Here is a 55332-nt window from a genome sequence, read left to right as displayed (position 1 = left end):
AAACTTATCCGTCTTTACATCAGACAGGTCGCGCTGGGCTTTGTAATCTCAGCCGTATTCGTCGGGATCCTTTTGGTGCTGAACGTGGCCAATTTACACGATCTGATCACGGGATCGGACGTTGGCCTGATTGCGCTGTTAATGATCTGGTTCATGAACGGTATCGTGTTTGCCGGTGTCCAGTTTGCTTATGCGATCATGAGTATGGCCGAAAAAACCGGTGGCCCGCGCCGTGGATCGCCTGTTGTTCACAGCTTTGAACCAGCGGTCATCCATCAGGACATCCCATCGGCTAAGTAATTTCTTTCCGGAGATATGTGGCGGGACCACCAGTCAACCGTGCGGTTTGATTCCCGAGGACCTGTATGTACAGGTGGGCGCCAGGTAATCAGGCCAGGACCTGAACAGAGCCAGCCCCCTCGGAATTGCTTAAGGCCACCAGAATGCTACCTGTCACAAGAAGGGCAGAACCCGCCACGAGCCTAAGTAGGGTGTGCGGCGGGTTTGCACAAGGGGTCAGGCGTCAACTGTTTCGTGCATTGCAGTGCGCATTTGGCCCAAATGATTGTCCCATCCTTTATCCAGCGCCAGGATGACCTCAAAGGCTTCGGCGGTTTGTGGCAAGCCTTCGTGCTGCAGGCCCAAACGGGTGCCACCGGTCACGGCCTCTAGCGTCCATTTGACCACGCTGACCGCGTCGCCCATGGGTTTTACGGTAAAGGTGTATTCCAGGTATTCCGGCGGGCGGGCGACACGAACCTCGCCCCAGATCAGCAAATCGCCGCTGGTGGTTCCAAACATCTCAAGCTTTTGTCCCGCCGCCAGAGGGTGTTGGGGTTTGTGGAACCATTCTGCCAGGCGGTCAGGCTCTGTCAGATATGCCCAAACGGTTTTCGGCTCTGCCCGAAGAAAGATCGTTTTTTGCAGCACGGAATTGGTCATTTACTTTTCCTTTCAATGGCTTCTTTTAGATTATTCAGGCGGTCGTCCCAGAACTGATCAAAATAGCTGAACCAGTCCAGAACGGGGCCCATCCCGTTAGGTTCCAGCCGGTTAAGGCGTTCCCGCCCGCGCGCCTCGACCGTGATGAGACCGCCATCCGACAGAACCGTCAGGTGCTTTTTGACGGCGGCGCGGGTCATATCAAACTGCTCCGTCAATTGGGCGATGGTCATGTCTTGCGACGCAAGCAGTTGAACAATGTCCCTGCGGGTCGGATCAGCAAGCGCTCGAAACGCATTTTGGGTTTGTTCTCGCATTGGCTTTTCCATTAATGATACCGTTTGGTGCTATTTAAATATAATACCAAAAGGTATCATGTCAAGTGTGATATGATACTTGTATTTTGTTCACGAATTGTTCACATATGAAATATGACGTTAGACTTGCAACCTGGACAGAAATTGGCGCGTGGCGTGGCTCGTCACCTGTCGGCGCATGGCTTTGTTTCGGTTGAGGAATTTGTGCCAACGCGCGGCCTGCGCGTTGATGTCATGGGGTTGGGTCCCAAGGGCGAATTATGGGTGGTTGAGTGTAAGTCCAGTCGCGTTGACTATCTGTCCGATTCCAAATGGCAGGGATATCTGGAATGGTGCGACCGCTTTTTTTGGGCCGTGGACACCGATTTCCCCAGCGAGCTGCTGCCTGCGGAAACCGGCCTGATTATAGCAGATGCCTACGATGCTGAAATCGTGCGAATGGCTCCGGAGGACAAGGTCGCACCGGCACGCCGCAAGAAAATGATCCAAAAGTTTGCAACCGACGCGGCCCGCAGGTTGCAGGCGTTTCGGGATCCAAGGATCTGAACGGTCAGCTTTTTACGGCGCGTGCGGCCTGAACTGCGGCAAGGATTTCATCCGCAATATCCTCGGCCTCTTCGGGTTCGAAATCCATCGGAACTTCGACACCATCGGCTTCGATGAACAGTCGTACCATGCCTTGATCGGTCGGACCGATTTGCAGATTGGCCTGAATGTCTCGTTCAGTATTGATACCCATATGCGCCTCCGGGGATGAGAGTTCGTGCTAGCGCGCAAAGGGTTGAGAATCAAGCTGCCTTTGCGTTCAGATAACGTATGGACGACATTCTGATCAGACCCTTTCTTGCGTCGGACGCCCCGTGGTTGGTGCAACAGCATGGTAAGCTTTACGAACGTGATGAGGGGTTCGACGCCAGCTTTGCGGTTCTGGTTGAACGTATCCTGGATGCGTTCATCGCCGCGCATGACCCAACCCGGGAACGGGGCTGGATCGCCGAGCGCGCTGGCGAAAGGCTGGGCAGCATTTTTTGCGTCACGCTGGACAAGGACACGGCAAAGCTCCGGCTGTTTTTGCTGGTTCCTGAGGTCCGGGGCCAAGGATTGGGTCGGCGCATGTTTGCGACGTGTTTGGCCTTTGCACGCGGCGCTGGATATAAGGAACTGGCCCTGTGGACCCACGAAAGCCACAAGGCCGCCTGTGCGCTTTACAAGGCGGTGGGGGGGCAGTTAATGACCAGCCGCAAGGTCCATTCCTTTGGGGTCGATCTTGTCGAACAAAGCTGGAAATTTCGTCTTTAATCCCCTTGCATTCCCGGTGCGCGTTCGGTACATCGCCCCTCACGAGTGCCGCCTTAGCTCAGTTGGTTAGAGCGCTGGATTGTGGATCCAGAGGTCGCCGGTTCGAATCCAGCAGGCGGTACCATTTTCAAACAAAACACACGATCCAATGCCCGTTTGGGCATGAATCAGATGGTGCCACCAATGTCGGTGCTGCCCCGGATGGGGGATGACATCACAAGCCCGTTGTCTCAGACCCTTGCCAGCAGCGGGGTCAGGTCAAGGCCCCGTGTTTCGAACAGGGCAATCAGATGGCTACGCTGGTCTTCGTTCAGGTGTTTCAGCGCTTTCCGGTGGACGCCAAAAGTTGGTGACGGGGCAGCTTCGGCCTCGGCAATCACCTTGTCGATCATTTCAGATGGATATTCTTTCCAAATGCCCAGATGCTCGCCGGTGAATTCACCATAGAACCGGTCAATGCTGCCTTCGTTGCGGATGCAGGATGCGAATAGCAACATGAATTCTGTCGCGCGCAGCTTGGACGCAAAAAGCGCCTGCACTGAACCATGGCTTTCCGCGACCTCATCCAATACGCGCAACATCAATTGACGATTGATCGGGTTTGGCGTCGCGAACCCGGTGGTGAACGCAATGTCATCAGCCGTTTTGTTAACACCCATGACTTTGAGGCTTTCGTTAAGCCATTTCTGGTGAAATTCGGCCGTTGGTGCGTGCTGAGTGGACAGGCCCCGATCCTCGTCATCAAAGAACTCAGCAGGATCAAGGTCTCGTAGGAAAATGTTTTTTCCGTCCAGTATCAACACCCGGTCGGTTTTGGTGATACGGGCAGAGGCCAGTTTCAGCGCTTGCTGCATCCGGTACCCATTGCCGCCCCGCCATCCGCCTGAGGCAACAAACGGCAGCCGGTACCGATTTTCTACATAAAGCCATTCTGTCAGGCTGCGCCGCCGCTTGCGATCCATGCCCAGCAAAAGCTCATCACCGCCGAAGATCCGAACTTTGGGGGCGTGGGGGCCATAGGCGGGGCGTATGTCTTCCAACCTGCGGCGGATATGGTCTTCGTTCACATCGTTGATGATCAAATTGATGTCGGTCACGGCATCCGGGTGCGCCATCCGCGCCAGGGATTGCGCCTGATACCGCAGCAAATCCAAATCACCGGAAAAAGCGATTGTAACGAGGCTGATCATGATTTGATATTTTCAATGGTTTAACACGAATATGTTATATTGAATGTAACCTTCTGAAGTTCAAGTGCTTTGTTCACCAATAAGCGCTATTTCGCCAGACCTGAGGTTCAGCCCCATTGCGGGGCTGTGCAGGACCGCTGTCAGTTCGTGCGGTCAAAGACATGTTGATTGTGTTCAGCGCGCCAGATTGACGCGAAACTTTATCCGGCTTTTTTGGGCCACTGGAAGGTGCCGGTTCAGCCGTTTGTTAATCAGGCCAAATCCCCAGACAACCACCAGCGTTAGCAGGATGAAGTAAAATGCCAGAATGGGGTAGGGCACAAACGGGTTGAATGTCTTGTCCGCGAAATACCCCGCGTAATACAGCGCATCGCCTCTTTGTTGCCAGACCGGAAAGGCCGAGAAGAACACCAGCGTGGTGGCGTGGAACAGGAAGATCGCCTCATTCGTATAGGCCGGCCAGGCCAGCCGCAGCATGGTTGGCCAGATGACACGGCGGAAGCGAGACCAACCCGTCATGCCGTAGGCATCTGCTGCCTCGATATCCCCTTTGGGGATCGACCGCAGCGCGCCATAGAAGATTTCACCCGAATAGGCGGCGGTGTTGAGGAACAGAACGATCAGCGCGCCCAGCCAGGCCGACGTGAGCGTATCAAGTAACGGATAGCTCTGCTTGAGCGACAGGAAGAAGAAATAGGCAAAGAAGAATTGGATGAACAACGGCGAACCGCGGAACAGAAAGATGAACCACTCCGAAGGTTTGCGCAGCCATCGGTTGGCCGAGGCCTTGCCCAGGGCCACAGCGGTGGCCAGGAAGAACCCGGTAACCAGCGCCATCAGGCCAAAATAGATGTTCCAGATCATGCCTGAACCGATCAGGGTAAACTGCTCGCACAGGGTGAAATCACTCTTGGGCAGCAAACGCTCGCCGAAACCGACCGAGCGCAGGGCATAGTCCTGGATCGTCTGGATGCAGCTCATGCCGTGGTCTCCTTGCGCAGCAGCTCTCCGCCCGAAGTTGCCTGACCGTGTGACAGGCGGCGCATCAGCCGTTCAAGGCTGATTTCCGAGAGGCGGGTCAAACCCAGGTAGAACACCAGCAGGGCAAGGAAGTACCACATGCGCCAGTCGCCATGCGGGTATTGCGTGAATTTCGGGTTTTTGAACCCGCCCAACTCGCGCGCCCAATAGACGATATCTTCGATGCCCAACAGGAACAGCAGGGGTGTGGCCTTGATCAGCACCATCCACAGGTTCGACAGGCCGGGCAGGGCGAAGACCCACATCTGCGGCACAAGAATGCGCCAAAAGGTCTGTCGCGGTGTCAGGCCATAAGCCTCGGCCGTTTCCAGCTGCGCGTGGGGGACAGCGCGCATACCACCAAACAGAACGTTGGCGGCAAACGCGCCGAACACGATGGAAAAGGTTATGACGGCAAGAAAGAAACCATAGGTTTCATGCACCCATTCCGGGGAATTGCCCAGCGGCAGCTTGGCCGCCTGACAAACGACAAAGTCGTTGCCCTGCCGGATCGGATCGGTCCATTCCGGGCACAGAACCTTGTGGCGGGTCCATTCGAACGCCTGATCCAACGCGATTACGAAAAACATAAAGAATGCGATATCCGGCACGCCGCGCACAATGGCGATATAGCCTTTTCCCAGCAGGCTGAGCGGAGGGAAATGCGACCGGGCCGCCATCGCGCCCAAAAATCCAAAACCCAGCGCCACCGGCGCGGTGATCGCAAGCAGCAGCAGGACCTTGAAAAAGGACAAATAGAAAAGAAAATGCACACCGTTGGTCAGATAGCAGGAAAACCATCGGAACGTGCCGAGCGTATCGGGATCAGAGCAAAACGAGAAAATGGCGGGCCTCTTTGATTGGCAAAGGCTCAGATGCGACGCGCCCGGATGTCAGGCGCGCCGCTCAGTTCAGGATCAGAAGGTCGAGGACACTTCCCATTTGGTGATCAGCTCGTTCAGGCTGCCGTCATCCTTCATGGATTGGATGGCCGTGTTGAACTTTTCTTTCAGCTCACCGTCGGATTCACGAACGCCCACGCCGACGCCACCGCCCAGCGGAACCTCTTCGCCAACGAAGATCAGACCCGAGCTGTCTTCGGTGAAAGGCAGCAGAAAGGATTTGTCTGCCAGAACTGCATCCGCTTCGCCATTGCGCACGGCGGCGATGGTTTCTTCGGGGCTTGCGAATTCAACCAGCGTTGCGCCGGAATCAGCAACATAGCCGGCCTGAATGGTGCCGGTTTGTGCGGCAATCACGCCGCTGGCCAGATCAACGCCATCGGACGTGGCGATATAGGCGGACGGGTCCGGCGGTGTGTAGTTGTTGGTAAAGTCGATGACTTCTTCACGCTCGTCGGTGATCGACATACCCGCGATGATCGCGTCATAGTTGCCCGACACCAGGTTCGGGATGATCGAATCCCAATCGTTCTTGACCCATTCGCAGTCCAGGTTGGCGCGCTTGCACAGCTCGTCGCCCAACTCGCGCTCGAACCCGTCGATTTCGCCAGCGTCATTGACAAAGTTCCACGGGGCGTATGCGCCCTCGGTTCCCAGGCGGATGGTGTCCGCCATGGCCATGCCAGCGCTCAGCGCCAGTGCTGCGGTGGTCAGAATCAGGTTTTTCATTGTGTACTCCCCAGTTAGATTCCGTTCCGAATTTATGCCGCCTTTGTGGCGGATAGAAAGCCCTGAAGACGTGTTGATTCAGGGGTCGTGAAAATGTCTTCCGGCAGGCCTTCTTCTTCGACGAGGCCCTGATGAAGGAAGACAACGTGGCTTGAGATATCGGCAGCCATTTTCATGTCATGAGTCACGATGATCATGGTGCGCCCTTCGGCAGCCAGATCTTTGATCACCCGGATCACTTCCTGCTCCAGTTCCGGGTCCAGCGCGGATGTGGGTTCGTCGAACAGCAACGCCTCGGGTTCCATGCACAGGCCGCGGGCAATCGCCGCGCGCTGTTGTTGCCCGCCAGACAGTTGCGCCGGGTAGACGTCGCATTTGTCACCGATGCCGACCTTGTCCAGATATCTGCGGGCGCTTGCCTCGACCTCGGCCTTGTCGCGGCCCAGTACGGTCACAGGGGCCTCCATCACGTTTTGCAGGATGGTCAAATGGGCCCACAGGTTGAATTGTTGGAACACCATCGACAAGTTTGTGCGGATGCGCAGAACCTGCTTTGGATCGGCGGGGCGGCGGCTATGCAAATCACCGCTCCAGCGCACTGGTTCGCCCTTGAACAAAATCTCACCTTGCTGGCTGTCTTCCAGCAGGTTGCAGCAGCGCAAAAGCGTTGATTTGCCCGACCCTGACGACCCAATCAGAGACACCACATCCCCACGTTTTGCTGTTATGTCGACCCCCTTCAGCACTTCCAGATTGCCGAAGCTTTTGTGTAGGTTCTTGATCTCAATCACAGGAGTGGAATCTGTCACGGGTCGTCCAGGCGTTATTGGTGTTGGTGCGGTACTAGGACTTAAAAACCGGCGTAATGCAATGCGCAAATGACATGATCGAAGGGTGAAACCGTCAATTTGGCCAGACGATCTGGCCAAATTGGTCAGCAGGCAGGCAGAGCTGCCCTAGTTTGGGTTTGGAACCGCCAGATAGCGCTGCGCAGGGATGTCGATCAGGCCGCGAAGGTGCAGCAACGCGTGATCTGCGGATGACAGGTCGCGGATGGCCGCGCGGACGGCCCGGGCGATCTCATGCGCGTCTTGTGTGTTGGCCGTGATATAGGGCAGGGCGGGCGTTGGTTCCGTTAACCCGACCTCGCGCAATGCCGCACCCAGGTCCGTGTGTTCTTTCAGCATTTCCCATGTCAGCGCGTCCAAGGCAGCAAAATCCGCGCGGTGTTCGGCGACAGCCTGCGCCGACAGTGCGTGACCGCCGGTTTCCAGAAAGGTATCCGGGGGGCAGCCGCCCTGGGTCAGATGCACCATGGGGGCGGCCCAACCGGACTGGGACAGGTTTTCGTTGTACGCAAATGTGCCGCTTACAAGCTGATCCAGCCCGCGCAGGTCGTCCTTGCGCGCAACAAAGACCGAGCGGTAATAGCCTGGCGGACACCCGTGTAATCCATAGTCGGGGGTGCCAACCAATTGTACCTTGCCATGCAGATGGGTGCGATACGGCATCCCACAGGTTTGGGCGAACACCAGTTTAGGGTTCTGCCAGACGTCCCAGACATCGGCGTCGCGGGTCAGTTTTTCGGGACCAAAACCCAGATGAGATCGAATCAGAGACCAATACCGATCATTGGCCGGTTGCAGCGCGGGCATGTCGTACATGCCCAGCATTGCAATCACGATTTGGCGGCTTTCTGGCGGGCCAGCGCCGAATCCACGTCGCTGACTCCCAGCAGGCTGACCACCAGCCGCAGCAGGGAATCTTCTTCGCCAGTGCGATGCCCATCAACCAAAGCAACAGACCACATCGCCTGTACTACGGCGAGACGGTCGTCATAGGCCACTGCCTCTTTGATGGCGCGGGTAAAGCGGACGGTGTCGGGGGCTTCGGCCTCCAGATCTTCGGCGCGCGCGCGCAGAGCGGCGGCCTCGAACGGGGACAGACCGTAGCGTTCGGCCGAAATTCGGTCGATTCGGGCCATCTCGGTATCGGCATAATCGTTGTCAGAGCGGGCAATGCGCACCAAAAGGGCCGTCAGGGCCAGGCGGGCGTCATCATCGGCAAGCGGATCGGGCTGCGGCTGTGTAAGCCGGGACAGGAAATCACTGAACATCCGCAAGATATAGAGGGGGGTTAGCTGTCTTCCAAGCGTCTTTGCATCCGCTCGCGCGCAATTTGGCTATCGTTAAAGCTGAGCCCCATGGCGATGCGGGCTTCTTCGACGATCTTGATCTCTCCCTCGTCCGAGTTTCCGTCGGCCAAAACGACCTCCCACAGGGCATCAAGTGCTGCCAGACGTTCCTGCAAGTCGGTCGTCTCGCGGATCAGCTTGCCGAAAGTGTCCGTATCGGGGGCCGCAGTGTGCAGTTTTTCACAGGTGGCGCGGACTTTGGCGGCCTCGATCGCGTTATGCTGATACAGGCGCGCCAAAATGCGGTCTATCAGGCTGATTTCCTCAAGCTTGTAATCCCGATCCGCCTGAGCCACGCGCACAAGCAGTGCCCCCAATGCCAGTTCAGCGTCTGGATCGGGCAGATTGTCGTGTTGCGGCGGGCGGAAGGCCTGAAAGAGCTTTTTCAACATAGCGTGAGGTTATTCCATATTTTGTGGACCGCCAAGCACTGACTACCCGTCATAGCACTGAATGAACACTTGACCGCCGATCAGATTCAGATCGCGCAAGGCTGCTGCCTATTGTTAATGCGCGTCATCACGGCGGGCAAGCGTGTCATCGCGTCGGGTTCGCCCCGTCGCGTTGGTCAGTCAGCGGACCCAAGCGCCTGTTTTGCCTGTTCCTGCAACCAGCCCAGCATCTGACGATACGGCACCGGCCCATAGCTGATCCGTGCCACACCAAGCGACGCCAGTGTCGCGGTGTCGGGTGTGCCGGGCAGGGCGATGATGTTGACCGGCAGATCGGTCGATTCGCACAGCCGTGCAATCAGGGCCTCGTCCTTTAGACCGGGGGCAAAGAAACCGCTGGCCCCGGCATCGGCATAGGCTTTGGCCCGGGCCATCGCGTCGTCCAGCATCGCGTTGTCGTGGGTGTCGGGCTTGGCCTTCAGAAAGATATCCGTACGGGCGTTGATGAAAGCGGGGATACCTGCGGCATCGCAGCCTTCCCGCATGGCCCGGACCCGTGCTTCCTGAGTTTCGATATCATAAAGATCACTTGTTCCAACGATCTGGTCTTCGAAATTGAACCCGACAACGCCCGTTTTCAGCGCGCGCTGTACGTTGGCGGCAACGCCCAGCACATCCTTGGCATAAGCGCCTTCGAAATCCAACGACACTGGAAGGTCAACCGCCGCAGTGATCCGTTCGGCATTGTCCAGCGCAGTTTCCAAGGGGATGTTTTCACCATCACCAAAGCCTTGCGCCATCGCAACGGGCGCGCTGCCGGTCGCAACCGCCTTGGCGCCCGCATCGCGCACGGCCCCGGCGCTGCCTGCGTCCCAGATATTGTACAGGATGACCGGCTCACCCTTTTTGTGAAGGGCCGCAAAGTTTTCTGCTTGGGTGATTTGGTTGATCATGGCCGGTCTCCTGTCATTGGGTCGAGGACAGTTAACCGTGCAAACGGCCGGTGCGTACAGGTTTTTTCGCACCAGCCGTCACAATACGGTGACCCGTTCGGCGTCAGACCAGACGCGAGGTCTCTTTCGCGGCGCGCACGAAATCGCGGAACAGGGGATGCGGCTCAAAAGGTTTGGATTTCAGCTCGGGGTGGTACTGCACACCGATGAACCACGGGTGATCCGACCATTCGACGATTTCCGGCAAACGCCCGTCCGGCGACATGCCTGAAAAGTTCAGGCCTGCCTTTTCCAACTGCTCGCGGTATTTGATGTCCACCTCATAACGGTGGCGGTGACGTTCCTCGATATTGGTACCGCCGTATACTTCGGCCACTTTCGAGCCGTCGGCCAGTACCGCATCATAGGCACCCAGACGCATGGTGCCGCCCTTGTCGTCGCCCACTTTGCGTTCAACCTTGTGGTTGCCCTGCACCCATTCTTTCAGGTGGTAAACAACAGGTTCGAACCGTTTTTTGCCAGACTCGTGATCGAATTCTTCGGACCCGGCTTCGGCAATTCCGGCTGCGTTGCGTGCCGCTTCGATAACAGCCATCTGCATACCCAGACAAATGCCCAGATAGGGCACTTTATGTTCACGGGCATATTGCGCCGCCTTGATCTTGCCTTCGGTGCCGCGTTCGCCAAACCCGCCGGGGACGAGGATCGCGTGGAAGCCCTCCAGATGGGGGGCGGCGTCTTCGGTATCGAACACCTCGGCATCGACCCATTCGACCTTGACCTTGACCCGGTTGGCCATGCCGCCATGGGTCAGCGCCTCGGCAATCGACTTATAGGCGTCCTCAAGCTGGGTATACTTGCCGACGATCGCAACTTTCACTTGGCCTTCGGCGTTATGAATGCGGTCGCTGACGTCTTCCCATTTCGCCAGATCGGGCTTGGGGGCGGGGCTGATCTGGAACGCGTCCAGAACCGCCTGATCCATACCTTCACGGTGATAAGCCAGCGGGGCGTCATAGATGGTCGACAGGTCCTGCGCCGCGATCACACTGTCGGGGCGGACGTTGCAGAACAGGGCCAGCTTTTCGCGTTCTTTCTTGGGAATCGGGCCCTCGGACCGGCAAACCAGAATATCGGGGGCCAGGCCAATCGACCGCAGCTCTTTCACCGAGTGTTGGGTCGGTTTGGTTTTCAACTCGCCCGAGGCTTTGATGAAGGGCAGCAGCGTCAGGTGCATGAACAGGCATTGACCGCGCGGCTTGTCCTGGCTGAACTGACGGATCGCCTCAAAGAAGGGCAGACCTTCGATATCGCCGACGGTGCCGCCGATCTCACACAGCATGAAATCAACCTCATCCTCGCCGATGGAGATGAAATCCTTGATCTCGTTGGTGACATGCGGAATGACCTGAATGGTTTTGCCCAGATAATCGCCACGGCGCTCTTTCTCGAGCACATTGGAGTAAATCCGGCCTGAGCTGACCGAGTCAGTCTTGCGCGCGGCCACACCGGTGAAACGTTCGTAATGGCCAAGGTCCAGATCGGTCTCGGCCCCGTCGTCGGTGACGAACACCTCGCCATGCTCAAACGGCGACATCGTGCCGGGATCGACGTTCAGATAGGGGTCCAGCTTGCGCAGACGCACCGAATATCCCCGGGCCTGCAACAGCGCGCCCAAAGCCGCCGAAGCCAATCCTTTGCCCAAGGACGAAACCACACCACCAGTGATGAAAATAAAACGCGCCATGTTTTTTCGGCTGCTCCCGTGAGACGACATTATATGCTGCCCGGCGGTTTGAAAAAACCGCAGCACCACGGGACTTCACGTATAAAGGATTCGCGCCAATAGCGCAAGAGAACCGCAAGATGCTGTTGCAGCTCTCTTTCAGAATTCTAGGTTTTGTGGATCAGTCAGCCTGCGGAATCAGTGGCGCGTTATCGCCCTGTGCCGGAGGTAGCAGATCGCTTTCAGACGGAACCGCAGGTGTGCTTTCTTCGGTTGGTGCCGGGGCCGGAACGCCCAGACGGTCAATAACCGAACTGCCCGAGGATTTCTGCGCCGCCAGAATGGTCAGCGTGATCGAGGTGACGATGAAACATGCCGCCAAAATCCATGTGACCTTGCCCAATGCGGTCGCCGCCGAACGGCCCGCCATGGCACCACCGCCACCGCCGCCCATACCAAGGCCGCCGCCTTCGGACCGCTGCATCAGAACAACGGCAATCAGGCCCAGGGCCAACAGAAGGTGGATGATGAGAACGACGTTTTCCATGGTGGTCCTGTGCAGGGTGGCGTGTATCGCGAGGTACTTATGCAAGTTTGCCAGCGGGGGCAAGGGAGGAGTTCGCATCACGAACGCTGATTGGTAATATCACGCCAAAGGGACTGGACAGTCGGGCAATTGATAACGCAGGCTGCGGCCATGCCACATGACGATCACAATCACCCGCACGCCCTGCTGCCGCCTGAACCCGCACTTCGCGTTAAGGCGCTTGAGACGATTCTGACCCGCAAAGGGCTGATCGACCCGGCAGCACTGAATGAGATTATTGATACCTATCAGAACAAGATAGGCCCGCAAAACGGCGCGCGCGTCGTTGCCAAAGCCTGGACCGATCCGGCCTTCCGGCAGGCGCTTGTCGAAGATGCGACTTCGGTTGTTGCTGACCTTGGATATTACGGCCGACAGGGCGAACACATGGTGGTCGTCGAGAACACACCAGAACAGCACAACATGGTCGTTTGTACCTTGTGCAGCTGCTACCCTTGGCCTCTGTTGGGTATCCCGCCGGGATGGTACAAATCCGATGCTTACCGCGCCCGCGCTGTACGTGAACCGCGTAAGGTTCTGGCAGATTTCGGCGTTGCGCTGCCGCAAGACACCGCAGTGCGCGTGTGGGATTCGACCGCCGAAATACGTTATCTGGTGCTGCCCATGCGCCCCGCAGGCACAGATGGGCTAGGCGAGGATGAACTTGCCGCGCTGGTGACACGCGACAGTATGATTGGCACCGGCCTGCCCAAGGTGCCCGCATGACGCGCGTACATGATATGGGTGGTCGTTTCGGCGACGGACCGGTGACCCCCGAGCCCGAAGAGGGGCCTGTCTTTGCCGAAGACTGGCATGGCCGGGCTCTGGCAATCACATTGGCTGCGGGGGCCTTGGGGCAGTGGAACATCGACACATCGCGCCACACGCGCGAGCGGCTGTCCCCAAAGGACTACGCGCGGTTTTCCTATTATGAGAAATGGGTATCCGGTCTGGCCGACCTGTTGGTGGAAAAGGGTGTGTTGACGGTGGAGGATTTGACCAACGGGGGCGATGACGCCTTACATCCGTTGGCTTCGCGCGCGCTCAAGGCCAAATCTGTTTCTGCGGCCTTAGCGAGTGGTGGGCCGGCGGACCGGCCCTCGGACGTGCCCGTCAAGTTTGAAGTGGGGCAAAAAGTGCGCACCCTGCATCCTGCCGCCAATCGGCTGGTGGACGGTGGGCACACGCGGTTGCCGGTCTATGCCGCCGGGGCCGAGGGGCACATTTTGAGGCTGCACGGAACCCATGTCCTGCCAGATTCAAGCGCGCATGGTCTGGGTGAGGCCCCCGAACCCCTTTATGCCGTCGTATTTCCGGCCTCACAGCTTTGGGCTGATCCCGAACACCCCAATGACGAGGTGGTGTTGGATCTTTGGCAAAGCTATCTGGAGGCGCAATGACCGATTGCATCACGCATAGCGCGCCGGAGCCAGCCTTTGCCGAACCCTGGCACGCGCAGCTTTTTGCCGTGACCGTGGCGCTGAACGAATCCGGCCGGTTTGCGTGGCCGGACTGGGCCGCGCGATTTTCCGAAACCCTAAAGCGTAATGGTCTGGCAAAAGATCTGGACGGCGGCGACGATTACTTTCAGGCTTGGCTTGAAACGCTAGAGGAACTGCTGGCCGAGAACGGAGAAGCGCCCCCGGAAGACGTTCAACACCTGCAAAACGCCTGGGAAGACGCATATCTGACAACGCCGCACGGTCAGCCCGTCCGATTGGCGCGGACATAACGCCCACTGCGGCGAATTACCGGTTTCCCTGTCGCTTTCACCCCGCTATATGAGCCGAGTTTGATAACTCAGCGCAAAAGGACCGGATATGGCCAACGTGGTTGTTGTCGGCGCCCAGTGGGGTGACGAAGGAAAAGGCAAGATCGTCGACTGGCTCAGCGAGCGTGCAGACGTGATCGCGCGTTTTCAGGGCGGGCATAATGCCGGTCATACGCTGGTCATTGATGGCGAGGTCTATAAGCTACACGCGCTGCCCTCGGGTGTGGTGCGCGGCGGTAAGCTGAGCGTTATCGGCAATGGCGTTGTGCTGGATCCCTGGCATCTGCTCAAGGAAATCGAAACCGTTCGCGCGCAGGGTGTGGATATTTCGCCCGAAACGCTGATGATCGCCGAAAACACCCCCCTGATCCTGCCAATCCATGGTGAGCTTGACCGGGCGCGCGAAGAAGCGGCGAGCAAAGGCACCAAGATCGGCACAACCGGGCGTGGCATCGGCCCGGCGTATGAAGACAAAGTGGGCCGCCGTTCTGTTCGCGTGGCGGACCTGGCGGATGAGGCGACATTGGAAGCCCGCGTTGACCGTGCGTTGCAACACCACGATCCGCTGCGCAAAGGTTTGGGTATCGTACCCGTCGATCGCGATGCGCTGATTGCTCAGCTGAAAGACATTGCAGCGCAAATCCTGCCGTTTGCCGCGCCTGTTTGGAAGGTGCTGAACGAAAAGCGCAAAGCCGGCAAACGTATTCTGTTTGAAGGTGCGCAGGGCGCATTGCTGGACATTGATTTCGGCACCTATCCCTTTGTTACCTCGTCGAATGTTATTGCTGGGCAGGCGTCGACCGGGGTTGGCATCGGACCGGGTTCGATTGATTTCGTGCTGGGTATCGTCAAAGCCTATACAACCCGCGTTGGAGAAGGCCCGTTTCCAACCGAACTGGATGACGCTGACGGGCAGCGTCTTGGCGAGCGTGGGCACGAGTTTGGAACCACCACGGGCCGCAAGCGCCGCTGTGGTTGGTTTGACGCCTGTCTGGTACGCCAGACCTGCGCGACCAGCGGTGTGAACGGTATCTCGCTGACTAAACTGGATGTGTTGGACGGGTTCGAGACCCTGAAAATCTGCACCGGGTATGAGCTGGATGGCAAGCGGCTGGATTACCTGCCTACTGCTGCTGATCAGCAGGCGCGCTGCACACCGATCTACGAAGAAATGCCGGGTTGGAGCGAATCCACCGAAGGCGCGCGCAGCTGGGCGGATCTGCCCGCCAACGCGATCAAATATGTGCGCCGGGTCGAGGAGTTGATTGACTGCCCGGTTGCGCTTTTGTCCACCAGCCCGGAGCGGGACGACACCATTCTGGTGACCGACCCCTTTGCTGACTGATGAGCGGGGGGGACAAGCCTGGCCTCAGCTACAAGGCGCGTCGGCGCTGGTCGCTGGTGCTGCTGCTGGTTGGGTTGCCGGCCTATATCGTTGCGGTGGTGACCGTGGTGAACTGGCTGGACCGCCCGCCGATCTGGCTTGAATTACTGGTCTATATCCTGCTTGGCATTCTTTGGGTGTTGCCATTCAAGTTTGTTTTTCGGGGTGTTGGCAAAGAAGACCCAGATCAAGAATCTGATTGATCCACTCAGTTGCCTGAATATGACCTGCGTGCCAAATTCCTGAAAAGTGACTTTGTGCGGCGCAATCAGGTAATTCGGGCAGCTAGAATATGAAAAAAACAGTTTTGGCCGCCACGACGGCCATCGCCTCGGGCTTTATGTCCGGGGCCGTTCACGCAAACGAGTGGGAATACACCGTTGCGCCCTATGTCTGGGGGCCAGAGTTCAGAACCTCGCTGGACGTTGGGCCGAACCCGCCGGTTGATGGCAATACCTCTATCTTCAACATTCTCAAGGGCGCCTTCATGATTGCAGGCGAGGCCCGCAACGGGCGTTGGACAATCGGTGGAGAGTTCAACTATCTCAATCTGGGCGACGATGTTTCATTCGGCCCATTCAGCAGCGCCGCAAGTTGGGATTTGAAGGGCACCATGGTCTCTTTGGGGGTCAACTATGCGGTGTTTGAAGACGACCACTCGCGCTTTGACGCGTTGGCCGGGGTGCGACACTGGGATCTGGACCTGTCCACGACTGTATTCGGGCTTAGCGCCGAAACGGACCAAAACTGGACCGACCCCCTGATCGGCGCGCGCTATAGCCGGACCATCACGGACAGATGGAATGTAACGGCGATGGGCAATGTCGGTGGCTTTGACTATGGATCGCATTTTCAGTGGGAGGCCGTGTTGCAAGCAAACTGGAAATGGACAGACCGCGTGAATGTCGCCGGTGGATACCGCCATCTCAGCGTCGATTTCAAAGAGGGCAGGGATGTCATCGACCTGATTCTGACCGGCCCTTATGTGGCGCTTGCGTTCAACTTCTAAAACCTTGCGCCGATCTAAGCGAATGCCGGTTATCCACTGACTATCGCAAAGAAAAACAGGCCAGAGAAAACTCTGGCCTGTTTCTATTCAGATGCGTCGTGTTTCAGCCCGCTGCGCGCTTATCGTCGGGGCGAAACCCGATCTGGGTCGACGCAGCAAAGCGACCGCCGCCAGCTTTTTCAATCTTGCCGTCCCGCAGCAACTGACCGAACGAGCGCAGGCTTTCTTCACGGTTGAATTCGTCCTGCTTGAGCGAGCGGATTTTGTTCATCAACTGCGGACGCGAGAATTGTTCTTGCCCTTCGATGAACGACAGGTAGGCTGCGGCGGCTTCCAGAAGGTCCAGCAGGGACTGCGCGCCTTGTTCTTGTGCAAAAAGCGCAAAGCCGCCTTCTTCGGGTGCATCCTTTTCAGGTTGGGCTGTCACGCGGCGCGGCATGACCGGCCCCGTATCTACGTTCTGGCTGGTGTCGACACGCTGTTCAGCCACCAGTTTAAGCGGCGCAGACGCGTCGGTCTCGGGGCGCATGCTGGTCACTTGAATTTCCGGGCGACGCGGGCTGACGACAGAGGTCAGATCATTGCGGTATCCCGCATCTTCGTCGTCCTGCTTGGCATTGCCGTCTTCGCCACGTTCCGCTTGGGTGGCAGCCACAGCCGCGCGCAGATGCGAATAGGTTTCACGCTGATTGTTGGTGGCCGGGTCTTCCATCTGCTCCCCGGCTTTTTCCATCAGGCGGGAAACATCCTGATCCAGATGCGGTTCTTCGGGGCTTTGCTGGTCTTTCAGAACGGCTTCGACTTCGGACAGTTTGTGAAGCAGATTTACCTCATCCTCTTCCGTCAGGATGCCATTTTCGGCCTGCGGGGCAGGATCCTGGGCCACGTCACTGTCGCTTTCGAATTCGACGTCGTTGAGAATGTTGACGACGTCTTCCCCATCGGGCTCGCCGTCTTCGGCAGCGTCGAGGTCAGAAAACAGCGCATCCGTCGAAATCGCATGGTCCGGGGCGTCATCTTCAATGGCCGGGGTCTCATCCTCTGACGGTGCGGGCTGGGCCTCTTGGTTTGCAGCCAGAATATAGGGGGTGTCTTCAACATCCAGATCCGTCGAGGGGGTCTCGTCAACGGCTGGTTCGGGAATTGTCACCGTCTCGGCAACGTTTTCCATTGTCTCGCTGGGGGGGGCAATTTCTTCTTCGGTCGCGGCCAAAACGTCTGAACTCTCGACCGTGTCTTCGTCTTGCAAGTCATCGGGGTTGAGAGTGCCGGATTCAAAGGCGGCTGCAACCGCATCAACCGGAGCGCCTGAATTCTTCATCAGCGATGTGTCTTCATCTTCGGTATAGATGACCGAATTTTCTTCGGAATGGGACACCACGGCGCGGATGCGCTGCAGCTTGGCGGCGATGCTGTCGGACGCAGGGGCGGGGGTTTCCTCGACAGGTTCAGCCTCGGAAAAGAAAGACGCGGCGCTATGCACTGGGGGCGGTGCGGCCGATGGCTGTTCGATGGTCTCGTGATCTGGTGTGCGAGCAATAGGTTGCGCGGCGGCAACAACGGGGGCAGCCGCTTCGTCGGTGGCACGCAAAAGCAATCCGCTGTCATTCTGGCTGGCTTCGATCTTTCTAGAGGCATCCCGCTGGGCGATCCGTGTCAGAAGTTCAGCATCAGGTTGGGGGGGCTCTGATCCGAAATATCGGTCATCCGCGGCCAGATCACGAAAGTATTCAGCGATTGCCTTCATCGTTTCAAAAGAATCGTCAAAACCTTCCAAAGTGCACGAGAAGGTTCCATAAGAAACGGTTAATACCTTGTTATTCTGTACCATCAGACGCACGTCCTCTACAAACTACCAGAGCCAACCAGCCCGTCAGAGGGCACACCTGTGGCTCGAAACTGTTTATATGAACCTATCATTTTGTGGTCTCAATGTGTCGAAATCCGGGAAAAATGATCAATCTTAGAAAAAATGCTGCGATTATTCAGTCAGCAGAGCCAATCGTGCTGGTTGGAGGCGGCCAAATTGGCCCCGATGACCTGAATCTGACGCTAAATCGCGCCAGCATGGTTGTGGCTGTCGATGGCGGTGCCGGGCCATTGATAGATTCGGGTCACATTCCGGATGCCGTTATCGGTGATTTTGATTCGCTGGACGACAGCCATAAGGCCAGAATACCAACCGACCGGCTGTTTCCGGTCCAAGAACAGGACAGCACCGATTTCGACAAGGCCCTGCGCAGTGTCGAAGCGCCGATTGTCTTGGGGTGTGGCTTTTTGGGACGGCGTCTGGATCACCAGCTTGCGGTTCTTAACGTATTGGTTCAGCGCCAGGATCGGCCCTGTATCCTGTTGGGTGAATATGAGATCGTGTTTCATGCACCGCCACGAATTGCTCTGGATGTCACACCGGGGGATGTCGTTTCATTGTTTCCATTTCAACGCGTTACCGGGCAAAGCTGTGGTCTGGAATGGCCAATCAACGATCTGGTGCTAGAACCGGGCGGGCAGGTCAGTACGTCCAACCGGGCACTGGCCAGGATTGATCTGCATATGGATGCGCCGGGCTTGCTGGTCATGCTGCCACGGAATGCCTTGGATCAGGTTATGCAGGCGTTTGTGTCGGGGCAGACCGGGCGCTGGCCCGCTCGTGCAGAATGACATAGAGGCCCGCAGCGATGGTGATGGTTATCCCGATTGCCGCAACACCGTCCGGCAAGTCCTGAAAGATCAGCCAGCCAAACAGCGTTGCAACCGGGATTTCAAGATATTGCATGGGTGCCAAAGTGGCCGATGGCGCATAGCGCAGTGACCAGGTCATGAATAGATGAGCGACAGTTCCCAGAACACCGATTGCGATCAGCAATAGATGCGCATCACTATCCGGAATAACCAAAGCCATCTGATCTGTTCCAACAAGCGTTCCAGCTATCAGAACCGGCAGCAGCAGAAACGCCGCAAGCGCCCCGGACACAGCTTGCAGTGCTATTGGATCGGTTTCTTTCGCAATCTTCCGCGTCACCAGCATGAACAGGGCGAAGACAACGGCGACGATCAGGGGCAGCAGGGCGGCCGCGCCGACCTGTGCAAAACTGGGTTGAATCACCAGTATTGTGCCGACAAAGCCAACCGCACAGGCAATCAGACGCCGCAGGCCGACGGTTTCACCCAGCACATATTTCCCCAATATCAGCATGATGAAGGGCATCACAAAGGCAATCGCAACCGCATCTGCAAGTGGCAGGAACTGCAGCGCGCTGAACATCGCAGTGATCCCGATAATGTGCAGAACCGTTCGGATGACCGTCAGGCGTAGCACGCGACCGCTCATGCGCCAGTTTCGACCGCTTAAGATGACCAGCGGGATCAGGATCAACGCCTGAACGGCAAAGCGGACAAAAACCAGAATGCCAACCGGGGTCGTCTCGCCCAAAAGCTTTGCCATCGCGTCGCCCAAAGGGGCAAGCACGCAAAAGACAAGCATCAAAACGATGCCAAATACGGGGCGATCCTGGGTCATGCCTGCGACGCTAACGTGTCCGCCCGTTGGGGGAAAGCGTAAGCTATGCCTTGGGCAGGGGCTGATACTTGGTGTAATCCGGACCAATACAGCACGGCAGCCCATCGTCGAGTTTTAGCCAGCCCAGCTTTTCTTCATGCGCAACGTGCAGCGTGGGTTTTGCCATTTCCGGGTCATCAAGCGTCGCGACATACAGATGCAGGACATCCGACATGGATTGCGACCGAAACGAGATCGGTGTGCCGCAGTTGGGGCAAAAGCTACGCTCGACACCTGGCGATGAATTGAACGTTTTCGGCGTTTCGCCGAGCCAGCGCCATTGCCCGTCGCGCACCCCAAAGTAAGCTGTCATCGGCGCGGCGCATTGTCGTCTGCAACTGTCGCAATGGCAGGTCACGCAAGGCAGGACCGGGGGATCGATCTCGTATCGGATGGTGCCGCACAGGCAATGTCCTTGCATGTTGCTCCTCGCTATTGCCCGCCTTGCAGGACGATGTCAGCAGTTTGGTACGTTTACTGCCAGACCGCCCAGTGATGTTTCCTTGTACTTTTCGTGCATGTCATGCCCGGTCTGGCGCATGGTTTCGATGGCCGAATCCAGCGGCATAAAGTGGTGCCCATCGCCGCGCAGCGCCAGCGATGCGGCGGACACGGCCTTGATCGCGCCCAACCCGTTCCGTTCGATACACGGCACCTGAACCAGCCCGGCGACGGGGTCGCATGTCATGCCCAAATGATGTTCCAGCGCGATTTCCGCCGCGTTTTCGACTTGTTCTGGTGTGCCGCCCATCACCGCGCACAAACCGGCAGCCGCCATCGCCGAGGCACTGCCGACCTCGGCCTGACACCCGGCCTCAGCACCCGAGATCGACGCGTTGAACTTGACCAGACCGCCGATGGCGGCGGCAGTCAGAAAGAAGTCCTCAATATGGGTTTCCGATGCGCCGGGCACATGATCAAGGTAGTAGCGCAGAACCGCAGGCAGGACCCCGGCCGCCCCGTTTGTGGGGGCAGTGACGACCTGACCGCCCGCCGCGTTTTCCTCATTCACGGCCATGGCGTAAACGCTCATCCAGTCGTTAATCGTGTGGGGGGCGTTCAGGTTCATGCCGCGTTCGGCCAGCAGCGCATCATGGATGCCCTTGGCCCGGCGCCGTACATTCAGACCGCCCGGCAGGATGCCACCGGTGTTCAGGCCGCGTTCGATGCAATCGTTCATCACCTGCCATAGCCGGGCCGAGCCCTTGGCGAAACTGTCCGCGCATCCCCGCGCAATCTCGTTGGCGCGCTTCATCTCGGCGATGCTTTTGCCGCTGGCCTTGGCCATCTCAAGCATCTCGAACGCGGATTTGAAGGGGAACGGCACCGGATCACCTTCGTCAGTTGCCTTGCCTTCGGCCAGTTCTTCCTCGGTCAGAACGAAACCGCCACCGATCGAGTAATAGACCTGACGCAGGATGACATCGCCCTGGGCGTCCGTTGCCATCAAGATCATGCCGTTGGCGTGGCCAGGCAGGTTATGTTCGTAGTCAAAGACCAAATCTGCCTTTGGGTCGAATTGCAGCGTTGGCAACCCTTCGGGCGTAACGGTCTGTGTTTCGGAAATCGCGGCGAGCGCGGCTTCGGCTTTTTCGTTGTCATAGGTATCGGGAACAAACCCGGCCAGACCCAGAATCGTGGCGCGATCCGTTGCGTGTCCGACCCCGGTAAAGGCCAGCGATCCGTGTAGCGACCCGCGCAGGCCCGTGAAATCGAACGGGGACGCGCGCATCAGGTCCAGGAACCGCGCGGCGGCAACCATTGGTCCCATTGTGTGTGACGAGGACGGGCCGATGCCCACTTTGAACATATCGAAAACAGACAGGAACATATCAGATAGCTGAGCCTTCTGGAGGATTGGCGTAAACCGGGGATGTAAAGGGTGTAACCCCCAAACCTTCGGCTGCGATTGCGGCACGGGTTGCGGGGCGGGTTTCTAGCTGCATCAGGATTTTTTGCAGATGGGGCGTATCAAGAAGCTGGAACCAGCTGCGGTCCGAACCGGGCGGGTACAAGGCCATCCACCGCATCATGCAAGCGACATAAAAGGTCAATACCGAAGGTTGGTCGGGGTGCAGCCAGTCGGGTGCGTTCTGTGCCTCTGCGTCCAGCGCCCCAAGGTGTTGGCGCAAGCGCGGGCGGATGCCTGCACGCAATATGTCTGCCTGCGAGGGTTCAATGTACTTTTCGGCATAGAACAGGATGCGCAGATCGGCGTGCAATGTGTTGGACGCAAAGAACAGCCATTTCAAAAACGCCGCCCGATCCGGGTTGTCCGGGGCAGGGGCCAGTTGCGAATGCCTGTCCGCCAGCCACAAAAGGATCGCAGCCGTTTCAAAGATCGGGCCTTGCGGCGTTTCCAGAACCGGGATCAACCCGTTTGGGTTCAGCGCCCTGTAGGCCGGGCTGTTCAACCCGTTTCCCGGGCGGTCCACCAGCGCCGTGTCATAAAACAGGCCCATCTCATTCAATGCCAGTCGGATCACCAACGAGGCGTTGTCGGGGGCATAGTGCAGGCGATAGGGCGCGTTCATGGTGCCCTTGTATACCGTGACCGGGTCGCCGGACCACTTGATTGCGACGTTTCCAATAGGAAACGCGTATTTTTGCGGCGTGTTGGCGGGGTAAATGGGCGAATTGGCTCTCGCAGTTGTCGTGGGCATTCCGTATAACTCCCGCAGCACTATGAAGGGGAAGCTGCCATGACCGGAGATCTGTCACCCATCGACAAGGCCAAATACGTTGCGGCGCGCCGCGCTGCCGATTTGGTGCAGGACGGGATGCGCGTCGGGTTGGGCACCGGATCAACGGCCGCCTGGATGGTGCGCCGCATCGGCGAGCGGGTTCAGCACGAAGGGCTGCGGATCAAAGGGGTTCCGACATCGACCCGCACGGCGCAGTTGGCGCGCGAGGTCGGGATTGAGGTTGTCTCGCTGGATCAGGCCGGTTGGCTGGACATGACGATCGACGGCGCGGATGAATTCGACGGTGAGCTGAACCTGATCAAGGGCGGCGGCGGCGCGCACCTTCAGGAAAAGATCGTGGCTACGGCCAGTGATCAGATGGTTGTGATCGCCGATGCCGGTAAAGAGGTCGAAACCCTGGGCGCGTTCCCCCTGCCGGTCGAGGTGATCCCTTTTGGCTGGCAAACCACCCGGACGCTGATCGAGGAAACGCTGGATACCATGGATGTGCTGGGCACATCGGCGGCGTTGCGCATGAATGGTGAAGCGCCCTTTGTGACGGATGAAGGCAACCACATACTGGACCTGCATCTGCAGCGTATCGGGAACGCAAGGCAGCTGGCGCTGGTGCTGAACCAGGTTCCGGGCGTGGTTGAAAACGGACTGTTCATCGACATCTGTGACAAGGTTGTAATCGGCCATGGTGACGGCCGGATCGAACTGCGCGATATCAATGAGGGGACGGTCGAGACGGATCAACTGGTAGACGGTGGTGAGAACTTGTTCTCGGATCTGGCGGATTAAGGAGCTTGCCCGGTGCAAAGCGCTGAATTCTATGAAAGCGTGAGCGCCCGGCGAACCCGCGTATGGTCTCAGGCCGCATTCATTCTGGTATTGGCCGTTGCCCTGTTGGTGCAGGTCGAAACGATCCTGAATTACGAACGGTCGGTACTGATTCTGGCGTTATACGCAGTGTTGTTCTGTGGCGCTTTTCTGGCGTTGATGCGCTCATTCGGTAAGAATTCGAAGCTAATCTCGTTCAACAATGAAGAGTTCGGCTTTCTTTCCGGATACTCAAAGTTTGGCATGTTTCCGGGACAACGGGATTGGGTCTGCATTGCCAGAAAGGATATCAGGTACTTCGATGTTCCGGATGGTTTCCAGGAATCCGATCGGGGGCAGCTATTTGTAAGCTACGAAGATGGCTCCGGGACGGTGCGAAACTTAATTGTACCGACAAAGGGGCTGCGGAATTCCGACAAAGAACGTTTCATGGATTTTCTTCAAGAATTCTGGCCATCATACCGGCAGCGCTGGGCAGAACAGCTTGCCACTCGAAAAAGAATGAATTGCAACTCTTGAGAGAAGCCATATTTGAGGATGGCAACAAAACACCCCAATCAGAAAAGCGACGGGAAATACTATGAGCTTTGACTATGATCTGTTCGTCATTGGCGGAGGCTCGGGCGGGGTCCGCGCTGCGCGTGTGGCGGCTGGCGAGAATGGTGCCAAAGTGGCGCTGGCGGAAGAAGACCGGTACGGCGGCACCTGTGTGATCCGGGGCTGCGTGCCGAAAAAGCTGATGGTCTTTGCCAGCGAATTCTCAGGAATGGTCGGGGACGCGCAGGCCTATGGCTGGGACATCACGCCCGGCGCGCTCGACTGGGATATGTTCCATGGCAAGCTGGCCGCCGAGTTGGACCGGCTGGAAGGTATCTACCGCAACATTCTGAAGAACAACGGCGTCGAAAGCTTTGATCAGCGCGCCCATGTCGTGGACGCGCATACGGTTGAACTGGCCGACGGCACCCGCAAAACGGCCAAACATATCCTGATCGCAACCGGCGGCCGCCCCGTTGTGCCAGAGTTTCCGGGTTCAGATCTTGCGATTACTTCAAACGAGATTTTCCATCTGGATAAACTGCCGGAATCCATCCTGATCGTCGGAGGTGGCTATATCGCCAGCGAATTTGCGGGGATCATGAACGGGTTGGGTGTGAAAACCACCCAGTTCTATCGTGGTGCGCAAATCCTGCGCGGCTTTGACGAAGAGGCGCGCGGGTTGATCTGTGAAGAGATGCGCCAGAACGGTATTGATGTGCGTCTGGGCACCAATGTGCTTGAGATGGCGAAAGACGGTGACAAAATCCGGGTCAAGGCCACCGATGGCACCGAAGACCGGTTTGATGTCGTGATGTACGCCACTGGCCGTGCGCCCAATGCCGACAACCTCGGGCTGGAAACCACCGGTGTCGCGCGTGGTCGCAAGGGTGAGATCATCGTGGATGAATACAGCCAGACCGGTGTGCCTTCGATCTACGCCATTGGCGACGTGACGGACCGGGTGAACCTGACCCCGGTGGCGATCCGCGAAGGCATGGCGTTCGTCGAAACTGTGTTCAAAGGCAATCCAACGCCGGTGGATCACGAGTTGATCCCGACTGCGATCTTTACCCAACCGGAATTTGGCACTGTCGGCCTTAGCGAAGAAGAAGCTGCCGCGCAGGAACCGGTTGAGGTTTACGCCACCTCGTTCAAGCCGATGCAAAAGGCGTTTGCCGGTGGCACGCAACGGGTGCTGATGAAACTGATCGTCAGTCAGGCCACCCGCAAGGTTCTGGGCTGCCACATCGTGGCACCGGGCGCGGGTGAGATGATTCAGCTGGCCGGGATTGCCGTGAAAATGGGCGCGACCAAGGAAGATTTCGACCGCACGGTCGCGGTTCATCCGGTCATGGCCGAAGAATTGGTGACAATGCGGCAACCTGTGCGCACTGCTTGATTTGCAACCGCGCGTACACAAGTTACAAGGGAACCCGTGATCACACGGTCCAATACAAGGGAATAGATACATATGGCGGGCAACAGCGGTGGCCCCTGGGGGGGCGGAGGCTCCTCTGGTGGTGGAGGAAATCGGGGTAACAACGGGGACGGGCGCAAGCCGCCCGAAGGCGACAGCCCGCAAATCCCCGAGATCGACGAGCTGATGAAAAAAGGCCAAGAGCAGCTGCGCGTCCTGATGGGCGGTCGTGGCGGCGGTGGCCGTGGTGGCAACGGTCAGGGCGGCGGCGGTGGCGGTCCCATTTTCACCAAAGGGACTGTTGCGATTGGTCTGGTTGTCGCGGCGGTGCTTTGGGGCGCGGCCAGCTTCTATACCGTCAAGCCCGAAGAACAGTCGGTTGAGCTGTTTCTTGGCGAATTTTCGGCTGTTGGAAATCCCGGCCTGAACTTTGCACCCTGGCCCTTTGTGACCGCCGAGGTCATCCCGGTGACCCGCGAACAGAATGAAGATATGGGCGGTGCGCGCGGCAGCGATGACGGCCTGATGCTGACCGGCGACGAAAACGTGGTCGACATCGACTATCAGGTTGTCTGGAACATCAATGACCCCGCGAAGTTCCTGTTCAATCTGCGCGATCCGCGCCAGACGATCCGCGCCGTGTCAGAATCGGCGATGCGTGAGATCATTGCACAAAGCGAACTGGCACCGATCCTGAACCGGGATCGTGGCGTCATCGCAGACCGTTTGCAGGAACTGATCCAGTCGACAATGGACAGCTACGATTCGGGTGTGAACATCATCCGCGTGAACTTTGACAAGGCCGACCCGCCGCAGGACGTGATTGCCGCCTTCCGCGACGTTCAGGCCGCAGCGCAGGAACGGGACCGTCTGCAAAACGTGGCCGACGCTTATGCCAACAAAGCTCTGGCAGAAGCACGTGGTGAAGCCGCGCAGGTGCTGGAAGAATCTGAGGCCTATCGCGCCCAGCAGATCAACAGCGCGCAGGGTGAAGCCAGCCGTTTCAGCGCAGTTCTGGAAGAATATTCCAAAGCGCCTGATGTAACCCGCAAACGCCTGTATCTGGAACGGATGGAGCAGGTTCTGGGTGATGTCGACAAAATCATTCTGGACAAGAGCGCGACCGGGCAAGGGCAGGGCGTCGTGCCTTACCTGCCGCTCAATGAACTGCGCCGCAATTCGGGCGAGGAGAGCAACTGATGCGTAAGTCACCCCTAATCCTCATACTCGTCGTGATCATTGGCGTTGTTGGCCTGTCCTCGATCTTTATCGTGGATGAGCGCGAGCGTGCGCTGGTTCTGCAATTCGGCCGGGTGGTTTCCGTTAAGGAAGATCCTGGGCTGGCGTTCAAAATACCGCTGATTCAGGATGTTGTCCGCTATGACGACCGTATCCTGTCGATTGACGTTCAGCCACTGGAAGTCACGCCTCTGGATGATCGCCGTCTGGTGGTCGACGCCTTCGCGCGCTATCGGATTTCCGATCTGGAACAATTCCGTCAGGCCGTTGGTGTCGGCGGTATTCCGGTGGCCGAAGATCGCCTGGATCGCATCCTGCGCGCCGAAACCCGCGAGGTTCTGGGTTCGGTGTCGTCCCGCGATATCCTCAGCTCAGATCGTGCGGCTTTGATGCTGCGCATTCGAAACAGCGCGATTGCCGAAGCATTGGCGCTGGGCGTGACCGTGATCGACGTGCGCCTGAAAGCGACCGATCTGCCGCAAGCCAACCTTGAGGCGACATTCGACCGGATGAAGGCCGAGAGGGAGCGTGAGGCGACAGACGAACGTGCACGTGGTAACGAGGCAGCACAGCGTGTACGCGCGCAAGCTGATCGTACCGTGGTCGAACTGGTATCGGATGCCCGCCGCGAGGCCGAGATCATTCGTGGTGAGGCTGACGCCGAACGCAACGCGATCTTTGCCGAAGCTTACGGTGCGGACCCCGAGTTCTTTGAGTTCTACCGCTCGCTGACGGCATACGAGAATGCGCTGCAAGGCAGCAACAGCTCGTTGATTCTGAGTCCGGATTCCGAATTCTTCAATTACCTCAGTTCACCGACAGGTCGTCCCGCACCAGCTGCTGCGACCGAATAATGGGAATGATCCTTCTGGCCCTTGGGCTGGTATTGATTGTAGAGGGGCTGGCCTATGCGCTGGCCCCTTCGCTTATTGAACGTATGCTTGAGGCGCTTCGCTCGCTGCCCGAACAGGCGCGGCGACTGGCTGGCCTGTTGTGTGTGGTCAGCGGATTGGTATTGCTGTGGGGGGCGTATCAGATCGGGTTTTAGAACCGTGACCTCACTTGCTGGTGATTTCCCCGCGATCCCGAGTTGCGAGCTTGACCAAACTGACTACATTGGTTGCTAAGAGGGGCCGCCTGTCAGCGGCTCAGTAAGAATTGTCGACAAGGAGTTCCCAAGTGCAGGCACAAGCACGCAGTATTTCCGTCCGGCGGGACGATGGTGTTGGTTTCATGCGGCTGATGTGGCTGGTTTTTGCGGGGATGCTTATTGTTCTGGCCCAAACCGTCGCCGCGCAGGCGCGAAGCGAAAGTCTGGCGCCTTTGGCCCAAAAGATCAGCCCGGCGGTGGTCAATATTACAACCACAACGCTGATCGAAGGGCAGACTGGCCCGCAAGGGATCGTGCCCGAGGGGTCCCCCTTTGAGGATTTCTTTCGCGAGTTTCAGGACCGCGATGGCGACAATGAGAACCGCCCGCGCCGCAGCAATGCGCTGGGGTCAGGGTTCGTGATTTCCGAGGACGGCTACATCGTCACCAACAATCACGTAATCGCCGAGGCCGACGAAATTCTGGTCGAGTTCTTTCCCGGTGACGGGCAGCCGAAAAAAGAGTTGCCAGCCAAGGTGATAGGCACGGACGAAAAAACCGATATCGCGCTGCTCAAGGTCGAAGCGACAGGGCCGCTGAAATACGTGAAATTCGGCGACAGCGACATCGCGCGCGTGGGTGATTGGGTAATCGCCATGGGCAACCCGCTGGGGCAGGGCTTTTCGGTCTCAGCAGGTATCGTGTCGGCGCGCAATCGGGCGCTGAGTGGCTCTTATGATGACTACATCCAGACCGACGCGGCGATCAACCGGGGCAACTCGGGCGGTCCGCTGTTCAATATGGATGGCGAGGTGATCGGCGTGAACACTGCGATCCTGTCCCCCAATGGCGGCTCGATCGGCATTGGGTTTTCGATGGCGTCAAACGTGGTTGTGAAAGTCGTCGATCAACTGCGAGAGTTCGGTGAGACCCGCCGTGGCTGGCTGGGTGTTCGCATTCAGGACGTGACGGAAGACATGGCCGAGGCAATGGGCCTGGACAAGCCTAGCGGCGCACTGATCAGCGACGTACCTGAGGGTCCGGCAAAGGAAGCTGGTCTGCTGGCCGGTGACGTGATCCTCAGTTTTGATGGCGTCGAAGTCGAAGACACCCGGGGTTTGGTACGCCAGGTCGGCGAGACAACTGTTGGTAAATCGGTGCGTGTCGTGGTGCATCGTGATGGGGGCACCCAGACTGTTCTGGTGACTTTGGGCCGTCGCGAGGATGCAGAGCGCACCGAAGACGGCGAAGAAGAATCGACCGATACTCCGGCCGATGAAAACGCAAACATCCTTGGTCTGACGATTTCGCCCCTGACCGACACGTTGCGCACGGACCTTGGTTTGGATGCAGATGCCGAAGGGTTGATCGTGACCGAAGTGGATGAGGCGTCAGAGGCCTATTCCAAGGGTCTGCGTGCAGGTGATCTGATCACCGAGGCTGGCCAGCAAAAGGTGACCTCGATCCAGGATCTCGAGGCGCGTATGGACGAAGCCCGTGAAGCTGGGCGCAAGTCGCTACTGCTGCTGGTGCGTCGGAGCGGTGAACCCCGATTTGTCGCGCTAAGTCTTGCCGAGTAAGCAACGGCTGTAAGAATGAAAAATGGCCGGGGGTAAAACCCTGGCCATTTTCGTATCACCTCTGCCCAAAGAAATGAGCCATACGCCGGGGAAGGCATATGGCTCTGATACAGGGAGAGGTCAGTGGACAGATATCGGGGATGATTCTCTGACCTCCTACGGTAACAGTTATTAACGTAGCTCTACCGCTGCCTACAGTATGTGAAGCAGGTCACAACGGCGTCAGATCAGGTCGGAATCAGCCAGTTCTTTCAGGGCTTCAAAGTCATGAATCATCAGCCCGCCGCGCGACGCCTCGACCACATTATCGCGTTTCCAGGTGGAAATGGTTTTGGATACCGCTTCACGCGTGGCACCGACAAATTCGGCCAGCTCGCTTTGCGACAGGGTGATCCGCGTTGACGGATCATCCTGAAGCCCGGACAAGTGCAGCAACTTGCGCGCCAGGCGGATCGGCATCGGCAGAAACACCTGTTCATTTAGCTGCGACCCCATCCATCGCATCCGAAGACCGGCCAGTCGGATCATATCGACGGCCAGATCGGGGTGCTGACGGATCTGGTTCATAACATCCTGATGCCGAACACGTAAAACACGGGACGGCTCGGCCGCAGCGATGGTCGCGGTCCGGGGGCCGCTGTCAAACAGGGCGATTTCGCCAAACACTTCGCCGGGTCGCATGAGGGTCAGGGACAATTTTCGCCCGCTCATGGCCAGGAAGGAAACTTCTAGTGTTCCCTCCAGAATGGCGTACAGCGCATCGCCCTTGTCGCCTTGTTCGAACAGAACCTCGCCCCGGTCCAGGGCAATCTCGGACGCTTGCGCAGAAAGCATCGCTTTCAATCTGTCGGATGCCTCGGACAGAAAGCCGCTGTTTGGGAAAGCCGTCATGAGTGAATGGTGCTCCGGCTGTGAGTGGTGGCGGATGGTGTCCCAACCTCCCACAGCTTGGGCGCTAAGCCAAGGTTTTTGTCGGATTTTCTACTATGACGCACTTTGGTTGACACAAAATCACGTTGACCGCAGGGGCTGAGTGTCCTTGCGTTCTACTCATCTATTGGTGGTCCGGGTCGTCCATGTAGCTTTGTAGCCAATTGAATTGCAGCATCAAAAACACCATCAGCGCGATCGGAAAGCCAAAAGTTTCGATCTTGACCCAAAGATCGGTCGACAATGTCCGCCATACGACTTCGTTGGCGACGGCCAGAACCGCGAAACAACCGCATAGGCGGCGGGTCAGGATCATCCAACCCTCGTGACGCATGGGCAGCATCTCATCCAGCACATAGGCCAGATAGGATTTTCCCTGTAACAGCCCGATGCCCAGGGTGATCGAAAAGAACCCGTAGACCAGCGTGGTTTTCATCTTGAAGAACCGCTCGTCATTGAACCAGGCGGTCAGGCCGCCAAAGAATATGACCATGAACGCGGTGAAGATCTGCATCCGGCTGAGCTTGCCCGTCAGAAACCATAAGATGCACATCGCGCCCAGCATCAGCGGAACAAAGATGAGGGTGGCCACGATAAAGCCGGAATACTCGGTGCCGCCGATCAGAAAGCTGTCATCGCGCAGGCGCAGGTAGATGAGGAAAAAGGCCAGCGGTGGGCCAAGCTCCAGCACCTGTTTCAGAAACGGGTTGATTTCTTTTTTGCCAGTCATAACGATTTCCTGCTGCTTACCCGCCCATTTCAACTATTACGGCGCCGAGTGCAATCAATGCCATCAGCGCAACCCGTCGTGGCCCCACGGTTTCTTTCAGGACCAGCCAGCCGATGAGGGCAGCAAAGACGGTCGAGGTTTCCCGCAAGACGGCCGCCTCGCCGACCTTGTCCAGACGGGTGGCCAGCATGATGGCCCCGAAAGACATGGGGGCGATGATCCCGCCTGCAAGGCCTCGCAGCATCAGCGGGCCAATGGACGGGCGGTTGATCATCGCGCGCCATCTGAGAAAGGCATAGATGGGCATTGCGGCCCCGTCGATCATGAAGAACCAGGCCAGAAAGGTGAATGGGTCCGCGGTGGCACGGATGCCATAGGCGTCATAGGTGGTGTAGAGCGCTACGAACAGGCCGGTTATGACGGCCAGGGTCAATGCGATTCCAAGCGTTTCGCGATTGGTTTCGAGAAACCGAAGATTATAGGCGGCCAGCCCGAAGATACCAGCCAGCAGGACAGCAACGCCGAACCACTGGATGCCGGTGAAGGTTTCGTCGAACAGCAGATAGGCGCCGATGACGGTGAACAGGGGGCCGGTGCCGCGAACCACTGGGTAGACAACGGTGTACGAGCCTTTGGTATAGGCCATAGCCTGCAAAGTCTTATAGGCAATATGGATCAGCCAGACGACTGCAAAGATCGGCCACATATAGGGTTCGGGCCAGGGCACCACGAAGAAGGCAAAGGGGGCGGCCATCAGGCAATAGCAGGCATCAATGGCCCCGCGTGACAGCCAGGGGTCGTGACGGCCCTTTTGCAGGGCGCCGAACACCGCGTGCAGGAAGGCTGCCGACAACGCAAGAGTAAGGGCCAGATGATGGCCTGCTTCTGTGCCTTCGAGTGAGATCAGCCAGTCGCTCAAGCGTGAACCTTTTGCCGAGAGGAGAGGCCGGGGGTTTTCCACCCCCGGACCCCCGGAGGATATTTTCGGCCAGATGAAGGGGGGATCAGCTTTGGCTTAGCCCGGTCAGGGCGGCGGCGAATTCTTCGGGGTCAAAGGGGGCGAGGTCATCAATCTGCTCTCCGACGCCGATGGCGTGGATGGGCAGGCCGAACTTGTCAGCCAGTGCGACCAGAACGCCGCCCTTGGCGGTGCCGTCGAGTTTGGTCATCACAAGGCCCGAGACATCGGCCAGATTGCGGAAGGTTTCCACCTGGCTGAGTGCGTTCTGGCCGGTGGTGGCGTCCAGCACCAACAGGGTGTTGTGCGGCGCGGTGTCATCTTTCTTGCGGATGACGCGGACGATCTTGGCCAGTTCCTCCATCAGATCCGCGCGGTTTTGCAGGCGGCCCGCAGTGTCGATCATCAGCAGGTCTGCGCCGTCTTCCTGTGCCTTGGTCAAGGCGTCGTAGGCAAGGCTGGCAGGGTCGGAGCCTTCGGGCGCGGTCAGAACGGGGACGCCTGCGCGGTCACCCCAGACCTGGAGCTGTTCGACGGCGGCGGCGCGGAAGGTATCTCCGGCGGCGATCACGACCTTTTTGCCAGCGGCTTTGAACTGGCTGGCCAGCTTGCCGATCGTGGTGGTTTTACCCGATCCGTTCACGCCCACCACCAGCACCACTTGCGGGCGTTTGGGGTAGATAGGCAGCGGCTTGGCGACCGGTTCCATCACGCGGGTCACCTCCTGCGCCAGTAGCTGTTTGATTTCCTGCGCCGAGAGTTTGCGGCCATAGCGCCCCTCGGCCATATTCGCGGTGACGCGCAGGGCGGTGTCGACACCCATGTCCGAGGCGATCAACAACTCTTCGAGCTGTTCCAACATGTCGTCGTCCAGGGTGCGGCGCACGGCGGTTTGGGCATCACCCCGACCCAGGAGGCGCCCCAGCATGCCCTTGGCGGGTGTGACCTCGGGCGGGGGCGGTGCGGGTGCCGGGTCGACGGGCATGGGGTCTGGCGTTTCGACCGGTTGCGGTGCGGGCGTCGGTTGCGGCAGTTCGGGGACCGGTTCGGGCTGCGGTTCCGGGTCGGGGATAATTGGGTCTGGGGTGGTCGTTTCCTCTCCACCATCTTCGACGATGGCCTCAAGCCCCTGTTCGAGGCGGGACGAGGATTTGAACAGCTTGTCCTTGAGCTTTGAGAAAAATGCCATTTTGGTCTCCGCAGGTGTTCCCTTCACCTAATGCGGATTTGCAGCAGTTGCAAAGGGTCCCGAAAATGCGATCAGCAAACCGGCCTGCGCGCCCCAGTAGAGGCCCCAGATCAGATAGGGTGTGGCCTTTCGGGCGGGGTGGTGCGGCGGCAGCAGGAATTTCTCGGTCGCCAGTGTCAGATCCGAGGCGATGAAGGCCATGGCGGCGGGCAGGGCCCAGCGTAGGGGCCCAGCCTCGGGCAGGGTCAGAACGGTTATGCCCATGCCAAGGATGATCGGGATATAGGCAAGGACCGGGCCTGTGAGGTCGCCGGCGCGCGGGGCCAGAAGGGTGGCGGTGACGATGCCGAGGATGATCAGCGACCAGAAATACCCGGGTTTGTCGAAAATCAGGGACATATCGCTGGCGGGGTGGGTCAGAAACAAGCCGATATAAGCAAGGTGACCTGCGGCGAAGGCACCGATGCCAGCCATGAAGGTATGGTCTGTTTCGCGCGAGAGCAGGGCATCCCCGGTGGCACACAGGGCAAGAGCGAGGACCAGCAGGTGCGGGGCCGCGTTCAGCATTGCGATTGCAGCCAGCAGAGCGACTGACATGGCTTTTAACACGGTTCGCATCCCGCTAGCCGGGCGGGGTGAAAGCGGCAGGTACGTCAGGGCGCACACGAGAGCGAGCCAGAATAGGGCGGTTGTCATGGAAATCTCCCCTGTTTTTGGCAGCATGGTTGGGGTGTTGATTCACCTCAATCGGTGACGTGAAGGCAGGCGGCGGTCCGGGAATGGTGATTGGCGCGGGGCAATCGCATCTGACACAATGCGGCCATGCTCAGGTATCTTGTGATTCTTCTGTTGTTGCCCGCGTTTTCAGCGTCAGCCCAGTCGGCGCTGTCGGGGGCGGATTTCGACGACTACACGCGTGGCAAAACCCTGTTCTATGGCTTTCAGGGTAAGGTTTACGGGGTTGAGCGTTATCTGCCCAACCGTCGCGTCATCTGGTCATTTCTGGATGGCGACTGCAAAGAAGGCGTCTGGTACGAGCAGGATGAGCAAATCTGTTTCATTTACGAAGACCGTCTGGCCCCGCAATGCTGGGTATTTACGCGCTCAGGCAACGGCCTGATCGCGCAGTTCGAAGGGGACCCAGCGGAAACAGAGCTTTATGAGGCCGAAGATATCGACGAAGAGATGGTTTGTTATGGGCCGGATGTTGGTGTCTGAGGCTGTTTCAGAACAGTGACCCCTGATCTGGCGCGTCCTTTTTGGGGGTCTTCTTGGGGCCAGGTCGCGAGGCCACCGGCTGACCAGTGTTAAGCACGCCGTCTGCAAATTCGATCTGAAGCGTGTCATGCTTGGCGGCCTGGGCCTTGGTCGTGACAACGTTGTCATCGGCGCGGACCACGGCATAGCCGCGTTGCAACGTCGCTTTGTAGCTGAGCGTTTCGCGCAGGCGATCCGTTGCGGTCAGCTGCTGCCGCATCCGATCCAGCCGCGTTGCCTGGGCCGTGTTCAGGCGGTCCGCCAGTCGGGTGATGTTTTGGCGCTGCACCTCGATCTCGCGTTGGATGGGGCGCAGGGACAGGCGCGAAGACAGGTTGCGCATTGCCTCTTGCCTGCCTGCAACAAGGTTGCGCAGGGTCGAGGGGCGTAGATGGGCGGACAGTTTGGCAACTTGCAGATGACGGTTCTGAACGCCGCGCTCCAGCGCTGGTGTCAGGCGATCCGCAATCAGATCAAGGCGTTGCCGCGGTGTGTTCAAAAGGCTGTCCGGGCGGGGCAAGGCGCGGGACAGGTCGCGCAGACGCTGGGACCGCCGTTGAACCGCGTCGGTTGCAGCGCGGGACAGCCGCGCGCCCTGTTCGCCCGTCCAGGCAAGCAGTTCGATCCGCACAGGCACGGCCAGTTCGGCCGCAGCCGTCGGTGTCGGCGCGCGCCGGTCCGAGACAAAGTCGATCAACGTCGTATCGGTCTCGTGCCCCACGGCTGAAATCAGCGGGATGTCCGAGGCCGCAGCGGCGCGGGCCACGATTTCTTCGTTAAAGCCCCAAAGGTCTTCGATTGATCCGCCGCCCCGTGCCACGATAATCAGGTCGGGGCGCGGCAGGGCACCGCCGGGGGTCAGCTGGTTGAAACCATTGATCGCATTCGTGACCTCGGGGGCGCAGTTCGATCCCTGAACCGCCACCGGCCAGATCAGCACCTTACGGGGAAAGCGATCCCGCAGGCGGTGCAGGATGTCCCGGATCACCGCCCCCGAGGGCGACGTCACAACGCCGATGATCTGCGGTAGATAGGGCAGGGGCTGCTTGCGTTCAGGCGCAAACAGGCCTTCGGCCTCAAGCTGTTTCTTGCGTTTTTCCAGCAAGGCCATCAATGCGCCTTGCCCGGCAACGGCGACCTCATCCACATTCAGGTTGTATTTCGACTGCGCGCCAAAAGCGGTCAGACGACCGGTCACAACGACCTCAAGCCCTTCTTCCGGCTCAACAGAAAGCCCCGATACCTGACCTTTCCATGTGGTGCAGGCCAGCACGTTCCGATCATCCTTGATGTCGTAATACAGATGCCCCGAGCGCGCCTTGAACACGCGCCCGACCTCGCCGCGCACACGGATTCGGCCAAAGGTGCCCTCCAGCGTGCGCTTCACCTCGCCCGAGATGTCCGAGACGGAGTATTCAGGGGTGTTCTGGCCGGGAATGGGGTCGTCAAGCAGGTCGGACATTTCAGCGCCTTGTGTCAAATGCCCGCCCAGCTTAGAACGCCCGCAAGGCGAGGCCAAGCAGATCGGAGAGCATTCATGAATATCCTCATTCTCGGCAGTGGTGGGCGCGAACACAGTCTGGCCTGGGCGGTGATGCAGAACCCCAAATGCGACCGGTTGATCGTGGCGCCGGGCAATGCCGGGATCGCGCAGATCGCGGATTGCGCCACGCTGGATATCGAAAACGGCGGCGCCGTTGTCAGCTTTGCCGAGGAAAACGCGATTGATTTCGTGATTGTCGGCCCCGAGGCCCCTCTGGCCGCAGGTGTGGCGGATCGTCTGCGCGAGGCGGGCGTGCTGGTGTTCGGGCCTTCGGCTGCGGCGGCTCAGCTGGAAGCCTCGAAAAGTTTTACCAAGGAAATCTGCGATGCATCGGGCGCGCCGACAGCAGCCTATGCGCGGTTCACCGAAGCCGACCCGGCCAAAGCCTATATCCGCGAACAGGGCGCGCCGATTGTCGTTAAGGCCGATGGGCTGGCCGCTGGCAAGGGCGTGATCGTTGCGATGGATGAAGGCAGCGCGCTGGACGCCATCGACGACATGTTCGGCGGCGCATTTGGCGGGGCCGGGGCCGAAGTTGTGATTGAAGAGTTCATGGAGGGCGAAGAGGCCTCGCTCTTCGTGCTGTGTGACGGCGAGAATATCCTGTCGATCGGCACTGCGCAGGACCACAAGCGCGTGGGCGAGGGGGATACCGGGCTGAACACCGGCGGAATGGGGGCTTATTCCCCCGCACCGGTTTTAAGCGCCGAGATCGAAGCGCGCGCGATGGAAGAGATCATCCGTCCGACGGTGGCCGAAATGAAACGTCGCGGCGCGCCGTTTCAGGGCGTTCTGTATGCCGGGCTGATGATCAAGGACAGTCAGCCCCGGCTGGTGGAATACAACGTGCGCTTTGGTGACCCTGAATGTCAGGTTCTGATGATGCGCCTTGGGGCGCAAGCGATGGACCTGATGCACGCGGCGGCCGAAGGACGTCTGGACGAGGCGCGTGTGAACTGGGCGGACGATCATGCGCTGACGGTTGTGATGGCGGCGAACGGCTATCCCGGATCATATGAAAAAGGCACGGCCATCAACGGTCTGGATGGCCTGTCTGAAGACAGCAGCAACATGGTGTTTCATGCCGGAACCAAATCCTCGGGCGGTCAGATTGTGGCCTCAGGCGGTAGGGTTCTGAATGTCACTGCGCGCGGCGACACCCTGCAAGAGGCCCGGGACCGGGCCTATGCGGCGGTGGATGGTATTGACTGGCCGGACGGGTTCTTTCGCCGCGATATCGGCTGGCGGGCGCTCTGACCCGAACGCTCCCGCGCCCTGACGCCGCATCACAGATGCGCCGCCAAAGGCCTTGGGCCGGGCAGCCCGCTGACGCGGGCTGCGTCAGTTCTATAGTTTACAGGCCATTGCTTGATCCATAGCAGTTGGTGAGAAGCGACTCAGTGTTTCCCTTGCCCAGCCATCATCGTATCTAACGCTGACGATGTTTTGCCAGTCTGTGCTGGCTACGACCAGTTCTGGACCCGCGCCGCAATTCCTTGTGCCTCCGGTGATGAAATTCTCGCCGATGCGATGATTGGTCAGGCCAGGCAGGGCGGTAATCTCGGTCAAGCTGCTATCTTTGAAACGCCAGATGCGTAGAACCTTGGCCAGATGGGGGCGGTCGATATAGGCGATCTCGATGTGACCGTCGCCATCCAGATCCACTGCACCGATCGGAGCGAGCCAGCGAAAGCGTGTGCCGATATACGGCGTTGCGGCGATCAGGCCGCCACCATTGTAGATCGCAAGCCGTGCACCTTTGTCGCGGTGGCTTTCGACCACCATGGCTTCGCGCTTGCCGTCATTGTCCACATCGACGAGACGCGGTTTGATGTCTTCAAAAACCCGTTCTTCGGGCAGCCGGATCGTGTACTCTGCCCTTCCGGGCAGGTATTGCAGGACGAGTGCACCGTATTCAATCTGATCACCGAGAACCCAATGCGGATAGCGCGCAGTGGGCTCGGAGTATTCCGCCGAAACTAGCGGCTCGTTTTGCCAGGGGTGTTGGGGCCGGGCCGCGATGGGGTAAACGCAGAGGACGATTGCTAGGGCGGCAACCGACCGGGGCGTCATCAGATCTGTTTTTCCGGCATCTGCACGACCAGACCGTCCAGCGCGTCAGTGACCTTGATCTGGCAAGTCAGGCGCGAGCGGGCAGGGTCGGGCTCAAAGGCAAAGTCCAGCATGTCCTCTTCCATGTCATCCTTGGCGGGAACCTTCTCGACCCAGTCGGGGTGGAGATAGACGTGGCAGGTCGAGCACGCACAGGCACCGCCGCAATCGGCCTCGATGCCGGGGATGTTGTTGTCACGGGCGCCTTCCATGACGGTCAGTCCGTTGGCGACCTCAACTGTGTGTTCGGTACCGCCATGCTCGACATAGGTGATCTTTGCCATTGCGTGCGTCTTCCTTCTGCGATGTTCGAAACCTTCCTTAGTCAAGGGATTTAGGTCTTTCCAGCCTCATTTGCGACTCGGCATGCCGTGACTGGACTTTCTTACCGTTTGTTCTATTTTTGTTCTCATGCTTGTTGCCCCCGTTCGCCCTGCGGTCACAAACCGCGACTGGCCGCGCCCACCCGCCTGCCTGCCCGCCAACCGGCTGGGCGACCCGCCCGAGGGCGCGCGGGTGGCGGTGGCGGGGCTGGTGATCCTGCGGCAGAGGCCGGGCACAGCCAAGGGGGTGATCTTCGTCACGCTTGAGGATGAGACCGGCATCGTCAACGTGGTGGTCTGGCGCAAAATCTACGAGGAATTCCGCCGCGCGGTGATTTCAGGGCGGTTGCTGCGGGTCACGGGCCGGATGCAGCGGGCGCATTCGGTGACCCACGTGATCGCGGAAGAGGTCGAGGATATTTCGAGCATGCTGGATGTGCTGGTGCGGGGAGAGGGGTAGATTTCTACTGGTTGGGTTTAAAAACGGAGTGCCGAGGTCTTTATCAGCGCCATTATCCTGCCTTGATTGTGTAAAAATATTCAACTCAATCAAAGAGGGTAAGTACATGCAAAATAAATACTTGTACCGCATTTATCGACTAAGAAGGCTTGCTGCGACAAGCTTGATCATCTTGTTCACAGGATGGCTCGCTGGTGAGGTTCTCTTCGGCCAAGCAGTTCTATTGAGCAGCACGATCACACAGGCAGTGGTCACAATTGCCTGCCTGACAATCGCGATAGGTCTCATTGTTGTTTATCCGCGGGTGTGGTGGGAGACAGTTTGCGCGGCATTGGTTTTGGGGCTGCTTCTCATGTTTCTGCCATTATTAGAAACTTTGCCGGAATACATGCCCAGAGATGAAGGTGTTATGGCGGTATTGTGGACGCTCTTCATCGTTGTATTCGGCGCGATATTCCTCTGGTTGGGTTTGTACCTGACCATGTTCGTTCTGTTTGCGATTCCTTCGCTGACTATGCGCGACAAATCCCGTGTATCTGTGCCGTTGTCTGCTGAAAAGGCTTTTGAAATCTTGCGAGTAAAACCGGATTCGGACGATGGTTTTCACGCAACGGGCTGCGTCGATGCGGATGGTTTTTTTACAACGTCGTTTGAAATGAACACCTTTGAATCCGGAACCTATCTGCCCATTACCGAGGTCATGACGGTGCGAACTCGGATTGAGGAGGAGGGAGAGTGCTTTCAGCTCACCATGTTCGGATATGAGATCGAGGGCGACATCAGGTACGATCTTCAAGAACTGAAGGTCGAGCAGGAAAAAGGCCGTTCTGTGTGTACAACGGTAACGCAGAAAAGCGAATCCAACCTATTCGAGAGTATTGGTTTTTGGATGCAGGATTTCGGTTCGGACCACCTATTGTCTCATCTAATGACGACGCAGGGCGCCAAATCGGTTTGCATCAGGGATATGCCCTATCGCAGCCCAATGTATGATCTTGCGCGCTATTTCGAGAGCAGAAAGGGTGACTACGGCAGTCATAACCACGGGTAGAAAGGACGCTGGCAGTGGGGCATTGCAGATAAAGCCACCACTCACCGCTTGAACAAAACTCCCTGCGCCTGCGGGCCCCGGTGATCTCCGCGCAATTCCGCATGTAGCGCGCGGCCGGCCTGCACGCTCGGCCGGGCGCTCACAGTCTCAAGCCAGCGGGTAAAGTGGGGTTTGTTCTCCAGCACCTGTTGTTGACCCTCCCACAGGCTGGCCCAGCCCCAGATCGACATGTCTGCAATGGAATAGAAATCACCTGCGACGTATTCGTTGTCAGCCAGCCTCCGATCCAACACGGCATACAGCCGTGCGACTTCGGCGCGGTAGCGGTCTTTGGGATAGGGCAGGTCCTGCGGCGGGTCCAGTTGGGGCGCGTATTTCAGGAAGTGATGCGCCTGACCGGCCATCGGGCCGACGCCGCCCATCTGCCACATCAGCCATTCCTCAACCGCGATCCGGTCACGTTCGGTTTCGCCATAGAAGCGCCCGGTCTTGCGGGCCAGATACATCAGGATCGCGCCGCTCTCAAAAACCGAGATGGGCGCGCCGTCTGGCCCGTCAGGATCAACGATGGCGGGCATCCGGTTGTTGGGCGCGATCTTCAGGAATTCGGGGTCGAACTGGTCACCCTTGCCGATATTGATCAGGTGGGTGGTATAGGGCAGCTCCATCTCTTCCAGAGCGATGGAAACCTTCCAGCCGTTCGGCGTGGGCCAGAAATACAGATCAATCGGGTTGGCCATGTGTCCTCCGTTTGTTGCAGCGATCATGCGGTTTTCTGCCGGATCGGCAAGAGGTGGTTACGAAAGCGTGACGCACGGGCGGCCGGGCTTGACGATCCGCACCTTGAGGCGTAAACGCATCCTCGCTACGTGGCGATTTGTTACCGGATTGCGGGCCACGCTAAACAACACCGCTAAAAGGTCAGGATGAAAGGCCCCTTTCGCTTGACCGCGTCTGGGGTTTTTTTGATGCCTTTGCCGGACAAAGGCCGAGAGGAATGACATGAGCGAGAGCTGGAACAAACGCACCCAAGCCGTCCATGGCGGCATCCGTCGCAGCCAATACAATGAGGTCAGCGAGGCGATCTTTCTGACACAGGGCTTTGTCTATGACACGGCTGAACAGGCCGAGGCGCGGTTTATCGAAACCGGCCCGGATGAGTTCATCTATGCCCGTTATGGCAACCCGACCGTCTCTATGTTCGAACAGCGCATCGCTGCGCTGGAAGGGGGCGAGGATGCCTTTGCCACCGCGTCCGGCATGGCGGCGGTGAATGCGGCGCTGACCTCGGTGTTGAAGGCGGGCGACCATGTTGTCTCTGCCAAGGCTCTGTTCGGGTCCTGTCTGTATATCCTGGAAAACATCCTGACCCGGTACGGGGTCGAGGTAACGTTTGTCGATGGCACCGATGTGGACGCGTGGAAGGCGGCGCTCCGCCCCGATACCAAGGCGGTGTTCTTCGAATCCATGTCGAACCCGACGCTTGAGGTGATCGACATTGCGGCGGTTGCCGATCTGGCGCACGCGGTTGGGGCCGTGGTCATTGTGGACAACGTCTTTTCCACCCCTGTCTTTTCGCGCGCAATCGAGCAGGGGGCCGATGTGGTCGTCTATTCCGCGACCAAGCACATTGACGGGCAGGGGCGTGCGCTGGGCGGCGTCATCATCGGCACGCAAGAATTCATCCGCGGCACGGTTGAGCCCTACATGAAGCACACCGGCGGCGCGCTGAGCCCGTTCAACGCCTGGGTCATGCTGAAGGGTCTGGAAACGATGGCCTTGCGGGTCAATGCGCAGGCCGAAACGGCCTTGGCCCTGGCCGAAGCGCTGGAAGGTCACGCGGCGCTGGAACGGACGCTGTATCCGGGGCTGAAAACCCATGCGCAGAACGCGCTGGTGCAATCACAGCTGGGCGGCAAGGGCGGCACGGTTCTGTCGCTGGACATCAAGGGCGGGAAAGAGGCCGCGTTTGCCTTTCTCAACGCGCTGACGATTCCGGTGATCTCGAACAATCTTGGGGATGCCAAGTCAATCGCGACACATCCGGCCACCACAACGCACCAGCGGCTGAGTGACGAACAGAAGGATGAGTTAGGCATTACACCCGGCCTGATCCGCCTGTCCGTCGGTCTGGAAGACGCAAACGACCTGCTTGCCGATATCGGTCAGGCATTGGACGTTTCTCAACAATAGTATCCGGTTTTGGCCTGATAAACCCGGTTCAAAGTCAAACGGTGCAGGGCGCAGGCACTGCGCCTTGTGCGGAAATTCGATCCGGGCTGTGTTTTGGCGCGTATACGGTTACACTGGAATGCGCGCCGAACCCGTATTTAGCCCGGCGACCAACCGAGGAGCCCTTATCGATGAACGTGCACCCCCGCGACGTTGACGATGCACCCGACCAAGATGAGGCCGCCGCTGCGCTGAAAACGCTGCGCAAATGGGCTGAAACTGCGACCGAGGCCGAGATCAGCCAACTTGATCCTGCCATCGAGCGCCTTGTGCCGGGGCTGGTTCCGGTCAACTATCCTTCGCTGTCACGAGAGTATCCCGATGGGTTCGCGGTCGACGCGGCGTATCGCGCAACTTTGCCCGATCTTCAGAACGGCCCTTCTAGCCTGATCCGGGGGGCCAGGCAGCAGATTCAGCATGTAGGCATTTCCAATTTCCGTCTGCCGATCCGGTTTCATCGGAAAGCGGGTGAGGATCTGACACTGGAAACCTCGGTCACCGGGACTGTCAGCCTTGAGGCCGAAAAAAAGGGCATCAACATGTCCCGGATCATGCGCTCGTTCTACAAACACGCCGAGCGTACGTTCAGTTTTGAGGTCATGGAGGCCGCGCTGGATGACTATATGACCGATCTGGACAGCTTTGATGCGCGCATTCAGATGCGGTTTTCCTTCCCCGACCGGGTGCAAAGCCTGCGCTCGGGGCTTGAGGGGTATCAATATTACGACATCGCGCTGGAACTGGTCGAGCAGAACGGCGTGCGTCAGAAGATCATGCATCTGGACTATGTCTATTCGTCGACCTGCCCCTGTTCGCTTGAACTGAGCGAACACGCGCGCGCAACGCGTGGGCAGCTGGCGACGCCACATTCGCAGCGGTCGGTCGCGCGAATTTCCGTTGTTGTGGATTGCGACGCGGATTGCCTGTGGTTCGAAGACCTGATCGCATTGTGCCGCCGCGCCGTTCCGACAGAAACGCAGGTGATGGTCAAGCGTGAGGACGAGCAGGCCTTTGCCGAACTGAACGCGGCCAACCCGATCTTTGTCGAAGACGCCGCTCGTCTGTTCTGCGCCGAGTTGCTGGCCGATCATCATATCGGCGATTTCCGGGTGGTGGCCAGCCATCAGGAAAGCCTGCACAGCCATGATGCGGTGTCGGTTCTGACCGAGGGGTCGACCTTTGTTTCGACCAGTCTGAATCCGCGTCTGTTCTCGACCCTGTTCCATATCGGGTGACCGGGCAGGGCACCGGGAAGTCTCAAAATTAGTCAAACGGCGAGTTTTTGCCGCAGCGCAGCAAAAAATGCTGCGCGCGCACGGTAATTTGCGTTAAAGTGGCGGGGAATGCAGCCGTGGTGTGCCTGCTGGTTTGCTGCCATGCCACTATTTAAGGAAGCCGAGACGTGCGACGCCCCGGGACTGCAAGTTTATGCAATCCGCCCAGGAAATTTGGGCGGGCAGAGTTCTGCTTTTTGTTGCAGGTTGCATCGCTTTCACAGGAGAAATAACTAATGAATCCGATTACCCAACCGCTGGAACTTCAGTTGGCGGCCATGCGCCTGGCCGGATACGCGGTTAGCAACCAAATGAAAATCATGCAGATTTTGACCTGCTCGGCAATTGAGCTGCCGTTTGCAACGGTGCAGACGTTGCGCGAAACGGCCGCGACCCCGGCACCGGCCGCGCCGACGCCTGAATTCAAGTCCAAGGCAAAGCCAGCGGCACCTGCAACCAAAGCCAAGCCCGCACCGGCGGCGGCGGCCAAGCCGGACGTCAAGGCAAAAACCCCTGCCAAGCCCAAGGCCGAATCAGCAAAACCCGCGCCTGCAAAACCTGCAGCGACTAAGGCGAAAACTGCTGCAGCACCAGCTGCGGCAAAGCCTGCCGCTAAACCAGTTGCCGCAAAAACCGCAACATCGGCCCGCACGCAGGCACCGAAACCCGCCGCTGCCGCCAAGCCAAAACCTGCTGCTGCAAAGCCGGTCGCCGCGAAACCCGCAGCGGCAAAACCTGTTGCACCCAAGGTGGCGGGCAAGCCAGCAGCGGTGAAAGCGCCGGTCAAACCTGTCGCTGCGAAAACACCGACCGCAGTTTTGGCGCCCAAAGCGGCTGCCAAGCCTGCACCAACCAAAGTGGCCGCCAAACCCGTTGCACCTTTGGCACCTGCGGCGAAACCTGTTGCCCCCAAGATGGAAACAGCCCAGCCCGTGACACCGGTGCGCCGCACGCGTGCCCCGTCGAAACCCCCGGTGATGCCCAAGCCATCGGGCAACTCGGGCAAGTAAATACGGGACATCCGCTTGACACAGTCGTGCAGGCGCGCCAACGCTGCGCCTCATGACGGATATGCGCCCGGTTGGATATGTGATTGGCCTGTTGGTCGCCATTCTTGGGGCGACCATGATGCTGCCCATGATTACCGATCTCATCGAAGGTCGGGGCGAATGGCATGTGTTTCTTGAAAGTGGCGTTATCACAATTCTGACGGGCGTGGTTCTGTCGCTGAGCTGTTCGAACGGGATCGGCGACGGTTTGACGATCCGCCAGACCTTTTTGCTGACCACCGGTGTCTGGGTCGCGCTGCCATTTTTCGGCGCGATTCCGTTTTTGCTTGGCGAAACCGAGCTGCGCTTTGTCGATGCTTACTTTGAGGCGATGTCCGGTCTGACCACCACCGGGTCGACCGTTATTTCTGGCCTGGATAATCTTCCGCGCGGGCTGCTGTTGTGGCGCGGGGTTTTGCAATGGCTGGGTGGTATCGGCATCATTGTTGTCGCTATGGTTTTCCTGCCCGAGCTTCGGGTGGGTGGGATGCAAATCTTCCGCTCGGAAGGATTTGAAACCATGGGTAAAATCCTGCCCCGCGCGCAAGAAATCGCGGGTCAGATTTCCTTGATCTACGTCTTTCTGACCTTTGTTTGCGTGTTGGTATACGCAGGCCTGGGCATGAGCTTTTTCGACGCCGTGGTTCACGCCATGACAACCATCGCAACAGGCGGATTTTCGAACTACGACGATTCATTCGCTGTGTTTTCCGGGCCGACCGAATACGCCGCATCGGTCTTCATGATTTTGGCCGCCCTGCCGTTTGTCCGGTACGTGCAGCTTGCCAATGGCCATACCAGCTCTTTGTGGCGCGACAGTCAGATCCGCGCATTTGTCGCGACCATTCTGGTGCTGGTCGTTGTCATGTCGGTCTTTCTGATCACCGTGTTTCCGCACCATTGGGAGCAGGCGCTTCGCCAATCCCTGTTCAACGTCACCTCGATCATTTCCGGCACCGGATATGCCAGCGTCAATTACATGACGTGGGGCAGCTTTCCGGTCATGCTGTTCTTTCTGATCGGTCTGGTGGGGGGATGTGCGGGGTCTACCGCCTGTTCGATCAAGGTTTTCCGATACCAGTTGCTGTTTGCGTCCATCAAAACGCAGATCCGCCGAATTCGCTCTCCGCACGGGGTCTTTGTTCCGCTTTACGATGGGCGCCCCATTGGCACGGATGTTCTGACATCGGTCATGAGCTTTTTCATGTTCTTCGTGCTGTCCATGGGCATACTGGCCTGGGCTTTGGCCTTGACGGGGTTGGATTTCATCACCTCGGTATCGGGGGCTGCGACGGCGCTGGCCAATGTGGGGCCGGGGCTGGGAAGTGAAATCGGCCCGGCGGGCAACTTTGCCGGGCTCAGCGATACCGCAAAGTGGCTCTTGTCCATCGGGATGCTGGTCGGCCGGCTTGAGCTGCTGGCCGTTTACGCCTTGTTTACCGTTCAATTCTGGAGAAGCTGATGAAAAAACCCCTAGGCGCGCAGATATCGCACATGCTGAAAGATCGGGGCGTGGATGTGATTTTTGGCATCCCCGGTGTGCACAATCAGGAAATGTATCGCGGTATTGAAGAGGCAGAAATCACCCATGTTCTGGCCCGCCACGAACAGGGGGCCGGGTTCATGGCCGATGGCTATGCCCGCGCGACGGGCAAGCCGGGCGTGGCTTATGTGATCACCGGGCCAGGAGTGTGCAACATCATGACGCCGATGGGGCAGGCCTATACGGATTCGGTTCCGATGCTGGTGATGTCCTCTTGTTTGGATGAAATGCAGGCCGCGCATGGGCAGTTGCATCAAATGAAGGATCAGCGCGCGGCGGCTGGCACTGTCACCGACTGGTCGCATCAGGCAAACACGGCCCAGGCAACCTATGGCCTGGTTGAGCGCGCATTCGAAGAATTCGAATTGTCCCGGCCGCGCCCCAAACACATTCAGGTGCCCATTGCACAGCTTCAGGCCGAGGCTGATCCCGCGCCGTTTCCCAATCAATTCGGTCTGCGGACACAGGCCCTGCCGCCGGATGTCGCGCCGGTTCTGTCGATGCTCAACACCGCGCGCAGACCGCTGTTTATTCTGGGTGGGGGGACCCGTTCCAACCTGTGGCGGCAAATCCTGACACAGGTCGGGGCCGCGTGTTTCACCACCTATGCTGGGCGTGGAATGGCCGGGCTGGGCTATGCGCTGGACTTTGGGGCGATGCTGCCCCGACCGGGCAGCGCCGAGGTGATTGCGTCCGCCGATCTGGTGGTCGCAGTGGGTGCCGAACTGGGCGAGGTCGATCTGTGGCGGCGGTCCCTTGGTCATACGGCCAATCTGGTTCGGGTCGATCTTGATCCGCAGGTTCTGTCTGATCACCACCGCGCCGAAGTCAAACTGCAAACGGACGGGGAAAGCTTTGCCCGGGCGCTTTGGGCTTCGATCGACCACGTCAACCCGGCAACGGGCTGGACGGCGGAAGAAGTCGCTGAAACCCGCGGTCGCTGGCGGGCCGAAGTGGACGCCGAGAGGCCCGGTATTGTCCCGGTGATTGACGCGCTGCGCGAGGCCATGCCCGCCGATACCATGATCTATTCGGACATGACCCAATTCGCCTATGTCGCCAAAGAGGTCTGGGACATGGCCTATCCTTACCATTGGCATCACCCGACGGGGTTCGGAACGCTGGGGTACGCGTTGCCTGCGGGCATTGGTGGTGCGGTTGCACGCAGGGGCAAGCCGACTGCCGTTATCGCAGGCGACTATGGGTTCCACTATACAATGCAGGAACTGGGAACCGCGGTTGAACTTGGCCTGTCTCTGCCCATCATCCTGTGGGACAATGGCAAGCTGAAGGAAATCGAAGACAGCATGGTCGGCAGTCAGATCGCCCCCAATGCGGTCGTGGCGCATAACCCCGACTTTTGTAAGCTGGCCGAGGCGTTTGGCGCGCTATCGGCCACCCCGTCCAGTCTGGAAGAGATGCAATCAGCCGTTCGCGCGGCGTTTGACGCGCCGCGACCGACGCTGATCCGCGTTACGCCGGACGTTCTGTAAGCCGAAACAAAAAAAAGCGCCGCACAAACAGGCGGCGCTTTTATTTCGTTGGGCGCGCGGTCAGTCCCAGCAATGCACCAGAACAGTCATCCCATTTGCTCTGCGGCTCAGCTCATTGGGTGAGATTTGCGCCGTAGGCTGGCCTGATTGACCGGACACACCGGCCTGTCCCAAAGCCTCGCTCAGACGATCAGCGGTGGCGGCCAGGCTGACCGACCCGGGCAGGGTGCGTCCTTCGGTCGGGGTAGGCAAAAGCATACCGACAACCTGCCCGCTGTCGTCAAAGACGGGGCCGCCCGCATCACCCGGTTGCGACGCCAGGGCCAATCGTTTCACTCCGTCCTCACCGTTCAACCCGCGCACGTCGGCGATCTGGCCATAGGTCAGCGTCGGCGCGCCCAAAGCGCCCTGATACGAAAAGCCCGAGACCGCGACCTCGGACTGGATGCGGGGTTTGTCGGCGCTGAATTCCGCGATGTTGATGGGGGAAAGATCACGGCTGGGGCGCAGGACCGAGATACCCAGATCGGTATCGGTCCATGCGACCTGAAGTTCCAGATCGCCGTCAATGGTCACCCGCGCGCAACTGTCCGCAACTTCGGAAACCGTCAGGACGGTGCCCTTGGCATCCGCAAAAAAGCCGGACCGCGACAGGCGGGGCTTGCGGATCTGCAACCCGGAAACCAGATCAATGCGCTGTTCGGCATCCGCCCCGGCGCTGGCGTCAAGCACGGCGTCCGTTGTGGCGAAGCTTGCCTTGATCGCGGCCAGAACACGCGCCCGGCGGGCTTCGTCCTCTTCAGGCCAAACCAGCGTGAAACCCTTGATCTGGCCATTTTTCAGCGTTGCCTCGCTATAGGAAACGATCCCGTTGCCACGGCCTTCAAGCGTAAAGCGGTCGCCGCGCAGCTCTCGGGGACCGCCTAAGGGTATGATGTCCAGCGACTGCATGACTTCGTACAGCGCCCGCAGCGTGGCTTTGTCGCCTTGCTGGCTGATCAGCAACGCCTTGGCGTCCAGATCGGTGGTGCTGTTGAAATGGGCAAAAGGGGCCTCATGCCGGTCGAACGCGATGACACCCAGCGGCAGGTTCAGGTCAATGCCCGCCTGCGTATCCGAATAGCGATCCATGCCGACGCTGATCAGCGGTGCGTTGTAATCTTCGATCAGTGCCTTGCGCTGCGCCGTTGTCAGAACGCCCGTGGCTTCATGGCCGTTGAACCGCTGCCAGTCACCCATTGACCGGCGGGTGCCTTGACCGAATGCGCCGTCAATTGTGGCGTTGTAAAATCCTGCGGCCTGAAGGGCGGTTTGCAGCCCCTTACGCTCTTGTGCAGTCAAACGACGCTCGGACTGCAGGGCCTGCGCCCGCGTTTCATCCGAAGGCTGGGGCGTCAGCCCGGCAATCGGCTGCTCGGGTTGGGGCGTGCTTTCGACCGGCGGTGTCACGACACCCCGGTCCAGAATATTCGCGCCGACGGGCCAAAATTGCTGACCCAACGCGCTTGAGAAGGCGATGTAGCTATCCGCAGGAATTTGCCCTTCGGCCTGGTACACGCGCAGGACCTGTTCGGCGTCACTGTGCAAATAAGGCCCGATAACAATGGCGTACCAGCCAGAGTTCAGGCGAAACCCGTTCACGTCGGGCAGGGTGCTGGCATAGACCTGCGCCCGTTCCTGCGCTTCGCGCAACGAGGGTTGCGCTTCGACCTGCACCCAGACACCTGTGTCCTGTTGTGCAAAAACGGCGCGCGCGCCGGTGAGGAATAGAAACAAAATTGCAGTGAATATGCGTGTCATTGTCTGCCCGTGTCCGCGGTGTTTTATCTTTGGCGCAGACTACGCGATTTGAGTTGCGGAAAGCCATGCCCGGAATGCGGGGAATTTCCAGTGTGGCGGCGCAGCGACAGCCGGACCCCATTGGCCCGTTGACGCCCCTTGGCCCCTTGCATAGGAAGAAGAAAACCCAACGGAACCGGGCGCGATGGCGCCCAAAGGGAATGTCATGACCGAACAGTCCAGCGCACCTCGTTCTTTTCAGGAAATTATCCTGCGGCTTCAGGCTTATTGGGCCTCGAAAGGCTGTGCCATTCTGCAACCCTATGACATGGAGGTCGGGGCAGGGACATTCCACCCGGCAACCACCCTGCGGGCCTTGGGGTCGAAAGCATGGGCTGCGGCCTATGTTCAACCCTCGCGCCGACCGACCGACGGACGTTATGGTGAGAACCCGAACCGGTTGCAGCATTATTACCAGTATCAGGTGCTGATCAAACCCAGCCCGCCCGATCTGCAAGAGCTGTATCTGGGTTCACTGCAAGCCATTGGCATTGACATGAACCTACATGACATCCGCTTTGTCGAAGATGACTGGGAAAGCCCGACGCTGGGTGCCTGGGGTCTGGGCTGGGAGGTCTGGTGCGACGGCATGGAAGTCAGCCAGTTCACCTATTTCCAGCAGGTCGGCGGCCATGACTGCGCGCCTGTGTCCGGCGAGCTGACCTATGGCCTGGAGCGTCTGGCGATGTATGTGCTGGGCATTGACCACGTGATGGACATGCCGTTCAACGATCCGCAGTCGCCCAGCCCGCTGTTTTATGGTGACATCTTCAAACAGACCGAAGAGGAGTACGCCCGCTGGAACTTTGACGTTGCCAATACCGAAGTTCTGCTGCGCCACTTCGAAGAGGCCGAGGCCGAATGCGCCGCCATTCTGGCGCAGGAGCATGATGATCCCAAGACCGGCAAACGCATCGTCATGGCACACCCCGCCTATGACCAGTGCATCAAGGCCAGCCATGTCTTTAACCTGTTGGACGCGCGGGGCGTGATTTCGGTGACGGAACGGCAGGCCTATATCGGCCGTGTCCGGGCACTGGCCAAACAATGCGCCGACGCATTCCTGTTGACCGAGGCCGCCGGGTTCGAGGCCTGATGCCGCGTTCAGGCCAATCCCGGCAACAAGACCTTAAGGCCAGCGGCAATCATGCTGATTGCAATGGCCGACAGGATCATGCCCATGAAACGGCTCATTATCACACGCGCGTTATCAGACAGCCGTTTGGACAGGGCCGAGGCGTTCCAGAAGGTGATGAACAGCAGGAAAAGCACGGCCAGGAACACACCCGCATAGATGACGGCGTCCATGGGTTTGGAAACATGATGCGCATAAAGGATCAATGTCGTGATCGTGCCGGGGCCGACCAGAATGGGAAAGGCCAGCGGATAGAAGGCCACCGTTTCGGGCGCGGGGTAGGATTGCTTTTCGCCGTCAGTCCCGTGATGCGAACTGCTTTCAGTGCCGTTCAACATGTTCAGGCCGATCATCAAGACAACCAGGCCGCCCGCCACCCGCAGATCGTCTACGCTGATCCCGAACAGGCCCAGTGTCTGGCTGCCGATGGCCGCGAAACCCCCGCCAAGGATCAGGCAGTAGGTGGCCGTTTTCGCCGCCACTTTGCGCTGGTCGGCTGGCGTCAGGCCATCGGTCACGCTCAGGAAAACGGGCAGGTTGGTGATCGGGTTCATGATCGCAAACAATGCGCCAAAGAACCCAACGGCAAGGGTCATGTCCATTCCAAAAGCCTTATTCCAACCTGTGTCGGGTTGGAAACTGTCCCATTTTTCGCGAACTTGAAAGAGGCCACGTGATCAGGATGTTTGAAAGATGACTGGAAAATTCCTTGTACTCATCCTTGTTCTGTCGACGGCCCTGGCGGGCGCAGGCATGTATTACCTTCAGGTTTACGGGTTTTACTATGATGTCGCCCCCCAACCCGGTAAGGACGTGGCTTTGCTGGCCAAAGGGGCGGATAGGCCCGCACCCATCGCCTATACTGCGTTTCAAGCCATAGATGCCGACAGTTCCCCGATCCGGTATCGCGCGTGTTTCGACACAGATTTATCCGCTGACGACCTGAGCGCATACCAGCCCGTCGAAAACCCCGAACCACTGACCGCTCCGACATGGTTCGACTGTTACGATGCGGTGGCCATCGGCGACGCGCTGGCCTCGGGTCAGGCGCAGGCATTCATCGGGACTAAGAATGTTCATTTCGGTGTCGACCGCATTGTGGCCGTGACAACAGGTGGAAAAGGCTATGTCTGGCACGCGTTGAACAATTGCGGTGAGAAGGCGTATGACGGCACCGTAGTGGGCGAGGAGTGCCCGCCCAGACCCGAGAACTGAGGCGTCATCTCAATGACTGCAGAAGCGATCCAGATATCCAATCTTCTGACCACCACGCTTGGATTTGCCGTCTACCTGATCGGGGCCGAGATTAACGCGCGTGTCGCCGCGCTGCGCCAGTTCAATATTCCCGAGCCTGTGACAGGCGGGTTGTTGGCATCGGGGTTCCTGTTGCTGGCGTATCTGGTCTTTGATGTCCAACTGAACTTTGCCCTTGAGGGGCGCGACTTTCTGCTGGTGGTGTTCTTCGCCGGGATTGGCCTGAATGCACGGTTTTCCGACTTAATATCGGGCGGTAAGCCGCTGTTTTTGCTTTTGATATTAACTCTGGCGACGATCATCGTTCAAAACGTGATTGGCGCAGCCGGGGCCGTCACATTTGGATATCCCTTACAAGCAGGGGTTCTTTTTGGCTCTGCCGCTTTGATTGGTGGTCACGGAACAGCCATTGCCTGGGCACCCGAAGTGGCCAATGCAACTGGTCTGGCCGGGGCGACCGAACTGGGCGTTGCCGTGGCCACGCTCGGGCTGGTATTGGCGGCACTGGTCGGGGGGCCGGTTGCGCGGATTCTGATTGAAGGTCGGGGCCTGACACCTGCACGGCCGGATGAAGAGCACACCGTCGGTGTGCCCGACAGCCCGGACGAGCCGGCCTCAAGAATCGACCACCTGACGATCATGCGGGTCCTGCTGTACCTGAATATTGCCATCATCTTCGGCTATATGCTGGGCGAGGCCATAACGGCTGCTGGTCTGAAGCTGCCGCTTTTCGTGCCCTGCCTGATCATGGGGATCGTGATCGCAAATCTGCGCGATCTGCTGTTTCCCAAGGCGCCGCCGGTGGCGCGCACCCCTTCGCTTGCTTTGATCTCTGAATTCTCGTTGGGCGCGTTTCTGGCCATGTCGTTGATGAGCCTGCAATTGTGGACCATCGCCGAACTTGGCCTGGCCATCGTGGTCATCATGGCGGCGCAAACCCTGTTTGCCGTTGCCTTCGTTCTGTGGGTGTTGTTCCCGATCATGGGCGGCAACTACCGCGCCGCTGTTCTGGCCGCCGGGTTCGGCGGGTTCGCCTTGGGTGCCACGCCCACCGCTATCGCCAATATGACCGCCGTGACCAAGCGATATGGCCCGTCGCCTATTGCCTTTATCGTGCTGCCCCTTGTATCCGCATTCTTTGTGGACATCGCCAATGCCATCGTCATTCAGACGATCGTTTCATTCTGAGGACTGACAATGCCCGACCTGCTGATTGAACTGTTTTCCGAGGAAATCCCCGCGCGTATGCAAGCCCGCGCCGGTGAGGATCTGAAAAAGCGGATCACCGATGGTCTGGTTGAGGCCGGTCTGACCTATGCCGGGGCCGCCGCCCTGACCACGCCACGCCGCCTGACGCTGGCGGTCGAGGGGTTGTTGGCCGAAAGTCCGACAGTGCGCGAAGAACGCAAAGGCCCCAAGGTTGGCGCGCCCGACAAAGCCATCGAAGGTTTCCTGCGCGGTGCCGGCCTGACCCGCGATCAGTTGGAAGAACGTGAGACGCCCAAGGGTGCGGTCTATTTTGCGACCATCGAAAAGACCGGACGTCCGGCGGCCGAGATCGTGGCCGAAGTGCTTGAGGCGACGATCCGCAATTTCCCGTGGCCCAAGTCGATGCGCTGGGGCAGGGGATCGTTGCGTTGGGTGCGCCCGCTGCATTCGATCCTGTGCATCCTCAACGATGAGACGGGCGCGCAGGTGGTGCCGCTTGAAGTCGAAGGGATCAAATCCGGCGACACAACGGCGGGCCATCGTTTCATGGCACCGGACCGGTTCTCCGTCACTTCGTTTGACGACTATGCCGCCAAGCTGAAACGCGCCTTTGTCGTGCTGAACCCCGCCGACCGCGCCGAACACATCTGGAACGACGCCCAGAACATGGCCTTTGCTGCCGGACTGGAAGTGGTCGACGACAGGGGCCTGCTGGCCGAGGTGGCCGGTCTGGTTGAATGGCCCGTGGTGCTGATGGGCAAGATTGATGACGAATTCCTCGAACTGCCGCCCGAGGTGCTTCAGACCTCGATGAAAGAGCATCAGAAATTCTTCTCGGTCCGCAATCCCAGGACGAGCCGGATTGAACGCTTCATCACCGTCGCCAACCGCGAAACCGCCGACAATGGCGCGACCATTCTGGCGGGCAACCAAAAAGTGCTGTCGGCGCGTTTGGCCGACGCGAAATTCTTTTGGGAGAACGACCTGCGCACCGCCAAGTCGGACATCGCCCAATGGACCCGCGCGTTGGAGAATGTGACCTTCCACAACAAGCTGGGCACTCAGGCCGAGCGGATCGACCGCATCGCCGCGCTGGCCCGTGAACTGGCCCCGGTCACAGGTGCGGATGCGGATCAGGCCGAAAAGGCCGCGCGTCTGGCCAAGGCGGACCTGAGTTCCGAGATGGTCTATGAGTTCCCCGAACTTCAGGGCCTTATGGGCAGGTATTATATCGAGGCCACAGGTGAGGACGCCGCCGTAGCTGTCGTGGCACAGGAACATTACTCACCGCTGGGTCCGTCAGATGATGTGCCGACCGCGCCGCTGTCGGTGGCTGTGGCGCTGGCAGATAAGCTGGACACGCTGACCGGGTTCTGGGCGATTGACGAGAAACCCACCGGGTCGAAAGACCCGTTTGCCCTGCGCCGCGCGGCTTTGGGGGTTATTCGGTTGGTGTTGGAGAATGACCTTCGACTGTCGGTGAAGGATACTTTCGCGTCTGCCCTCACGTCCTTGCTGAAACTGCCTGAATGGCAGGCCGCTTTGCTCGAAGCCAAATCAAAACAATCTTCTGCGGAAGACGAGGAAGCTGCAGCCAAACAGGTTCATGAATTGGCGCATCAGGTTGAAACGGCCAATGCCATCGTATCTGCTGCTCCGGCTGACCTCCTCTCATTCTTCCACGACCGCCTCAAGGTTTTCTTGCGCGACGAGGGAATTCGCCACGACATTATCGACGCCTGCATCGCGATGGACGGCAATGACGACCTCAACCTGCTGGTCAAGCGCGCCCGTGCGCTGAACGCGGTGATCGCGACCGAGGATGGCGAGAATCTTGTGCAGGGGTTCAAGCGCGCCAACAACATCCTGACCCAGGCCGAGGAAAAGGATGGCGTCGAATACTCCTATGGCGCCGATGTGAAATTCGCCGAGACGGACAGCGAAAAAGCACTGTTTGCCGCTTTGGGTCAGGCGCAGGCAGATATTGCACCGGCCCTGAAAGCCGAGGATTTCCCCTCTGCCATGACCACCATGGCCGCGCTGCGTGGGCCGGTTGATGCTTTCTTTGACGAGGTTCAGGTGAACACCGACAATGATATCATTCGCCGCAACCGTCTGAATCTGCTCAGCCAGATCCGGCAGGTGTGTTCCAGTGTGGCAGATCTGAGCAAGATCGAAGGCTGACCAGATCGCCCTTGCGCCAAAGGTGCAGGGGCTTATGCTGCGGTGAAACCAAAAGGTGCCGCAGTGCAGAATAACCCGCATACCACGTTAATCACCGCAACAGCGCCGGTCGCCGCCGAAACCCACGGGGGCCGGGCGAAATGTCTGCAGCGGCTGGTTCGGTTGGAATTACCGGTGCCACGCACCGTTGCCTTGTCTTTC

The 55332-nt window shown here is 58.7% G+C and carries 61 protein-coding genes, 1 tRNA gene and 1 riboswitch (2 of these 63 cut by a window edge); of the genes, 32 read left to right on the top strand and 30 right to left on the bottom strand.

What is annotated here, in order from left to right; genetic code table 11:
• Positions 1 to 300, top strand: partial view of a hypothetical protein gene (locus JT51_RS03015; RefSeq protein ID WP_037307646.1) — the 3' portion only. It extends 6 nt beyond the left edge of the window; only the last 300 of its 306 coding nucleotides appear in the window; its start codon lies beyond the left edge, outside the window; it ends in the stop codon at positions 298 to 300.
• A gap of 216 nt (positions 301 to 516) precedes the next feature.
• Here the strand turns inward: JT51_RS03015 and JT51_RS03010 are convergent, their stop codons facing one another.
• Together JT51_RS03010 and JT51_RS03005 are read right to left on the bottom strand one after the other, a co-directional pair.
• Positions 517 to 942 (bottom strand): SRPBCC family protein, encoded by a 426-nt coding sequence (locus tag JT51_RS03010; RefSeq protein WP_037307643.1) that lies wholly within the window; start codon positions 940 to 942, stop codon positions 517 to 519.
• On the bottom strand, positions 939 to 1259 hold the full coding sequence (locus JT51_RS03005; RefSeq protein ID WP_037309369.1) for an ArsR/SmtB family transcription factor: 321 nt from the start codon (positions 1257 to 1259) through the stop codon (positions 939 to 941). Before JT51_RS03005 ends, JT51_RS03010 begins: the two co-directional genes overlap by 4 nt.
• A 114-nt stretch (positions 1260 to 1373) precedes the next feature.
• Between JT51_RS03005 and JT51_RS03000 the strand changes: the two genes are divergently transcribed.
• Positions 1374 to 1805, top strand: coding sequence for an MmcB family DNA repair protein (locus JT51_RS03000; protein WP_037307640.1), 432 nt, complete (start codon positions 1374 to 1376; stop codon positions 1803 to 1805).
• A 4-nt stretch (positions 1806 to 1809) separates the two neighbouring features.
• On the opposite strand, the gene JT51_RS02995 is transcribed toward JT51_RS03000, so the two are convergent.
• Positions 1810 to 1998, bottom strand: coding sequence for a DUF6324 family protein (locus tag JT51_RS02995; RefSeq protein ID WP_037307638.1), 189 nt, complete (start codon positions 1996 to 1998; stop codon positions 1810 to 1812).
• Positions 1999 to 2075: 77 nt separating this feature from the next.
• On the opposite strand from JT51_RS02995, the gene JT51_RS02990 reads away from it, so the two are divergent.
• Together JT51_RS02990 and JT51_RS02985 are read left to right on the top strand one after the other, a co-directional pair.
• On the top strand, positions 2076 to 2558 hold the full coding sequence (locus JT51_RS02990) for a GNAT family N-acetyltransferase (protein ID WP_037307635.1): 483 nt from the start codon (positions 2076 to 2078) through the stop codon (positions 2556 to 2558).
• Positions 2559 to 2605: 47 nt separating this feature from the next.
• Positions 2606 to 2682 (top strand) — tRNA-His (locus JT51_RS02985).
• A gap of 106 nt (positions 2683 to 2788) precedes the next feature.
• Here the strand turns inward: JT51_RS02985 and JT51_RS02980 are convergent.
• The 11 genes from JT51_RS02980 to secG form a co-directional block, all read right to left on the bottom strand.
• On the bottom strand, positions 2789 to 3748 hold the full coding sequence (locus JT51_RS02980; RefSeq protein WP_037307633.1) for a DUF6492 family protein: 960 nt from the start codon (positions 3746 to 3748) through the stop codon (positions 2789 to 2791).
• 174 nt (positions 3749 to 3922) lie between these two features.
• On the bottom strand, positions 3923 to 4729 hold the full coding sequence (locus JT51_RS02975; protein ID WP_037307631.1) for an ABC transporter permease: 807 nt from the start codon (positions 4727 to 4729) through the stop codon (positions 3923 to 3925).
• On the bottom strand, positions 4726 to 5613 hold the full coding sequence (locus JT51_RS02970; protein WP_037307629.1) for an ABC transporter permease: 888 nt from the start codon (positions 5611 to 5613) through the stop codon (positions 4726 to 4728). The genes JT51_RS02975 and JT51_RS02970 overlap by 4 nt, the downstream gene beginning before the upstream one ends.
• 72 nt (positions 5614 to 5685) lie before the next feature.
• Entirely contained in the window at positions 5686 to 6399 is a 714-nt protein-coding gene (locus tag JT51_RS02965) for a transporter substrate-binding domain-containing protein (RefSeq protein ID WP_037307624.1), read from the bottom strand.
• Between the two features lie 32 nt (positions 6400 to 6431).
• A complete protein-coding gene (locus JT51_RS02960; protein ID WP_037307623.1) occupies positions 6432 to 7208 on the bottom strand; it encodes an ABC transporter ATP-binding protein in 777 nt (258 codons plus the stop codon).
• Positions 7209 to 7355: 147 nt separating this feature from the next.
• A complete protein-coding gene (locus JT51_RS02955) occupies positions 7356 to 8081 on the bottom strand; it encodes a PhnD/SsuA/transferrin family substrate-binding protein (protein ID WP_037307622.1) in 726 nt (241 codons plus the stop codon).
• On the bottom strand, positions 8078 to 8515 hold the full coding sequence (locus tag JT51_RS02950) for a TerB family tellurite resistance protein (RefSeq protein WP_037307621.1): 438 nt from the start codon (positions 8513 to 8515) through the stop codon (positions 8078 to 8080). The genes JT51_RS02955 and JT51_RS02950 overlap by 4 nt, the downstream gene beginning before the upstream one ends.
• Before the next feature lie 20 nt (positions 8516 to 8535).
• Entirely contained in the window at positions 8536 to 8985 is a 450-nt protein-coding gene (locus JT51_RS02945; RefSeq protein ID WP_037307620.1) for a TerB family tellurite resistance protein, read from the bottom strand.
• A gap of 176 nt (positions 8986 to 9161) precedes the next feature.
• Entirely contained in the window at positions 9162 to 9938 is a 777-nt protein-coding gene (locus JT51_RS02940; RefSeq protein WP_037307617.1) for an isocitrate lyase/PEP mutase family protein, read from the bottom strand.
• 103 nt (positions 9939 to 10041) lie between these two features.
• Complete coding sequence (locus tag JT51_RS02935; RefSeq protein WP_037309365.1) at positions 10042 to 11685, bottom strand: CTP synthase; 1644 nt, start codon at positions 11683 to 11685, stop codon at positions 10042 to 10044.
• Positions 11686 to 11845: 160 nt separating this feature from the next.
• On the bottom strand, positions 11846 to 12211 hold the full coding sequence (secG, locus tag JT51_RS02930; RefSeq protein WP_037309362.1) for a preprotein translocase subunit SecG: 366 nt from the start codon (positions 12209 to 12211) through the stop codon (positions 11846 to 11848).
• Between the two features lie 150 nt (positions 12212 to 12361).
• Here secG and nthA point away from each other — a divergent pair, with 150 nt between their 5' ends.
• The 6 genes from nthA to JT51_RS02900 all read left to right on the top strand — a co-directional run bounded on the left by nthA (position 12362) and on the right by JT51_RS02900 (position 16414).
• A complete protein-coding gene (gene nthA / locus JT51_RS02925) occupies positions 12362 to 12976 on the top strand; it encodes a nitrile hydratase subunit alpha (RefSeq protein ID WP_037307612.1) in 615 nt (204 codons plus the stop codon).
• Positions 12973 to 13650, top strand: a complete 678-nt coding sequence (gene nthB / locus JT51_RS02920; protein WP_037307609.1) for a nitrile hydratase subunit beta — start codon at positions 12973 to 12975, stop codon at positions 13648 to 13650. Before nthA ends, nthB begins: the two co-directional genes overlap by 4 nt.
• The gene (locus JT51_RS02915; RefSeq protein ID WP_037307606.1) at positions 13647 to 13982 is read left to right on the top strand and encodes a nitrile hydratase accessory protein; all 336 of its coding nucleotides are present in this window, start codon (positions 13647 to 13649) and stop codon (positions 13980 to 13982) included. Before nthB ends, JT51_RS02915 begins: the two co-directional genes overlap by 4 nt.
• 88 nt (positions 13983 to 14070) lie before the next feature.
• A complete protein-coding gene (locus JT51_RS02910) occupies positions 14071 to 15366 on the top strand; it encodes an adenylosuccinate synthase (RefSeq protein ID WP_037307603.1) in 1296 nt (431 codons plus the stop codon).
• Positions 15366 to 15608, top strand: a complete 243-nt coding sequence (locus tag JT51_RS02905; protein WP_037307600.1) for a DUF2842 domain-containing protein — start codon at positions 15366 to 15368, stop codon at positions 15606 to 15608. The genes JT51_RS02910 and JT51_RS02905 overlap by 1 nt, the downstream gene beginning before the upstream one ends.
• A gap of 89 nt (positions 15609 to 15697) precedes the next feature.
• On the top strand, positions 15698 to 16414 hold the full coding sequence (locus JT51_RS02900) for a TonB-dependent receptor (RefSeq protein WP_051927393.1): 717 nt from the start codon (positions 15698 to 15700) through the stop codon (positions 16412 to 16414).
• A 103-nt stretch (positions 16415 to 16517) separates the two neighbouring features.
• Here JT51_RS02900 and JT51_RS02895 read toward each other — a convergent pair whose 3' ends face one another.
• Positions 16518 to 18245 (bottom strand): hypothetical protein, encoded by a 1728-nt coding sequence (locus JT51_RS02895; RefSeq protein ID WP_037307594.1) that lies wholly within the window; start codon positions 18243 to 18245, stop codon positions 16518 to 16520.
• Positions 18246 to 18418: 173 nt separating this feature from the next.
• Here JT51_RS02895 and JT51_RS02890 point away from each other — a divergent pair, with 173 nt between their 5' ends.
• Complete coding sequence (locus tag JT51_RS02890) at positions 18419 to 19075, top strand: thiamine diphosphokinase (protein ID WP_327284371.1); 657 nt, start codon at positions 18419 to 18421, stop codon at positions 19073 to 19075.
• Here the strand turns inward: JT51_RS02890 and JT51_RS02885 are convergent.
• From JT51_RS02885 to JT51_RS02870, 4 genes are read right to left on the bottom strand one after another with little or no spacing between them, the layout of a single operon-like run.
• On the bottom strand, positions 19020 to 19934 hold the full coding sequence (locus JT51_RS02885; RefSeq protein WP_037307588.1) for a DMT family transporter: 915 nt from the start codon (positions 19932 to 19934) through the stop codon (positions 19020 to 19022). The two genes, JT51_RS02890 and JT51_RS02885, sit on opposite strands and share 56 nt — an antisense overlap.
• Positions 19935 to 19977: 43 nt before the next feature.
• Positions 19978 to 20394, bottom strand: a complete 417-nt coding sequence (locus JT51_RS02880; RefSeq protein ID WP_037307585.1) for a GFA family protein — start codon at positions 20392 to 20394, stop codon at positions 19978 to 19980.
• Positions 20395 to 20430: 36 nt separating this feature from the next.
• On the bottom strand, positions 20431 to 21804 hold the full coding sequence (locus JT51_RS02875; RefSeq protein WP_037307582.1) for an L-serine ammonia-lyase: 1374 nt from the start codon (positions 21802 to 21804) through the stop codon (positions 20431 to 20433).
• A gap of 1 nt (position 21805) precedes the next feature.
• A complete protein-coding gene (locus JT51_RS02870; protein ID WP_037309356.1) occupies positions 21806 to 22507 on the bottom strand; it encodes a glutathione S-transferase family protein in 702 nt (233 codons plus the stop codon).
• A 168-nt stretch (positions 22508 to 22675) separates the two neighbouring features.
• On the opposite strand from JT51_RS02870, the gene rpiA reads away from it, so the two are divergent.
• The 7 genes from rpiA (at position 22676) to JT51_RS02835 (ending at position 29366) form a co-directional block, all read left to right on the top strand.
• The gene (gene rpiA, locus JT51_RS02865; RefSeq protein ID WP_037307578.1) at positions 22676 to 23461 is read left to right on the top strand and encodes a ribose-5-phosphate isomerase RpiA; all 786 of its coding nucleotides are present in this window, start codon (positions 22676 to 22678) and stop codon (positions 23459 to 23461) included.
• Between the two features lie 12 nt (positions 23462 to 23473).
• Positions 23474 to 24019 (top strand): hypothetical protein, encoded by a 546-nt coding sequence (locus JT51_RS02860; protein WP_037307575.1) that lies wholly within the window; start codon positions 23474 to 23476, stop codon positions 24017 to 24019.
• A 61-nt stretch (positions 24020 to 24080) separates the two neighbouring features.
• A complete protein-coding gene (gene gor, locus JT51_RS02855; RefSeq protein WP_037307572.1) occupies positions 24081 to 25439 on the top strand; it encodes a glutathione-disulfide reductase in 1359 nt (452 codons plus the stop codon).
• 72 nt (positions 25440 to 25511) lie between these two features.
• Positions 25512 to 26657 (top strand): FtsH protease activity modulator HflK, encoded by a 1146-nt coding sequence (hflK, locus tag JT51_RS02850; protein ID WP_037307569.1) that lies wholly within the window; start codon positions 25512 to 25514, stop codon positions 26655 to 26657.
• The gene (gene hflC, locus JT51_RS02845) at positions 26657 to 27550 is read left to right on the top strand and encodes a protease modulator HflC (protein WP_037307566.1); all 894 of its coding nucleotides are present in this window, start codon (positions 26657 to 26659) and stop codon (positions 27548 to 27550) included. Before hflK ends, hflC begins: the two co-directional genes overlap by 1 nt.
• On the top strand, positions 27550 to 27744 hold the full coding sequence (locus JT51_RS02840; RefSeq protein ID WP_037307563.1) for a DUF2065 domain-containing protein: 195 nt from the start codon (positions 27550 to 27552) through the stop codon (positions 27742 to 27744). Before hflC ends, JT51_RS02840 begins: the two co-directional genes overlap by 1 nt.
• Positions 27745 to 27929: 185 nt before the next feature.
• Positions 27930 to 29366, top strand: coding sequence for a DegQ family serine endoprotease (locus tag JT51_RS02835; RefSeq protein WP_081894582.1), 1437 nt, complete (start codon positions 27930 to 27932; stop codon positions 29364 to 29366).
• Positions 29367 to 29588: 222 nt separating this feature from the next.
• Here JT51_RS02835 and JT51_RS02830 read toward each other — a convergent pair whose 3' ends face one another.
• The 5 genes from JT51_RS02830 to JT51_RS02810 all read right to left on the bottom strand — a co-directional run bounded on the left by JT51_RS02830 (position 29589) and on the right by JT51_RS02810 (position 33869).
• Positions 29589 to 30257: a Crp/Fnr family transcriptional regulator gene (locus tag JT51_RS02830; protein WP_037307557.1), complete on the bottom strand. Its 669-nt coding sequence runs from the start codon at positions 30255 to 30257 to the stop codon at positions 29589 to 29591.
• 163 nt (positions 30258 to 30420) lie between these two features.
• Entirely contained in the window at positions 30421 to 31026 is a 606-nt protein-coding gene (locus tag JT51_RS02825; RefSeq protein ID WP_037307554.1) for an inner membrane-spanning protein YciB, read from the bottom strand.
• 16 nt (positions 31027 to 31042) lie between these two features.
• Positions 31043 to 31945, bottom strand: a complete 903-nt coding sequence (locus tag JT51_RS02820) for an EamA family transporter (RefSeq protein WP_037307551.1) — start codon at positions 31943 to 31945, stop codon at positions 31043 to 31045.
• A gap of 85 nt (positions 31946 to 32030) precedes the next feature.
• Positions 32031 to 33173: a signal recognition particle-docking protein FtsY gene (gene ftsY, locus JT51_RS02815; protein ID WP_037309353.1), complete on the bottom strand. Its 1143-nt coding sequence runs from the start codon at positions 33171 to 33173 to the stop codon at positions 32031 to 32033.
• A gap of 27 nt (positions 33174 to 33200) precedes the next feature.
• Positions 33201 to 33869 carry a lysoplasmalogenase gene (locus JT51_RS02810; RefSeq protein ID WP_037309349.1) on the bottom strand — a complete coding sequence of 223 codons (669 nt, stop codon included), beginning with the start codon at positions 33867 to 33869 and terminating at the stop codon, positions 33201 to 33203.
• Between the two features lie 126 nt (positions 33870 to 33995).
• Here JT51_RS02810 and JT51_RS02805 point away from each other — a divergent pair, with 126 nt between their 5' ends.
• Positions 33996 to 34391: a hypothetical protein gene (locus tag JT51_RS02805; RefSeq protein ID WP_037307549.1), complete on the top strand. Its 396-nt coding sequence runs from the start codon at positions 33996 to 33998 to the stop codon at positions 34389 to 34391.
• Positions 34392 to 34398: 7 nt separating this feature from the next.
• On the opposite strand, the gene xseA is transcribed toward JT51_RS02805, so the two are convergent.
• On the bottom strand, positions 34399 to 35892 hold the full coding sequence (xseA, locus tag JT51_RS02800; RefSeq protein ID WP_037307547.1) for an exodeoxyribonuclease VII large subunit: 1494 nt from the start codon (positions 35890 to 35892) through the stop codon (positions 34399 to 34401).
• Between the two features lie 75 nt (positions 35893 to 35967).
• Between xseA and purD the strand changes: the two genes are divergently transcribed.
• Complete coding sequence (purD, locus tag JT51_RS02795; protein ID WP_037307542.1) at positions 35968 to 37230, top strand: phosphoribosylamine--glycine ligase; 1263 nt, start codon at positions 35968 to 35970, stop codon at positions 37228 to 37230.
• A gap of 90 nt (positions 37231 to 37320) precedes the next feature.
• Here the strand turns inward: purD and JT51_RS02790 are convergent, their stop codons facing one another.
• Positions 37321 to 38046 carry an FG-GAP repeat domain-containing protein gene (locus JT51_RS02790; protein ID WP_037307540.1) on the bottom strand — a complete coding sequence of 242 codons (726 nt, stop codon included), beginning with the start codon at positions 38044 to 38046 and terminating at the stop codon, positions 37321 to 37323.
• Entirely contained in the window at positions 38046 to 38369 is a 324-nt protein-coding gene (locus JT51_RS02785) for a 2Fe-2S iron-sulfur cluster-binding protein (protein WP_037307538.1), read from the bottom strand. The genes JT51_RS02790 and JT51_RS02785 overlap by 1 nt, the downstream gene beginning before the upstream one ends.
• 127 nt (positions 38370 to 38496) lie before the next feature.
• On the opposite strand from JT51_RS02785, the gene JT51_RS02780 reads away from it, so the two are divergent.
• On the top strand, positions 38497 to 38868 hold the full coding sequence (locus tag JT51_RS02780; protein ID WP_037307535.1) for an OB-fold nucleic acid binding domain-containing protein: 372 nt from the start codon (positions 38497 to 38499) through the stop codon (positions 38866 to 38868).
• Positions 38869 to 38974: 106 nt separating this feature from the next.
• Complete coding sequence (locus JT51_RS02775) at positions 38975 to 39919, top strand: hypothetical protein (protein ID WP_037307531.1); 945 nt, start codon at positions 38975 to 38977, stop codon at positions 39917 to 39919.
• Positions 39920 to 39960: 41 nt separating this feature from the next.
• Here JT51_RS02775 and JT51_RS02770 read toward each other — a convergent pair whose 3' ends face one another.
• Positions 39961 to 40659, bottom strand: a complete 699-nt coding sequence (locus tag JT51_RS02770) for a glutathione S-transferase N-terminal domain-containing protein (RefSeq protein ID WP_037309346.1) — start codon at positions 40657 to 40659, stop codon at positions 39961 to 39963.
• A 119-nt stretch (positions 40660 to 40778) separates the two neighbouring features.
• Positions 40779 to 40856, top strand: a riboswitch (SAM riboswitch).
• Positions 40857 to 40921: 65 nt separating this feature from the next.
• On the opposite strand from JT51_RS02770, the gene metZ reads away from it, so the two are divergent.
• The 5 genes from metZ (at position 40922) to JT51_RS02745 (ending at position 47510) form a co-directional block, all read left to right on the top strand.
• Positions 40922 to 42112: an O-succinylhomoserine sulfhydrylase gene (gene metZ, locus JT51_RS02765; protein WP_037307528.1), complete on the top strand. Its 1191-nt coding sequence runs from the start codon at positions 40922 to 40924 to the stop codon at positions 42110 to 42112.
• A gap of 170 nt (positions 42113 to 42282) precedes the next feature.
• On the top strand, positions 42283 to 43386 hold the full coding sequence (gene folE2, locus JT51_RS02760; RefSeq protein WP_037307525.1) for a GTP cyclohydrolase FolE2: 1104 nt from the start codon (positions 42283 to 42285) through the stop codon (positions 43384 to 43386).
• Between the two features lie 275 nt (positions 43387 to 43661).
• The gene (locus tag JT51_RS21715) at positions 43662 to 44435 is read left to right on the top strand and encodes a transcriptional regulator (RefSeq protein ID WP_152563285.1); all 774 of its coding nucleotides are present in this window, start codon (positions 43662 to 43664) and stop codon (positions 44433 to 44435) included.
• 52 nt (positions 44436 to 44487) lie between these two features.
• Entirely contained in the window at positions 44488 to 45936 is a 1449-nt protein-coding gene (locus JT51_RS02750) for a TrkH family potassium uptake protein (protein WP_037307523.1), read from the top strand.
• Positions 45936 to 47510 carry a thiamine pyrophosphate-binding protein gene (locus JT51_RS02745; protein WP_037307522.1) on the top strand — a complete coding sequence of 525 codons (1575 nt, stop codon included), beginning with the start codon at positions 45936 to 45938 and terminating at the stop codon, positions 47508 to 47510. Before JT51_RS02750 ends, JT51_RS02745 begins: the two co-directional genes overlap by 1 nt.
• 60 nt (positions 47511 to 47570) lie before the next feature.
• On the opposite strand, the gene JT51_RS02740 is transcribed toward JT51_RS02745, so the two are convergent.
• Positions 47571 to 49310, bottom strand: a complete 1740-nt coding sequence (locus JT51_RS02740; RefSeq protein ID WP_037307520.1) for a serine protease — start codon at positions 49308 to 49310, stop codon at positions 47571 to 47573.
• Between the two features lie 205 nt (positions 49311 to 49515).
• Between JT51_RS02740 and JT51_RS02735 the strand changes: the two genes are divergently transcribed.
• Positions 49516 to 50445: a glycine--tRNA ligase subunit alpha gene (locus JT51_RS02735; RefSeq protein WP_037307516.1), complete on the top strand. Its 930-nt coding sequence runs from the start codon at positions 49516 to 49518 to the stop codon at positions 50443 to 50445.
• 8 nt (positions 50446 to 50453) lie between these two features.
• Here JT51_RS02735 and JT51_RS02730 read toward each other — a convergent pair whose 3' ends face one another.
• Positions 50454 to 51080: a MarC family protein gene (locus JT51_RS02730; RefSeq protein ID WP_235216104.1), complete on the bottom strand. Its 627-nt coding sequence runs from the start codon at positions 51078 to 51080 to the stop codon at positions 50454 to 50456.
• 97 nt (positions 51081 to 51177) lie between these two features.
• Here JT51_RS02730 and JT51_RS02725 point away from each other — a divergent pair, with 97 nt between their 5' ends.
• The 4 genes in view from JT51_RS02725 to JT51_RS02710 are tightly spaced (at most 42 nt apart) and all read left to right on the top strand, a layout consistent with a single transcriptional unit that may run on beyond the window.
• On the top strand, positions 51178 to 51699 hold the full coding sequence (locus JT51_RS02725) for a DUF6446 family protein (protein ID WP_037307510.1): 522 nt from the start codon (positions 51178 to 51180) through the stop codon (positions 51697 to 51699).
• A 12-nt stretch (positions 51700 to 51711) separates the two neighbouring features.
• Complete coding sequence (gene gltS / locus JT51_RS02720; RefSeq protein WP_037307506.1) at positions 51712 to 52926, top strand: sodium/glutamate symporter; 1215 nt, start codon at positions 51712 to 51714, stop codon at positions 52924 to 52926.
• 9 nt (positions 52927 to 52935) lie between these two features.
• Positions 52936 to 55131 (top strand): glycine--tRNA ligase subunit beta, encoded by a 2196-nt coding sequence (glyS, locus tag JT51_RS02715; RefSeq protein WP_037307504.1) that lies wholly within the window; start codon positions 52936 to 52938, stop codon positions 55129 to 55131.
• 42 nt (positions 55132 to 55173) lie between these two features.
• Positions 55174 to 55332, top strand: the beginning of a protein-coding gene (locus JT51_RS02710) for a putative PEP-binding protein (protein ID WP_152563284.1). It continues 2403 nt past the right edge of the window; 159 of the gene's 2562 nt are visible here — the first part of the coding sequence; the start codon lies at positions 55174 to 55176; its stop codon lies beyond the right edge, outside the window.

It is taken from the genome of Ruegeria halocynthiae (assembly GCF_000743705.1).
GTDB classification, from domain to species: domain Bacteria; phylum Pseudomonadota; class Alphaproteobacteria; order Rhodobacterales; family Rhodobacteraceae; genus Ruegeria; species Ruegeria halocynthiae_B.
This window is presented reverse-complemented; position numbering and strand designations above follow the sequence as displayed.

Bases quoted from the DNA above. Each gene is read 5' to 3' on its own strand.
- JT51_RS03010 (WP_037307643.1), bottom strand. From the start codon at position 942: ATGACCAATTCCGTGCTGCAAAAAACGATCTTTCTTCGGGCAGAGCCG.
- JT51_RS03005 (WP_037309369.1), bottom strand. From the start codon at position 1,259: ATGCGAGAACAAACCCAAAATGCGTTTCGAGCGCTTGCTGATCCGACC.
- JT51_RS03000 (WP_037307640.1), top strand. From the start codon at position 1,374: ATGACGTTAGACTTGCAACCTGGACAGAAATTGGCGCGTGGCGTGGCT.
- JT51_RS02995 (WP_037307638.1), bottom strand. From the start codon at position 1,998: ATGGGTATCAATACTGAACGAGACATTCAGGCCAATCTGCAAATCGGT.
- JT51_RS02990 (WP_037307635.1), top strand. From the start codon at position 2,076: ATGGACGACATTCTGATCAGACCCTTTCTTGCGTCGGACGCCCCGTGG.
- JT51_RS02980 (WP_037307633.1), bottom strand. From the start codon at position 3,748: ATGATCAGCCTCGTTACAATCGCTTTTTCCGGTGATTTGGATTTGCTG.
- JT51_RS02975 (WP_037307631.1), bottom strand. From the start codon at position 4,729: ATGAGCTGCATCCAGACGATCCAGGACTATGCCCTGCGCTCGGTCGGT.
- JT51_RS02965 (WP_037307624.1), bottom strand. From the start codon at position 6,399: ATGAAAAACCTGATTCTGACCACCGCAGCACTGGCGCTGAGCGCTGGC.
- JT51_RS02950 (WP_037307621.1), bottom strand. From the start codon at position 8,515: ATGTTCAGTGATTTCCTGTCCCGGCTTACACAGCCGCAGCCCGATCCG.
- JT51_RS02945 (WP_037307620.1), bottom strand. From the start codon at position 8,985: ATGTTGAAAAAGCTCTTTCAGGCCTTCCGCCCGCCGCAACACGACAAT.
- JT51_RS02940 (WP_037307617.1), bottom strand. From the start codon at position 9,938: ATGATCAACCAAATCACCCAAGCAGAAAACTTTGCGGCCCTTCACAAA.
- JT51_RS02935 (WP_037309365.1), bottom strand. From the start codon at position 11,685: ATGGCGCGTTTTATTTTCATCACTGGTGGTGTGGTTTCGTCCTTGGGC.
- secG (WP_037309362.1), bottom strand. From the start codon at position 12,211: ATGGAAAACGTCGTTCTCATCATCCACCTTCTGTTGGCCCTGGGCCTG.
- nthA (WP_037307612.1), top strand. From the start codon at position 12,362: ATGCCACATGACGATCACAATCACCCGCACGCCCTGCTGCCGCCTGAA.
- nthB (WP_037307609.1), top strand. From the start codon at position 12,973: ATGACGCGCGTACATGATATGGGTGGTCGTTTCGGCGACGGACCGGTG.
- JT51_RS02915 (WP_037307606.1), top strand. From the start codon at position 13,647: ATGACCGATTGCATCACGCATAGCGCGCCGGAGCCAGCCTTTGCCGAA.
- JT51_RS02910 (WP_037307603.1), top strand. From the start codon at position 14,071: ATGGCCAACGTGGTTGTTGTCGGCGCCCAGTGGGGTGACGAAGGAAAA.
- JT51_RS02905 (WP_037307600.1), top strand. From the start codon at position 15,366: ATGAGCGGGGGGGACAAGCCTGGCCTCAGCTACAAGGCGCGTCGGCGC.
- JT51_RS02900 (WP_051927393.1), top strand. From the start codon at position 15,698: ATGAAAAAAACAGTTTTGGCCGCCACGACGGCCATCGCCTCGGGCTTT.
- JT51_RS02895 (WP_037307594.1), bottom strand. From the start codon at position 18,245: ATGGTACAGAATAACAAGGTATTAACCGTTTCTTATGGAACCTTCTCG.
- JT51_RS02885 (WP_037307588.1), bottom strand. From the start codon at position 19,934: ATGACCCAGGATCGCCCCGTATTTGGCATCGTTTTGATGCTTGTCTTT.
- JT51_RS02880 (WP_037307585.1), bottom strand. From the start codon at position 20,394: ATGCAAGGACATTGCCTGTGCGGCACCATCCGATACGAGATCGATCCC.
- JT51_RS02875 (WP_037307582.1), bottom strand. From the start codon at position 21,804: ATGTTCCTGTCTGTTTTCGATATGTTCAAAGTGGGCATCGGCCCGTCC.
- JT51_RS02870 (WP_037309356.1), bottom strand. From the start codon at position 22,507: ATGAACGCGCCCTATCGCCTGCACTATGCCCCCGACAACGCCTCGTTG.
- rpiA (WP_037307578.1), top strand. From the start codon at position 22,676: ATGACCGGAGATCTGTCACCCATCGACAAGGCCAAATACGTTGCGGCG.
- gor (WP_037307572.1), top strand. From the start codon at position 24,081: ATGAGCTTTGACTATGATCTGTTCGTCATTGGCGGAGGCTCGGGCGGG.
- hflK (WP_037307569.1), top strand. From the start codon at position 25,512: ATGGCGGGCAACAGCGGTGGCCCCTGGGGGGGCGGAGGCTCCTCTGGT.
- hflC (WP_037307566.1), top strand. From the start codon at position 26,657: ATGCGTAAGTCACCCCTAATCCTCATACTCGTCGTGATCATTGGCGTT.
- JT51_RS02840 (WP_037307563.1), top strand. From the start codon at position 27,550: ATGGGAATGATCCTTCTGGCCCTTGGGCTGGTATTGATTGTAGAGGGG.
- JT51_RS02835 (WP_081894582.1), top strand. From the start codon at position 27,930: ATGCGGCTGATGTGGCTGGTTTTTGCGGGGATGCTTATTGTTCTGGCC.
- JT51_RS02830 (WP_037307557.1), bottom strand. From the start codon at position 30,257: ATGACGGCTTTCCCAAACAGCGGCTTTCTGTCCGAGGCATCCGACAGA.
- JT51_RS02825 (WP_037307554.1), bottom strand. From the start codon at position 31,026: ATGACTGGCAAAAAAGAAATCAACCCGTTTCTGAAACAGGTGCTGGAG.
- ftsY (WP_037309353.1), bottom strand. From the start codon at position 33,173: ATGGCATTTTTCTCAAAGCTCAAGGACAAGCTGTTCAAATCCTCGTCC.
- JT51_RS02810 (WP_037309349.1), bottom strand. From the start codon at position 33,869: ATGACAACCGCCCTATTCTGGCTCGCTCTCGTGTGCGCCCTGACGTAC.
- JT51_RS02805 (WP_037307549.1), top strand. From the start codon at position 33,996: ATGCTCAGGTATCTTGTGATTCTTCTGTTGTTGCCCGCGTTTTCAGCG.
- xseA (WP_037307547.1), bottom strand. From the start codon at position 35,892: ATGTCCGACCTGCTTGACGACCCCATTCCCGGCCAGAACACCCCTGAA.
- purD (WP_037307542.1), top strand. From the start codon at position 35,968: ATGAATATCCTCATTCTCGGCAGTGGTGGGCGCGAACACAGTCTGGCC.
- JT51_RS02790 (WP_037307540.1), bottom strand. From the start codon at position 38,046: ATGACGCCCCGGTCGGTTGCCGCCCTAGCAATCGTCCTCTGCGTTTAC.
- JT51_RS02785 (WP_037307538.1), bottom strand. From the start codon at position 38,369: ATGGCAAAGATCACCTATGTCGAGCATGGCGGTACCGAACACACAGTT.
- JT51_RS02780 (WP_037307535.1), top strand. From the start codon at position 38,497: ATGCTTGTTGCCCCCGTTCGCCCTGCGGTCACAAACCGCGACTGGCCG.
- JT51_RS02775 (WP_037307531.1), top strand. From the start codon at position 38,975: ATGCAAAATAAATACTTGTACCGCATTTATCGACTAAGAAGGCTTGCT.
- JT51_RS02770 (WP_037309346.1), bottom strand. From the start codon at position 40,659: ATGGCCAACCCGATTGATCTGTATTTCTGGCCCACGCCGAACGGCTGG.
- metZ (WP_037307528.1), top strand. From the start codon at position 40,922: ATGAGCGAGAGCTGGAACAAACGCACCCAAGCCGTCCATGGCGGCATC.
- folE2 (WP_037307525.1), top strand. From the start codon at position 42,283: ATGAACGTGCACCCCCGCGACGTTGACGATGCACCCGACCAAGATGAG.
- JT51_RS21715 (WP_152563285.1), top strand. From the start codon at position 43,662: ATGAATCCGATTACCCAACCGCTGGAACTTCAGTTGGCGGCCATGCGC.
- JT51_RS02750 (WP_037307523.1), top strand. From the start codon at position 44,488: ATGACGGATATGCGCCCGGTTGGATATGTGATTGGCCTGTTGGTCGCC.
- JT51_RS02745 (WP_037307522.1), top strand. From the start codon at position 45,936: ATGAAAAAACCCCTAGGCGCGCAGATATCGCACATGCTGAAAGATCGG.
- JT51_RS02740 (WP_037307520.1), bottom strand. From the start codon at position 49,310: ATGACACGCATATTCACTGCAATTTTGTTTCTATTCCTCACCGGCGCG.
- JT51_RS02735 (WP_037307516.1), top strand. From the start codon at position 49,516: ATGACCGAACAGTCCAGCGCACCTCGTTCTTTTCAGGAAATTATCCTG.
- JT51_RS02730 (WP_235216104.1), bottom strand. From the start codon at position 51,080: ATGACCCTTGCCGTTGGGTTCTTTGGCGCATTGTTTGCGATCATGAAC.
- JT51_RS02725 (WP_037307510.1), top strand. From the start codon at position 51,178: ATGACTGGAAAATTCCTTGTACTCATCCTTGTTCTGTCGACGGCCCTG.
- gltS (WP_037307506.1), top strand. From the start codon at position 51,712: ATGACTGCAGAAGCGATCCAGATATCCAATCTTCTGACCACCACGCTT.
- glyS (WP_037307504.1), top strand. From the start codon at position 52,936: ATGCCCGACCTGCTGATTGAACTGTTTTCCGAGGAAATCCCCGCGCGT.